We start from the raw sequence: 41,419 nt of genomic DNA on the forward strand, positions 1-41,419 counted from the left end.
CGTGGCTTCAGTCCTGGCGGCTGGTGACTTCCAGCAGGTGATAGCCGAACTGGGTTTTCACCGGGCCCTGTACGGTATTGACCGGCGCGCTGAACACCACCGTATCGAATTCCTTGACCATCTGGCCTGGGCCGAACGAGCCCAGGTCACCGCCGCTGCGGCTGGACGGGCAGGTGGAATTGTCTTTGGCGACCTGGGCGAAGTCGGCACCGGCTTCGATGGCGGCTTTGAGTTCGTTGCACCTGGCTTCGGTGGCAACCAGGATGTGACGGGCAGTGGCGCGGGCCATGGGGGGATTCCTCCTTTGATTGAAGGCGCCGAGCCTACCGGAAATGCAGGCTGATTCAAGTACGGCGCGATTGTCGGCCGTGCAGGGCCGGGGATCGTTTCTGCCAGCGCGCTCGTCGCGGCAGCGTGGCAGATGCATTTTGCCGCGCTGAACGCTGTGCTGCAGATGAGCGGGAATCACCCCGGTGCAGGCTGTAGCGAGTTGCCAGGCCCCATGCACCGGGCATGTCGGTCAGCCCGGTGCTGCTGCGGCAAGCGTTCAGTCCAGCCTGCAGGGGTGGGTGGCTGTCAGAACCCGATGGCGTCCTTTAGCAGGACGAAGGTTGAGTCGTCTGCCGTGCTTGCCGCCGTGTCGCTACCTTCCTCGGCGCCGACAAACAGCAGACCGGCGATCAATAGTGCTGCAGCCAGCAGCAAGGCTTGCCCAAAGTTGCTTTCATAATTGCTCATGGTGACACTCCTAAAACGTAAATGATTGAATCAAGAGGGGTTTCTCTTGATGCAGGCACGCCGGACTTGTGGTCTGACGGAAGCTGCTGGAATCGCCATTCTTTGTTTTTATGAGTACCTCAGCCGCACAGTGCAGTCGCGGCGTGGGGCCAATCTGGGCTTATTAATTAGGCACAACAACCTAAAAAGGCCGCCTCGGAGCGGCCACAGGGCTGCCTGCCATGCGCCTGTGACGCACGGCTGGTGCACTGCTTCAGCGGGGGAGCGGGCGTTCAGGAGTGGGCCTGACGGGCCCGCGCAAAACCGGCGCTCAGAGGGCCGGCAAGAGCACTTCGGGGGTTTGCAGCGGGGATTCGATCTCGATGTCGAGGGTGTTCAACAGGTCGGAAATCATCGTGTAGAAGCCGACACACACCAGCAGCTCCAGCAGTTCGGCCTGCGACAGCCGGGCTGCCAGCGGTTTCAGGGTGAGGTCACTGGCGCGGCTGTTGCGCGCGATATCCTCAGTGAGGCGCATCACCTGCCGCTGCACTTCACTGAAGGCGCTGGCCTGCGGCCCTTCGTGAATGGCGGCGAGCAGCTCCGCGCTCATGCCCAGCTGTTGGCCGATGCGTTCGTGCTGGTGCACTTCATAGCGCGAGTTGCGCAGCAGGCCGGTGCGGATGATGGCGATTTCGCGCAGTATCGGGTCCAGCTTGCCTTCCAGCAGCAGGGCATTGCCGAGCACGGTGATACCTTCGAGCACGCCGCTGTTGTGGCCGAGCATGCGAAAGATATTCAGGGCGGGGAGCTTGGCCAGAATGGCCTGGGCGCGCGCGTCGAGCTGTTGCGGGTCGGGGTAGGGAATGCGGGCCATCGGGAGTCTCCAGGTAAGTGCGGGCAGCGCGGGCTTGCGCAACCGGCTTCGGCTGGCGCAGGTGCTCTGCTGCGTGCGGGCAAGCATACGCCGGCCGGGCGCCTGTTGCAGCTGTGCCGAGCGCTCTGCGCTGCGGGTTGCGGACTGTCGGGGATTAGCTGTCGGCGAGTGCCTGGGCGGCCAGCCACAATCCCCAGAGCACCAGTAGCAGGCCGCCGAGGCGGCCGATCCAGGCTTGTCGGGGCAGCAGTTTCTCCAGCAGGACATACAGGCCGAGCAGCGCGACCCACGTCAGGTTCATCACCCCACCGACGAACAGCAGGCCCATCAGCGCCCAGCAACAACCCAGGCAGAACAGCCCGTGCGCCAGGCCCATGCGCCAGCTGCCGCCGAGCCCGGCTTGCCAGTAGTCGAGGATGAAGCGCAACGGCGGAGCGCAGCGCTCCAGGCAGGCCTGCTTTGCCGGCAGCCACTGGTAGACCCCGGCACCCAGCAACAACCCGGCGCCCAGCCACAGGCTGCGGCTGCGCATCTGCGCGTCGAGCAGGCGCCAGTGTTCCAGCTGCCATTGCAGCAGGGTGGCGAGCAGGCTGAACGCACTCCATACCAGCAGGTAACCGAGGCCGAACAACAGCAGCGCCAGCTGCGCCTGGCCCGAGCTGAAGCGCCGTTGCGCCACCTGGCGGTAGAGCAGCAGCATCGGCAGGGCGCTGGGCAGCATCATGGCGACCATCATCAGCGCCCACATGGCGAACATCAGCAGGGCATCGGCGGTTGTCCAGGGCATGCTCATGTCGCCCATGCTCTGCACCATCAGCGCGGCGGCGCTGTTCATGCGCTCGGCCAGGCGATACAGCACCGCCCAGGCCACGGCGAGCAGGCCGAGCAGGCAGGCGAGCAGCAGGCGGTTGCCCTGCAGCGCCGCGTGCCAGGCCTGGCGCGGGTTTGCAACAACGGGTGGGGCAGCCTTCACCGTACCACGCCGCGTCCGGTGAAATGCAACCGGGCGAAATGCCCGTGGCTATTCTGCGAAGCGATGCGGATCGCCCCCTGGGTCTGGTAGCTGCCGCTGGCCATCTCCGCCTCGGTGAACTCGAAGCCGTCCGGCAGGCGCAACTGGATCGACTGCGGCGCGCCGCTGACCGGGTTGCGGATCGGTTCGCCGATGGCTTCCAACACGCCGGGGATGCTGAAGTGCGCCTGCCGCTGCGGCAGGTCGATGTGCATCTCGATCGGCACGAACTGCGGCTCGTGCATCTGCGTGACGGTACTGGCGAACACCTGGAACACGGTAGCGCCGGGATCGGTGTCCTGGCCGGAGAGAATCTTCAGCAGACCCTCGCGTTGCGCCGGGCTGGCCTGGTCATCGACGAACACCTGGCAGCTGCCGTTGCCTTCGTGGATCGGCCCCGGCCAGGCGAACAGGCTGATCCAGCGCAGGTCGTCGAGACGGGTTTCATTGTAGTGCCCGTGTTCGACCTGCATGCCGACCACTGCCTGGCAGAATCCCTGGCTGGGCAGGGCGCTGAATTGGCAGGGGCAGCCCCAGTCACAGTTGCAGCTTACAAACTCGACGCCCTGCAGGCGCCAATCAGCCATGCTCATGGTTCACCTCCTTCGTCGTTGCGACGAGAAGCCTGGTTATCCCCACTGTTCAGGCTAGCAGAGCGGCCCTTGCCGGCGCCCGCAACCGACCGAAGGTTATGCCCGCTCCAGCGACCACTGGCGCAGGTGCAGCAGGCTGTCGCGGTAGGGCTGCAGGCCTTTGCCGAGCAGGTACACCGAACTGGCTACGGCCAGTGTGTTGACGATCAGCAGCGAGTAGCGCAAGGCCTGATCATCGGCAAACACATAGTCGGTCACCAGCGCTACGGCTGTCGGGCCGATGCCCAGGCCGAGCAGGGTGATCACGAACAGGTAGATCGCCGACGCCTGGCCGCGCATGGCGCTGGGCATGATTTCCTGAATCGCCGCCGGCGCCACGCCAAACGGCATGCTCAGGAAAAACACCGTGGGTGCGGTCAGCACGGCCGCCCACAGGCCGCTGCCCATCAACGGAAAGCTGAGCACGCAGGGCACGGCCGCGATGGCCGCATACAGGCCTACGCGCATGTTGGCATCGGTGCGGCCGTGCCTGGCCATCCAGTCGGCCAGGCGCCCGCCGGTGACGATGCCGAGGCAGCCGAACACGCCGACGATGCTGCCATACACCACCCCGACCTGGCCGGCATCCCAGCCGTAGGTGCGAATGAAGAAGGTCGGAATCCAGGCCGCGCCACCGTAACCGGCGAACGCCAGGCCGGCAAAGCCGAGGTTGTGGCACAGCACGGTGCGCCGGTTGGCGCGGATGTAACGCCCGACCTCCGCCAGCGGTACCGCTACTCCGGCACCCACGCCGCGCCTGGCCGGTTCGTTCACGGCCAGCATCAACAGGCTGAAGAGCACGCCGGCCGCGCCCAGCAGCAGGAAGATCAGCTGCCAGGGGCGCACCTCGCCGAGCAACGGCAAGCGCACGTCGCCCTGCGCCGAGGCAAAGGTGATGACCAGGCCGCCGAGCAGGAAAGCCAGGCCTGAGCCCAGGTACACACCCATCGAATAGACGCTGATGGCGGTGGCCCGGCGATTCAGCGGAAAGCTGTCGGCGATCAGCGAATAGGCGGCCGGCGATAGCGCAGCCTCGCCGACGCCGACGCCGATGCGACACACCAGGAATTGCCAGTACAGGCGGGCCATGCCGCACGCCGCGGTCATCGCGCTCCAGAACAGCACCCCGAGGGCGATCAGGCCGCGCCGGCTGCGAGTATCCGCCAGGCGGCCGAGGGGAATGCCGCAGACGGTGTAGAACAGGGCGAAGGACAAACCCATCAGCAGGCTCATCTGGGTATCGCTGATCAGCAGGTCGCGGCGGATCGGCCCCACCAGCAGGTTGAGAATCTGCCGGTCGATAAACGACAGCACGTAGGCCAGCATCAGGATGCCGACCGAGCTCCAGGCGCGGAAACTCGAAGGGTAGGCGGTGTCATCGTCGAGCATGCGGGGTCACCAGCACGCTGCTCGCGCAGCGCTCGAAGGTTGCAAGTGCGGCAAGCCTAGCCCATGCAGCAAAGCGCGTGCGTTTACCTTACCCTTGAGGGCCGCTGGCGCAGTAAAGTCAGCACTGCTGCGCGCGTGCAGCCCCAGGAGCCGGACAGGTTTATGAAACGACTCGCAGACATCAGGATTTCCACCCTCGACCTGGCGCCGATCAGCAGCGGCGGCAGCGTGCAGCAGGCCCTGCACAACTCCCTGGCGCTGGCCCGGCATGTCGAAGCGCTCGGCTACACGCGCTTCTGGGTGGCCGAGCACCACAACATGGACGGCATCGCCAGCTCCGCCACCGCGGTGCTGGTCGGCTACCTGGCGGCCGGCACCCGCAGCATTCGCGTCGGCGCCGGCGGGGTGATGCTGCCCAACCATGCGCCGCTGGTGATCGCCGAGCAGTTCGGCACCCTGGAAACCCTCTATCCGGGGCGCATCGACCTCGGCCTGGGGCGTGCCCCCGGCGCGGACATGCTCACCGCGCGTGCCTTGCGCCGCGAACGTTCCGGCAGCGCCGACGACTTTCCCGAGGATGTCGCCGAGCTGCAGCGTTATCTCGGCCCGCGCACCCCCGACCAGCGGGTCATCGCCGTGCCGGGCAGCGGCACCCGGGTACCCTTGTGGTTGCTCGGCTCCAGCCTGTTCAGTGCGCAGCTGGCCGGGCAGAAGGGCCTGCCCTACGCCTTCGCCTCGCACTTCGCGCCGCGCCTGATGCACGAGGCGATCCGCGTCTATCGCAACCACTTCAAGCCGTCGGCGGTGCTCGAGCAGCCCTACGTGATGCTCGGCGTGCCGCTGATCGCGGCGGATACCGACGAGCAGGCCGAGTATCTGGCGACCAGCTCCTACCAGCGGATTCTTTCCCTGCTGCGCGGCGAGAGCCTGCTGCAGAAACCGCCGGTGGCGAGCATGGAAGGCCTGTGGCTGCCCCATGAGCGCCAGGCGGTGGGCGAGTTCCTCGGCCTGGCCATGATCGGCGGCCCGCAGAAAGTGCGCAGCCAGCTGGAGTTGCTGCTGGAGCAGACCGGCGCCGACGAGCTGATCTTCACCGGCGACATGTACGATTTCAGCGACCGCCTGCGCTCCTACGAGATTCTCGCCGAGCTGCGCTGAGCCGCTCCGCAGGCCAGACACGGGGCATCCCGCAGTTGGTTGGGCATGTCCGGGTTGGCTTTTTTGCACGGGCGAGCCTGCTCGCGATGCGTTCGCATGGCCTGTTTCGGCTTCGCTCCAGCTCCTGCATCGATGCAGTCGTCGCCCGCAAGCTGGCGCCGGCAGCAAGCGAAAAGTGGCTGGCAACCGTTGGCGACTACCCGGCCTTTGCTTTCACCCGGGCTGTGGCGCGAGCTTTTGCGCGGCTCCCGGCCGGCTCAGATCAGTCGGCGGAACTGATGCCAGCTGTGCAGCCAGGCCACCAGCCAGTAAGGGGCGGCGCTGCCGGTACCGGCCAGCTGGACTCGCGGGTGACGCAGCACGACCCGCGCCAGCGAAGCCTCCTGCCTTGGCCGGACATCGACGAACAGCAGGTGCTGGCCTTTTTTCAGTACCTCGGCAAAGGCCTGGAAATGGCTGTTGGGGCGCTGGATGCCGAACAAGCCGCCTTCCCAGACTCCGAAGCCGAACAGCACCAGCCCGAGGAAAATGAACGGCATCCAGCCGGCGGGCGTGGCGGTCCAGTCGCTGAAGTAGGCGCCGGCCAGCACCAGCAGCGCGAGGCCGAGGCCGACCAGGGCGCCTGCCCGGCCACTGCGCACCACGTCCTGTTTCAGCACCGAGGGGACTTCGTGCAGATGATGCCGCTCGACCACCGCATCCTGCTCGCTGAGCACATGAATCTGCTCGGTGTGGATGCCGCTGGCTTCCAGCTCTTCTTCCACTTGTTCCAGTTCGTCGAGATTGTCGCTGATGTAATAGTGCCTGTTCATGGCATGCCTCCTGCCGCGAGCCGACAGCAGAGCCCCCACCCTCCGGCTGTCGTTGCGATAACGTACCTGGGTCGTGCGTCCGTGCTTGTTGGTTTGTCCAGTCTCAGTATAGCCCCGGCTGCCGGGAGGGTAGCCGCGCGGCTACCCCGTCGCTATTGCAGGGTGGCGGCCAGCAGCTGGCGCGCCTCGGCGAAGGACTGCGCATCGGCCGCCGCGTTGTAGGCCGCGCCCTTGCTGTTGTCGCTGCCGGCGCCCAGTTCGGTGAAGCTGTGCACCGCGCCGGGGTAGCGGATCAGCTGGTAGCGGATGTTGTTGGCCTGCATCTCGGCCTCGAAGGCAGCCACGTCCTCGGCCGGCACAAACGGATCGTCGGCGCCGTGCAGGGCCAGCACCTGCCCGGTGATGTTCTTGCCATCGGCCGGTGCGGGGCTGTCCAGCCCGCCATGGAAGGACACCACCGCCTGCAGTTCGGCGCCACTTCTGGCCAGTTCCAGCGCACCCGTGCCGCCGAAGCAGTAACCGACCACGGCGACTTTTTCGCCGTTGACGCCGGGTTGCTGCAGGGCGGTTTCCAGCGCCAGGTTCAGGCGCTGGCGGAACAGCGCGCGATCGGTCTTGTACAGCGTAGCTTGCGCGCCAGCGGCCTTGGCGTCCTGCGGGCGAATGCCCTGGCCGTAGATGTCCGCGGCAAATACCGCATAACCCAGTTCGGCAAAGCGCGCGGCCTGCTTGCTGGTTTCTGCGCTGATGCCCATCCAGTTGTGGATCAGCAGTACCAGCGGCCGTTTCTGCACGGGGCCGGCCGGGGTTACCAGCAGGCCCTCGAAGACCTGGCCGTTGCTGGCGTATTCGACGGTTGTGCTGGTAACCGCGGCGTGGGCTGTGGCGCTCAGGAGCAGCCCGGCGAGCGCGATGCAGCTGAGAATGGCTTTACTGATCATGGTGGCTCCTGGCTGTGTGGTTCGAGGGAAGTGCGCGGGCACGGCTGTAAGCATAGCTGCTCGAACCGGCAGCGGCCGGCGGCCGGCCCGGCCGGTTTGATAGCTACTGCTGCACCAGCATGACTACCGTCAGCGCGGTCAGCGTGGCCATGGCGCGGTTGAAGTGCAGTTGCCGGGCCGCAGTGGACAGGAACCGCTGCATCAGCGTGCCGAACCCGGCCCAGGCCGAGATGGCCGGCAGGTTGACCACGGCAAATACCAGCACCAGCGCCAGTCCCGAGGTCCAGTACGCCTCGCCCGCCAGGGTGAAACTGCTGACTGCGGTGATGGCCATGATCCAGGCCTTGGGGTTGATGAACTGGAAGATCACCGCCTGCCACCACGCGAAGGGCCGGCCGCGGTCAATATCTGCCTGTTCGCCGCGCGGTGGCGTCTGCAGGATCTTCCAGCTGAGCCAGAGCAGGTAGCCGACCCCGGCAATGCGCAGCAGCACCTGCAGCAGCGGGAAGCGGCTGAACAGCTCACCCAGTCCGCCCAATACGCAGGTCAGCAGCAAGGCCATGCCGACAGAGATGCCGAAGATATGCGGCAGCGTGCGGCGGAAGCCGAAGTTGGCCCCGGAGGCCAGCAGCAACAGATTGTTCGGCCCCGGAGTCACCGACGTGACAAAGGCGAAGCTGGCCATCGCGATCAGGTTCAGCAGGCTCATGACGGCCACCTGCGGGTGACGGCATTGTCACCAGCCAGGCTGGGCGCCGCCGGCTCCGGCTGGCGCCTGGCCAGCGGATCGTCCCAGAATGGCCGTTCGCTCTCCTGCAGGGCGTCCGCCCGGCTCAGGCCCAGATCATGCAGCGCACGCTCATCGAGCAGTGCCAGCTTGCGCCGTTGCTCCGCCAGCTCCCACCAGCGTTGCAGTTGCCGCCAGGCTTTGCCGAGCAGATTTCGCAGGCTCGGCGAAAGCTTGATGCCGGTTGCCAGCGGTCGTTTTGCGGATGGATTGTTCATCGGTTTGCCCTCCCTCGGGACCGTAGCTAAAGCCTAAGTTCCGGGTGACTGGCAATACAGATTTAGATAAACAATAATTGAACGGTACAGTTTTCATTTGATCTGAAACTGTGCTGGTGTTCGCTCACAAATCTGTGCTGCTCCGCTTAACGCGAGCAGAAGCAACTGGGCTGAATGCCGAGCCAATGGCAGGAGCCAGCTTGCTGGTGATTTGGTGCTCGAGGAGCATCGCCAGCAAGCTGGCTCCTGCACAAAATCGATCTGTTTGCCGGGCGTATCCCCATGACCCTCTATCGCGACATCGCCATCCGCATCAACACCCGCATCGAACAGGGGCTGTACAAGCCGGGCGAACGCCTGCCCGGCGTGCGGCCGCTCAGTGAACAGTTTGGCGTGAGCATTTCCACCGTGGTGCAGGCCCAGCGCCAACTGGAAAGCCAGGGCTCGATCGAGGCGCGACCGCGCTCGGGTTACTACATCTGCCAGCGCCCGTGGCTGAAACCGGAATTGCCGACCGCCTCGCGGCCACCGCAAAAACCGATGCCGGTCACCGGGCAGGAGCTGGTGCTGCAACTGGCGCTGGCCGCCAATCAGGCCGATTTCGTGCAGCTTGGCGCGGCGGTGCCGCATTCGGCGTTCCTGCCGCTGCGGGCGTTGCAACGCAGCCTCGGCAAGGCGGCGCGCAGTTATCAGCAGTTCGCCAATTACGCCTTCCCGCCGGGCCTGCCGGAACTGCAGGAACAGATCGCGCGGCGCATGCTGATGAACGCTGACGCGGTGAATCCGGCTGACATCGTGATTACCGATGGCTGCCAGGAGGCGGTGGCGCTGTCGTTGCGCGCGGTGGCCAAGCCTGGCGATGTCATCGCGATCGAATCGCCGACCTTCTACGGCCTGTTGCAGGTGATTGATTCGCTGGGCATGAAGGCGCTGGAGATTCCCACCGATCCGCAGCACGGGATCAGCCTCGCGGCGCTGCAGATGGCGGTGGAGCAGTGGCCGGTGAAGGCCTGCGTGACCATTCCCAATTTCAGCAACCCGCTCGGCACGCTGCTCTCCGACGAGCACAAGCAGGCCCTGGTGCTGCTGGCGCGGCAGCACCGCTTTGCGCTGATCGAGGATGACCTGTACGGCGACCTGGGCTTTGCCGGTGACCGCCCGCGCTCGCTGAAAAGCTTCGCCAGCGACCCGCAGGATCAGGTGTATTACTGCTCCTCGTTTTCCAAGACCGTCTCGCCGGGCCTGCGTTGCGGCTGGGTGCACGCGCCGGTGGCCAGCACCGAACGCATCATGTACCTCAAGCATGTCAGCAACCTGGCGACCAGTTCGCTGTCGCAGATGGCGCTGGCCGACTATCTGGCGCAAGGCACCCACGAACGCTACCTGCGCCAGGTGCAGCCGCTGTACCGCCAGCAGGTTGCGCTGTTCAGCCAGGCGATCAGCAAGTACTTCCCGCCGGGGACGCGCATCACCCAGCCGGCCGGCGGTTTCGTGCTGTGGGTCGAGCTCGATCCGCGCATCGACACCCTGGCGCTGACCCATCGCGCCATCGAGCACAAGATCAGCATCGCGCCGGGACAGATCTTCTCGGCGAGCCAGAAGTACCGCAACTGCATCCGCCTGAACTGTGCCCAGCCCTGGTCGCCGCGCCTGGAGGCGGCCCTGATCGAACTGGGGCGGCAGGTGCAGGGCATGCTGTAAATATGGCTATGTGCCTGTTACGTGTTGCATCAATGGCACGGATTCTGGCGAGACTGGATGTGGTCCCCTCGCCCCTTTGGGGAGAGGGTTAGGGAGCGGGGGCTCTGCGCAACATTCAGGGGTTGCAAGGCCGGCCAGCGCGACGCCTCTGGCATCGATGGTGGGTTGCGCCGCTGCGCGGCTAACCCACCCTGCAACAGCAGGTTCAGCCGATAATGCAGGCATAGCGCTTGAATAGCCCTGCCGGATTGCCCGGCCACGGCAGCATCAGCTGCGCAGCTGCCCGGCAAAGAAGTCGAGCAGGCGTTGCAGCGCGGCCTGGGTCGGGTGGCCGTCGACATCGACCAGGTCCTTGGTCACCACCGAGTGCGCGGTCCGCGCTATCCCGGCCGGGTTGCCCGGCCCGGAATCGATCTCGATGCCCTCGAAGCCCGCGCCCAGTTCTTCGCGCAGGCGCGCGAAGCGTTCCGGCGGGCTCATGGCGTCATGGCTGAAGCGCAGCCCCAGCACCTTGACCGGGCCAGCCGCGACCCGCTGCTTGATGCACTGCAGCTGCGCGTCGCTGACATGCAGGTCGCGCTTGTGCTGCTTGCTTACCGCAAAGGGCAGTGACGGCTGCGCCAGCACCGGGGCCATCACCGACTCGTCGACCATCAGCGCCAGGGCAAAGTTGCCGGTCAGGCACATGCCGATGGCACCCACGCCGACCCCGCCACACTCCGCATGCGCCTGCCGGCACAACGCGCGCAGCGCATCGGTGATCGGGCTCGCCTGGCGCAGGGCCAGCACCTGGAATTCGCGGCTGATGCAGGCCCGGGCGATCGAGCTGCCGACATACGGCAGGCTGAAGCGCTTGCCCGGCTCGCCGAGCAGCGACGGCAGGTACACGCAGTAACCTTCCTGCAGCAGGCGCTCGGCGAAGTCGATCACCGCCGGATAGATCCCCGGGACCTCGTGCATGACGATGATGGCGGGCGGCCTGGTCACGCCCTCGGGGCTTTTCCGGTAGACCGGAAAGGCAAACCCGCTGTCTTCGAAGAGAAACTGCTGCCAGTGGTCGAGGCGCTTGTCGGTCGTTGCCATGCTTCACCGCGGATCGGGGGGAGGGAGTGGCTGCCATGCTAACGCGTCAACCCGTGCTCCGGGGAACCTGTACGGGTTCTGGTCGGGATGTCCGCGCCAGTCGCGCGAGGCACAGATAGGATGGGTTGAGCACAGCGATACCCATGCGGTTGGGCGAGAGGCTTCCCGCAGCGGTGTTGCTGGCTGCGCGCGTTTGCAGGAGCGTCGCCCCCGGCGCGAGCTTTTGCTGGTGCCTGGCGGCCCGAGGCGGGGCTTATTGCGGCGAGGGCGTTGCTCCTACAAATTAATGGCCGTATCAATAATGATCCCGGCGCCGCGCCATTCAAGCACCATGCGGGACCGTGGATTCGTGGAGGTTGCCATGCGTTTTTATTCATTCGTTACCTGTCTTGCCACGTTGCTGGCCAGCAGCGCGTGGGCGAGCGAGGAGGCGCAGCTGGTCGAATCGATCAATGCCTACCGCAGCCAGGTGCAGCTGTGCGCCGGCAAGGGCTCGGCGGAATTGCCGCCGCTGCGTCCCGATCCGCGCCTGCTGCTGCCGGTTGCCGGCGCTGGCGACCTGCAGCAGGCGCTGGCTGCCGCGGCCTATCCGCTGGTCACCGTGCAGGCCATCAGCCTCAGCGGTCCGCGCGATGCCCCGGCGGCCCTGCAGGCCTTGCGCGAGAGCTTCTGCCAGGTGCTGCTGGACCCGCAGTTCGTCGATATCGGTGTCAGCCGTGTGCAGCGCGACTGGCGCATCGTGCTGGCGCGGCCGCTGCTCGGCGGGCGCATGGGCGACTGGCAGGCCGAAGGGCAGCAGCTGCTGGCGCAGGTCAACGCCGCCCGGGCGCAGGCCCGCCGCTGTGGCGGCCAGGCGTTTGCCGCTGCCCCCGCGCTGGCCTGGAACCCTGTGCTCGGCAGCACGGCCGAAGCGCATAGCCGGGCCATGGCCAACGGCAACTTCTTCGCCCACAAGGACCGCGACGGCCGCACCCCGGGCGACCGCACGGAGCTGGCCGGCTATTCCGGCAGCGCCATCGGCGAGAATATCGCCGCCGGCCTGGACGCGTCGCAGCGGGTGGTCGAGGGCTGGCTGGCCAGCCCCGGGCATTGCGCCAACCTGATGAACCCGCAATTCCGCGAACTGGGCGCGGCCTATGCGGTCGACCCGAACAGCGATGCCGGCATCTACTGGACGGCGCTGTTCGGCGCACCCTGAGCGCGCAGGCGGGCAGCCAGTGCAGCCGGCAGCTTCTACCCATGGGCTGAACCCGCCCGTCCACCTTTAACACGGCCTATGCTCGCTGGCGCACAGACGCCAGCCTCCGCTCAGTCAACACTGATAATCCTTTCCGGGCGCAATCAGCGACAGCGTCCTGGATTTTTCTGAGGTTGTTGTACTGGAGTACCTGACATGCGCATTTCCAAACTGATATTCACCGGCACCCTGTTTGCTGTTCTGGGCCTGAGTGGTTGCTCTGGCTGGGATCACCAGGACAAGACCACTGCCGCCGGGGCTGTGGTGGGCGGCGTGGCCGGCCAGATGCTCTGCGGCGGTGTGGCCTGCACGGCTGCCGGTGCCGCCGTGGGTGGCGTGATCGGCCACGAAGTTGGTAAAAACTAGCGTCAAGCCGAACCGCGAGCTCGGGGAGGCGTGCCGCCGGCAGCGCGCCCCCGCAGCTGCGCGGCTTCCTGCGGCAGCTCCCGGGATAGCCTCCGGGAGAGTCAGGCAAGCCGGCTGTGCAGGCAGGCTTGCGCGCACAGCGTTACCCGGTCGCCGCTATCAGCACATGCGGGCTAGCGCGCGGCTCAACCGATCAAGCGGGCAATCGCCCACCTCGGCCGAACTGAAGCTTCAGGCCAGATGTTGCTACCCCGAAGCATAAGCCGGCAGCCCTTGCGACGGTCTTCACGAGGGCGCGCAGGCGGCGCATCATAGGCGCACTGATCACCCGCGCAACGGGATGGTCGTCGGGCCATGCACTGCCAGGGCTGGTGGTGCCGCGAGGGGGGCGTAGCCATATGCGAGGGACAACAATGCGCTGCAGGGATGCACTGCTGATCACACTGCTGACGTTGCTGCTGGGTTCGCCCGCGGCGGCATCCTGCGTGAAAAGCGTGCGCTGGGCGGAAGACCCGCCCTTTGACATGCTTGATGCACAGGGCCGACTCCACGGCATCACCGCCGACCTGATGCGCGAAGCCCTGCAGCGCATGGGCTGTACCGTGCGCTTCGTCGAGCTGCCGTGGGCCCGCGGCCTGCACAATCTGGAAAAAGGCTCGCTGGATATCCTTTCCGGCGCTTTGCCGACCGCCGAGCGCGCCCGCTTCGCCCATTTCTCGGTGCCGATCATCCGCTCGCCGAACGTGCTGTTCCTCGGTACTGCCGTTGCCGGCAAGTATCCGCTCCATTCCTTGCGCGACCTGATCGGCACGGATTTCCGTCTTGGTGCGCAGATCGACGTGGTCTACAGCCAGGAATACCAGGCGCTGCTGCAGGAGCCGGCCTTCCGCGAGCGCTTGGTGATGGTCAGCAGCCGCGAAGGCGCCTGGAACATGATCAAGGCCGGCCGCCTGGACGGCATGATCGCCGACGAGATCACCGGGGTGATCGAGATCGAGAAACTCGGTCTGGGGGCTCACGTGCAGCGCAGCGAGCTGGTGGTCTCCGACGAGCCGGCGGTGGTGGCGCTCAGCCGCAAGTCGGTGTCGCCGGCCTTCGTCGAGCGCTTCGACAGCACCCTGAACGGCATGCTGCGCGACGGCACCTACGTGCGCATCCTCCAGCAATACCTGCCGTGCCAGGTTTCGGCCGAACAGCTCGGCTGCGGCGTGCCGTCCGCGCAGTGATGCGCGGGTAAATGACGGCGAACCCGCTGGCGTATCGGCAGGCACCGGATGGTAGCGCGCAGCCAGCCCTGCAGCGGGTTGCGCTTCAGCCGCTGGCCGGTGGCCCAGCCTCCGGCGTTGACCAGCCGACGAACCGCCCCAGGCGACTCGCCGGTTATCTGGAACCGTGCGCGGCGGAAGTGGCAGCAGATCGCGCCGGATCCCTTTGTCGCGCCTCCTGCGGGCTCCCGACGATCAGGGCGATCAGGCAGCAGTAGGCAGCGTGCAGCAGGTACAGGGTCAGCGCACCCTCGGCCGAACCCATGAACATCCGGTTGTCGGTCAGCGGCGCGGCCACACCGGCCAGCGTGCCGAGCAGCAGCGAATAGAGCACACCTTTGAGAAGTGCCGGTCCGGGCAGGTAGCGATAGGCAAGCAGCATGTAACCCAGCGGAAAAATCACCAGGCCGACCAGCAGGTGAGCAGCCCAGCCGACCAGGCTGGTTTCCGGCAGGCCGAGCATCAGGTTGACCATCAGTGGCGGTTGCAGCGGGGTGCCGAGCAGGTTGGGCACCCGGTGCGTGGTGGCCAGCGTGATGATGATCATGCCGCAGATCGCCCCCACCATGAGCGGTTCTTTCTTGTCGGCGAGGTCTTTGAGAAATTGGCTAAACATAACCGTATCCTCCGGGCGAGAGTCTTAGAGGCGCAATTGCGGGTTGCACAGCAGACGAATTCGACTTCGTCAGAAAACAGCCAGCCCACCATAAAGGCTAGCCGTTTTGCCTGCGGCAAAAAGACCGTGTTGTTCTATAGGCGCAGCGTCCTGATCTATTCAATCGACGCCGCTTGCCGGTGCTGCTGGTGGCTCTCGCACTGGAGCGCGGGAATACGAAAGTCCGCAACAGTTCATCACCCAGACCGCATGGGTATCGCCACGCTGCAGCAATCCTGCGCACTGGGGATGCCAGCGAAGGGGGACGGAATGGTTTGATTGGAGATAGGGCAGGGTGGGTCAAGAATAAATTACTCCTCCCCCTTCAGCCTTCCTTCGCCTGCAGGTGAGGCAGTTCCAGAACCTGCGCGGAACTTGCGCCGTCTTCCAGGCGATTCAGGGTACCGTCAACCACCGCACCGTTTTCCATGCTCAACTGGCGATAACTGATATTGCCGCGGATCCGCGCATTGGAGTGCAACTCCAGCAAGTGTTCGACGGCCAGGTCACCAATGATGGTGCCGTCGATCAACGCATCGTGACTGCTTACGTGTCCCTCGATCCGCCCCTCGGCACTCAGCGCCAGCAGGCTGCCAGTTCCCGCTTTGTGGGTGACATTGCCCTTGATCACACCGCTGACCTTAAGGCCGCCCTCGAACTCCAGGTCACCGGTCAGCGACACGTTGTCGGAAATCAGGCTGGAGAACTTGTCGATGGACAGGCGTGACTCGGTCTTTTTGCTGCGGAACATTCTGACTCCTGGCTACTTGATGGGTTTCTCTTGCTGGCGATAGAAAGCCAGGTCGGTTTTCAACTGTTTGATCTGCGCCGACATGACGCCGATGCGGCGCAGTAACTGCTCCTGCGCAGCCTGCTCTTCACGTGTCTGCAGGCGCTCCTGCTCCAGTTGTTCGCGCAAGCGCTGGTTGTCCGCCAACCAGGCCGCGCGTTGCTCGGCATGGGCCTGCTGTTCGGTACCACGCAACAGCAAGGCACCCAGCAAGGCCAGGCTCAGAGCCAGTAACAGCGCTAACGGCCAGAAACGAATGCGTCCCTGGTTGGCGAGTTGCAATTGGTGTTCGGCACGCAACAGTTCACGGGTCGACGAGGCGTTAGTCTTTCGCCACAACATCGCGATCGCGCTCCAGATTTCCCAGCAGCAGAAACCGTTGCGGGTCGGTGAACTCGCCGTTGTGCAGCACCTCGAAGTGCAAGTGCGGCCCCGTGGAGCGCCCCGTGGAGCCGACCGCAGCCAGGCGCTGGCCAGGGGTAACCACATCCCCTGCCTGCACATAGAACCTGGACAGGTGGGCATAACGGGTGACCAGGCCGTTGCCATGATCAATTTCCAGCAGATTGCCGTAACCGCCGTTGCGGCCGGTAAAGCGGACCCGGCCACCGGCAGCTGCCAAGACATCGGTCCCGGTGCGCTCGGTGAAATCGATCCCGGAATGAAAGGCCAGGTGTTTGTTGAACGGGTCAATCCGGTTGCCGAACAACGAGCCCAGGCGTGCCTGTTCGACAGGTTGCCGTGAGGGGATAGCCATCAAGGCGGCATTGCGGCTGGCCACACGCTCCAGCAGCCGGTCGAACATTTCGCGTATGCAGCGTGCGTTGTGCTCACTCTGCTGCAAGCCTTCCATGGTCGCCAGCTGCGCCGGGTCCAGCGCGGGCTGCGTGCAGTTGCGTGGCGGCAGCAATACCCCGCCTTGCCCGGCCTCGCTTGCAGCAGGTACGAAGTCCGGCACCAGCGAAGGGTCAAGGGCCGATAACTGCTTGGTCAACTCCATGTGTTCGCCCAGCATCTTGCGCAGCAAGACAGCGTCCGATTCCAGTGTCTTCAGGCGCCCGAGCAGTTCACCGACACGGGTGATAACGAAGTTGTCTTCTGCGGGCAACGGCGCTTCGGCCAGCCCCTCGGCTTGCGGCGTATCTTTCAGGTTTTGCCCCAGCCACAGGCCGCCGGCGAAAGTCCCCAGGTTCATCACCAGCAACAGCAGCACTGCGGGCAGCAATATCCTGCGCACATGCACAACCTGGATGGCATCACGCGTCAGCGAGCGACTTGAGGCGGAGATGAACGGCATGACTCTTTCCTGAAAACCAGATGGCCTGACCGACGGAGGCTAACGGTTACGAGAAATGAGGACAAGAAAAAATGCGTCATAAAAAAGGCGTCAGAATTTCGAAGCATCGGAGAAAGGGGCGGTGATAACCGCTTCTGTGCCAGTGTCGTCCAGCCATCGAACTGCGCGGGCAGCCGGATAAACCTGTCAGGAAACCGGCTGGAGGCACTGTGCTGTGAGGCATTGGCCAGCGCTGCCCGGTGCGGGTGGTCAGGCAGTTCCCGCAGCGGCGCCAAAGCGAGGGTGACCGCGTCCAGCGGCAAGGCGGCGACTTCTTCCGTTTGTCGGATGATCGCTGCGCGCAGCTATAGGCCGCCGTTAGCCATCGGTGGCCGGCAAGGTTGCCAGCCATGAGGGTGACCCGGTGAGCACCCTGCGCAAGTCATGGCGGCATGCTGTTCGGCGCGGTGCGAATGGGCTGGAACGGCTTGACTGGAACCATGGCTCGGCTGGTCAAAGATAAATTTCTCCGACCTCTTTAGCGGACCCCTTTAGCGTCAAGGCCACTGGTTGGTCAGGCGCTGGAGGCGAGGATGTTGATTGCGCTGCCGGCAAGTCCGGTCAGGGTCACGATCGAAATGCTTGATTGAAGCATCATCAACAGCTTGGCTCGCTTGGTCAGCGGCATGACATCGGTGGGGCTGAAGGCAAAACTGGTGGTGAAGGCGACAAACAGGTAGTCGGTGTAGTGCGGGGTCCAGGACTGGTAGTACGGAATGGCGCTGCCGCGCTGCGGAAAGAGAAAGTCCCATGGCTTGTCCAGGTCCTGATCATCCTCAACTCCGGGCGGGTCGATGATCCAGTACCAGATTGAAAAAATCAGGATGTTGATGGTGGCGATTAACGCCACATCGACCAGCAGCTCATCAATGCCATTGCGGTGTATGCCCGTCAGAATCAGCGCCAAGGTATAGGTTTGCGCAAGCAGGCTGAGGGTCAGGATGCTGTTACTCAGGGTGATGCAGCGAAAAAGAACACGTTTCAAGCGCAAAAGCCAAAGCCCGGCCATCAGCACCAACAGGCTGATCTGCACCACGCTTATCAGCATTATCGGCTCGAAAGTTCCCTGGGCAATACCGTGAAGCAATCCGTAGTTAACGGTGTATGACACGCTCGCCTGCAAAACCGATGTCAGTCCCAGCACCAAAACCACCGCCGCCAGCCAGGGGCCACGCTCCTTGATGAAGCTGATTAGCATGCTGAAAAGTCCTCAGTTAAACCGGTTTGCGAATGGGGTTGCGAATGGGGTCTGAGCCTGCGTGATCCCGACAAAAGTGTTTTAAATACAACAAGGTAAGTATTGAAGAAGGCTGCATGGGCGGGCGGCCTTGGTTGTCGCCAAACAAACCCAAGCCCCGTTACCCCATGCAAGCCGTTCGATTTTTACATACCGCGCTCGCGCAGGCACTCTCCAGCGTTGATTCGCGCCGCTCCATGCCGGGCAAGGGCTACCCCAGGCACGCCATCAGGCGGGTGGACCGACTCCCCGGTAATGCCCATCTTCAGGCAGAACGCCCGATGGCTCCCATGCTCTGCGTGGATACCTGGTCTGTGATGCTCTGCGTCACAACGGGTTGTGGAATACCAGATGGATCCTGGAGGTCGACGCCGGGCGTCGCGGTGGGCCTTCCCACGCGGAGCGTGGGAACGGTCAATTGCTACCCGGCATGGTCGGGCAGGCGTCAGACAAAGCGCTTTTGCGCATTGATGATGTGCCGGTACTTTCTCACGTTGAGGAAGCCGGCACGGATATCCAGCAGAAAGATCTCCGCAGTGCGCCATACCAGCATCCACGCGGTGATGGTGACCAGGCCCAGCGGGATGGTGCCTTCCACATTGAATTCGGTGGCGAGGCTGACAATGCCAACCGCCAGGGCCAGCAACACCAGGCCCTGCAGGCGCAGCGCCAGAATCTCGCGCTTGAGCTGCGCTATTCGGTGTTCGAAAGTATTGCGGATGGCCTTGCCCAAACGCTCCTGCTCTGCCGCCGGGCAGCTGATTTCCAGGCTCAGGCTGGGGTGGTGTGATGCCTCATCGCACAGGTAGTCCGCCAGCTCGGCACACAACTTGGGGCTGTGCGCCGGCGCAAATGGGTTCAGGTAATCCTGCGCGATCACCAGATCAATCGTCTTGTTCATCCTGCTCCTCGGGGCTGTAGGGGGTATCGATGACCGGGGCAGCATATCGTCCGCTCATTCACCTCGAAAGGGGCAAGGCTGTCGAAGAGGGGCCTTTTTGCCAGTTGATGGAGCGTCACTCCGGGGCGTTGGCGCGATCAACGGGGCCGGAGTGGCTTGATTGGAAATATGGCCTGGCTGGTCAAAAATGAGGCTATGTCCCAGGTACGTGTTGCTGAGCTTTTTTGTAGGAGCGAGCTTGCTCGCGATGCGCTGGCATAGCCTCTCGCCAGCAAGCTGGCTCCTACAGAAAGCGAAAAAGTGGCTAGCAACACATAACTGAGACAGAGCCAAAAATAAATCTCATCGCCCCCTTTGAGCCTCTTTCGCGAGCAACCCAGATGACAAGTACCGACAAGCCCGAGGATGCGCTGTTTGAGCAGGTGTTGATGAAGCTGGGCATTGGCCATCGCCCCACGCCGACAGGGCAGGGCTTGCGCACCGTGTATGCGGCGTGGTGCCGGCAGATTCCGTTCGACAACGTGCGCAAGCTGATTCACGCACGGGCCAATGATGCGCGGCCATTTCCCGGCAGCACGGCGGATGATTTTTTCCGGGCGTGGCTGCAGCACGGCACCGGCGGCACCTGCTGGTCGAATGCCGGTGCCTGCCATGCACTGCTGCAATGGCTCGGTTTCGACGCGCAGCGCGGCGTGGCAACGATGCTGGCCGCGCCGGATATTCCGCCCAACCACGGCACGGTGTGCGTGAACCTGGATGACGGCCAGTACCTCGTCGACACCTCGATACTGCACGCTGAGCCCATCCGCTTCGAACCCGCACGTGCGAGCGCGCATGCGCATCCCGCCTGGGGCGTGCAGGGTGACTGGCGTGACGGGCGCTTTCACCTCGACTGGCGGCCGCTGCACAAGGTCGACGGCTTTGCCTGCCGCTTCGAACGCTTCGGTGCCAGCGCGCAGGAATTCCATGACCTGCATGAACAGACGCGCGGCTGGAGCCCGTTCAATTTCGAGCTGAATGCCCGCATCAACCGCGGCGACGAGGTGGTGGGTCTGGCCTTTGGCCAGGCGGTCACCCTGCACGCCGACGGCAGCGTCAGCCAAAGGCCGGTTGACGACCGCGAGCGCCGCCGCATTCTGGTTGAAGAGGTCGGATTGAGTGAAGCGATCGTCAGCCAGCTGCCGCCCGACATCCCCACGCCACCCCCGCCCGGGTCAAGGTCGGCGGGGCAGTGAGCAAGCGAGGCCATTTCCGCCGACAAATACGTATCTCGCGTAGGGTGGAAAACTCGCGAAGCGATTTTCCACCGTGGACCTCCGAGCTGCTCGCTCCCCACAAAACACGAATCCCACGTAGGGTGGAAAACGGCACAGCCTTTTCCACCGCAGAAGTCAGGGTTACGCACTTACTCTCCGAACCCCCCAGGCTCCGTCAGCGCAGCACCGCACCAATCCTGCGGATACACCCCCATCGCCACGGCGCGGTGAAAGCTCGAATATGGCCAGTCCGCCAGCCGCTGCACATACCCGTGCTTCAGCGGGTTGAAATGGATGTAGTCGAAGTGGCGCTGGTAATCCTGCTCGTCACGGATCAGGTGTTCCCAGTAGCGCCGTTGCCAGATGCCGCGCTCACCCCTTTTGGATTGTGAAGCGGTGAGTGATTCCCCGCGAGGCAGGCGTCTGGCGAAGGCGAATTTGATCACCTTCCAGCGCCGCGCGAAGTCGGCATCTCCTTGCGGCAGCGTCCACAGGCAATGCATGTGCTCGGGCAGCACCACCCAGGCATCGATGTGGAAGGGGTGGCGTTGTTGGGTTGCCCGCACCGTGGCGCGCAGCAGATCGATCTCACGCACCAGCAGATCGCTCCAGCGGTCGCGCAGGTTCACGGTAAAAAAGTAGCTGGCCCCCGGAATGCGGGCGCGGCGGTAGTTCGACATGGCAGCTCATCCTTGAGCGGTGTGTGACCTGCGCAACGATGGTGGACAAGCTCCGCGTTGTCCACCCTACAAAACCCATACCCCGCGTAGGGTGGAAAACTCGCGAAGAGATTTTCCACCGTGGAGGTCCGGGCTACTTGCTTATTGCTAGGGTGGAAAACGGCGAAGCCTTTTCCACAGTGGAGGTCCAGGTTACTCGCTGAGGTTACCAATAATCGTGGCCTGTCCCCGATTTCCTCCGTCGTTGATCCCCCGAACCTTGGTGGCCAAGCCTACGGCGTTGACCACCCTAAGGATGTCCGGGCTACTAGCTACGTACTGCCAGCCCGGGCGCTTAGTGCTTCATGCCAGGCATCGCTTCCATACCCGGCATGGCGGCAGGGGCTTCGCTCATCAATACCGTTGGATCAAGCATCCCAAAGATCATGGCGATGTGAGCCACTACCAGAAACAGGGCCACAAAGGTGGCGTGCAACTTGAGCTTGCCCTCCTGGTTGCGCTCCTTGCAGATCAGGCCCATGTCCAGCAGCGCCATGCCCAGTAGCGGGACGATGCCCGAGAGGTAAAAGCCAACGGCGATGACATCGGCCGCACCGCGCCACCCGCCGCTGGCGGTCAGCGGAATCACGGCAGTCAGCATCAGATAGATAAACACGCCGCAAAAATACAGGCCGCCTGCAATACTGGCGCTTCGGTTGATCCTTCGCAGGGTGCCATCAAACTGGCGTGAAAACAGGATGAATAACTCGGTGATGGCCACTGTTTCGGCCAGTATCACCGGTATAGCCATAAACAGGATCAGGTTCCATGGCTGGTTATTCGCCAGCAACTCCATGTAATGCGTCATGGACATTTTGCATTCTCCACATTTGAACAAGTAAATAACGGCTAAGGGGTCGAAATATGGCCTGTGTGGTCAAAAATAAATCACTCCGACCGCTTTGGTTTATCACCATGGAGGCCCGGGCTACTTGCTTATAACCCTTCGGGCTTTCAGCTCGTTTGCTGCTGCTTGCCACGATTCTTTGGCACCTTTGAAATTGCAGCCGGGTGGTGCTGCGGCGCCCGCTTTCAGGAAAGGAATACCCACGGAGCTCAATCGCGTCTGTGCTTTGCTTCCAAGTGCCACGACAACTGCTTTTGGCAGTAAGTTAATTTGCGGTTTCAAGTAGCAAGTGGAACATGCTCGCCATGCACTGCTTGCAACTGCTCCACTTTCTTTTGGTGCGGAGCACAAAAGAGACTCAGTCATCCAGGTTTTTCGCATTTGCATATCGAAAGATTCGCCGGGAAAACACATGTCGAGTATTTTTCGGACATTGCGATGAAAGAGATCTGCTCCATTCTTCATACACTGATAGGTGTAATCCAAAGAGGACTGCATAGTTTCATGCTTTTCTGTCATGTGAGGATCGCCCGGTTCTGCGAAAACCAGAACAAGCTCTATCTCATCAAGGCTGCCTGTTGCTCCCAGAAAGCCACGGGGGACATAACCACTTTCAGGTGCCCACTTAAGTGAGCTACATGCGCTAGTGAAGTTTGAGCAAGGCGCATACGCAGGTTGAATGATTTCCAGAAGTTCCTTGCATGGCTTCATTCGTCATTAACTCGCTTGCCAGTAATCATCAAAAATAACAAAGGGGCCGTTCGGCCCCTTCGCTCCATCAATCCCAGCTCAACGCCCCGCCGGTCTGATATTCAATCACTCGCGTCTCGAAGAAGTTCTTTTCCTTCTTCAAGTCCATGATCTCGCTCATCCACGGGAACGGGTTGGTAGTACCCGGGTACTCTTCCTTCAGGCCGATCTGCGACAGGCGGCGGTTGGCGATGAACTTGAGGTAGTCTTCCATCATCGCCGCGTTCATGCCGAGCACGCCGCGGGGCATGGTGTCGCGGGCGTATTCGATCTCCAGCTGGGTGCCCTGCAGGATCATCTGGGTTGCTTCGTCCTTCATCGCGGCATCCCACAGGTGCGGGTTTTCGATCTTGATCTGGTTGATCACGTCGATGCCGAAGTTCAGGTGCATGGATTCGTCGCGCAGGATGTACTGGAACTGCTCGGCGGTGCCGGTCATCTTGTTGCGGCGGCCCATGGAGAGGATCTGGGTGAAGCCGCAGTAGAAGAAGATGCCTTCCAGCACGCAGTAGTAAGCGATCAGGTTGCGCAGGAACTGGCGGTCGGTGTCCGGGGTGCCGGTGGTGAAGGTCGGGTCGGAGATCGAGCGGGTGTACTTCAGGCCCCAGGAGGCCTTCTTCGCCACGCTGGGGATCTCGTGGTACATGTTGAAGATCTCGCCTTCATCCATGCCCAGCGACTCGATGCAGTACTGGTAGGCGTGGGTGTGGATGGCTTCCTCGAAGGCCTGGCGGAGGATGTACTGGCGGCACTCGGGGTTGGTGATCAGGCGGTACACGGCCAGCACCAGGTTGTTGGCGACCAGGCTGTCGGCAGTGGAGAAGAAGCCGAGGTTGCGCATGACGATGCGCCGCTCGTCTTCGCTGAGGCCGTCCTTGCTCTTCCACAGGGCAATGTCGGCGTTCATGTTCACTTCCTGCGGCATCCAGTGGTTGGCGCAGCCATCCAGGTACTTCTGCCAGGCCCAGTCGTACTTGAAGGGGACGAGCTGGTTGAGGTCGGCGCGGGCGTTGATCATCTGCTTGTCGCCGACGTGCACGCGGGCGCTGGTGCCTTCCAGTTCGTCGAGGCCTTCCTGGATGTCCAGCTGGTTCAGCGCGTTCTTGGCGCGGACGATGGCGTCGGAGTCATCGGCGGATACGGCACGGGCTTCCTCGACGGAGCCGGCGGCGTCGCTGTCGAGTTTTTCCAGGCTGGCGTCTACCACGGGGGCAGCCACCTTGGCGGTGGCGGCGAAGGCATCGCTGCCGTCTTCTTTGTCGAATTCTTCCCAGCTAAGCATCTCTGTTCTCCTGCTCGTTCGAGCGGGCCGGCATGTTCCGACCTGTGTTTATATACAGTTATTCTGATTATGTGCCCATGGCGGTGAGGCGCAAGGGTGCAGCGTGACCGTTGGTCTGGGGGGCTTTACCCCTCTCCCTAACCCTCTCCCGCAAGGGGAGAGGGGATGAGTCGTGCTGTGCTTTACCTGCGGTGTGAGCGCGCAGCTGAGCGAGTGAGCGCTAGGCGCCTGACTGACCCGGGCCCCTGAGCGTACCGAGGTACGTGATGGGGACGGGGCTGGCAGGCAACAACGCGCGCGCCGCTCAGATGCGTGCGCAGTCCCTTACTGACAGGCCTCGCAGTCGGGGTTGTCGATCGAGCAGGCTTTCGGCACAGGCGCCGGGCCGGCAGCCATCAGGCCCTCGTCGATCGCGCCACTGGACACCGCATTCAGCTTGCCGGTGTTGATGGTCGACTTCTCGGTGCTGGTCGCGGCCAGGGCACGGAGGTAGTAGGTGGTTTTCAGGCCACGGTACCAGGCCATGCGGTAGGTCACGTCGAGCTTCTTGCCCGAGGCGCCGGCGATGTACAGGTTCAGCGATTGCGCCTGGTCGATCCACTTCTGGCGGCGGCTGGCGGCGTCGACGATCCACTTGGTCTCGACTTCGAAGGCGGTGGCGTACAGGTCCTTCAACTCCTGCGGGATGCGCTCGATCTGCTGCACCGAACCGTCGTAGTACTTCAGGTCGTTGATCATCACCGAGTCCCACAGGCCACGGGCCTTGAGGTCGTGGACGAGGTAGGGGTTGATCACGGTGAATTCGCCGGACAGGTTGGATTTCACGTAGAGGTTCTGGTAGGTCGGCTCGATCGACTGCGACACGCCGGTGATGTTGGCGATGGTCGCGGTCGGCGCGATGGCCATGATGTTCGAGTTGCGGATGCCTTTCTGCACACGCTCGCGCACCGGCGCCCAGTCCAGCGACTCGCTCAGGTCGACGTCGATGTACTTCTGCCCGCGCTGCTCGATGAGGATCTGCTGCGAGTCCAGCGGCAGGATGCCCTTGGACCACAGCGAGCCGGCGAAGGTGGAGTAGCTGCCGCGCTCGTCGGCCAGGTCACAGGAGGCCTGGATGGCGTAGTAGCTGACCGCTTCCATGGACTTGTCGGCGAACTCGATGGCCGCGTCCGAGCCGTAGGCGATGTGCTGCAGGTACAGCGCGTCCTGGAAGCCCATGATGCCGAGGCCGACCGGACGGTGCTTGAAGTTGGAGTTCTTCGCCTGCGGCACGCTGTAGTAGTTGATGTCGATGACGTTGTCGAGCATGCGCACGGCGACCTTGACGGTCTTCGCCAGCTTGGCGGTGTCCAGCTTGCCGTCGACGATGTGGTTGACCAGGTTCACCGAACCCAGGTTGCACACGGCGATCTCGTCCTTGCAGGTGTTCAGGGTGATCTCGGTGCACAGGTTCGAGCTGTGTACCACGCCCACGTGCTGCTGCGGGCTGCGCAGGTTGCACGGGTCCTTGAAGGTCAGCCACGGGTGGCCGGTCTCGAACAGCATGGAGAGCATCTTGCGCCACAGGTCCTTGGCGGCGATGGTCTTGTGCAGCTTGATCTTGCCGTAGCCGGCCATGGCCTCGTAGTACTCGTAGCGCTCCTCGAAGGCCTTGCCGGTGAGGTCGTGCAGGTCGGGTACTTCGCTCGGGCTGAACAGGGTCCACTGCCCGTCGTCGAACACGCGCTTCATGAACAGGTCAGGGATCCAGTTGGCGGTGTTCATGTCGTGGGTGCGGCGGCGGTCGTCACCGGTGTTCTTGCGCAGCTCGATGAATTCCTCGATGTCCATGTGCCAGGTTTCCAGGTAGGCACACACGGCGCCCTTGCGCTTGCCACCCTGGTTGACGGCGACGGCGGTGTCGTTGACCACCTTGAGGAACGGCACCACGCCCTGCGACTTGCCGTTGGTGCCCTTGATGTAGGCACCCAGGGCGCGCACCGGGGTCCAGTCGTTGCCCAGGCCGCCGGCGAACTTGGAGAGCATGGCGTTGTCGTGGATGGCGCTGTAGATGCCCGACAGGTCATCCGGCACGGTGGTCAGGTAGCAGCTGGACAGCTGCGGGCGCAGGGTGCCGGCGTTGAACAGGGTCGGCGTCGAGGACATGTAGTCGAACGACGACAGCAGGTTGTAGAACTCGATGGCGCGGTCTTCCTTCTGCTGCTCCTCGATCGCCAGGCCCATGGCCACGCGCATGAAGAACACCTGCGGCAGTTCGAAGCGGATGCCGTCCTTGTGGATGAAGTAGCGGTCGTAGAGGGTCTGCAGGCCGAGGTAGGTGAACTGCTGGTCGCGCTCGTGGTTGATCGCCTTGCCCAGTTTTTCCAGGTCGAACAACTTCAGTTTCGGGTCCAGCAGCTCAAACTCGACACCCTTGGCGATATAGGCCGGCAGGGCCTTGGCGTAGAGGTCGGCCATCTCGTGGTGGGTGGCGCTCTCGGCCACGCCGAGGAAGCCCAGGCCTTCGGCGCGGATGGTGTCCATCAGCAGGCGGGCGGTGACGTAGGAGTAGTTCGGCTCGCGCTCGACCAGGGTCCGCGCGGTCATCACCAGGGCGGTGTTGACGTCGCTGAGGGCCACGCCGTCGTAGAGGTTCTTCAGGGTTTCGCTCTGGATCAGCGCGCCGTCGACTTCGGCCAGGTCGGCACAGGCTTCGGTGATGATGGTGTCCAGGCGGCCCATGTCCAGCGGCGCCAGGCTGCCGTCGGCGAGCTTGACGCGGATGCTCGGGTGCGGCTGGCTCGGGCTGCCGCTTTTCTGGGCGCGGGCCTGGGCGCGCGACTCGCGGTAGATCACGTAGTCACGGGCGACTTTCTGCTCGCCGGAACGCATCAGGGCCAGTTCGACCTGGTCCTGGATTTCCTCGATGTGGATGGTGCCGCCGGACGGCATGCGCCGCTTGAAGGTGGCGCTGACCTGCTCGGTCAGGCGCGCGACGGTCTCATGGATACGCGACGAGGCAGCGGCAGTGCCGCCTTCCACGGCGAGGAACGCCTTGGTGATGGCTACCTTGATCTTGTCATCGGTGTAGGCCACCACGGTGCCGTTGCGCTTGATCACGCGCAGCTGGCCGGGGGCGGTGGCCGCCAGGTCCTGGGCTGCTTCGGTGGCAGGCGGCATGGCTGCCGGTGGGTTCTCGCGAGTGGTGTCAGTCTGCATGGAAGGTCTCCGCGTGCTTTCTAGTTATTGGTCTAGTTATGGGTTCTATTCGTTGCTTTGGGCTGCGCGGTACGGCGTGCGCGGCGGTGTTGCAGCGGGTCGCGAGCGCGTCGGTGGACGTCTGCGCGACCCTGAAACGGGTTTTCCGGCACTTTGCCCGGACCACTACAGCTTGTGGTCGGGGATGGCCGGCAATACTGCTGCCCGCCGGGGCTTGCCAGCCCTGTTCGGCGGACCATCCGGCAACGCCGGACCAGGCCGGGCGAGGGTCCTGCGGCATCCTCGCGGGTGGTCGGCAAGCCAGCCTGGCGGCCATTTTCACTTGTGTCTGCATTTAGGTCAAAACCCAAGATGTAGGGTCATTTCCCGGTCTGGATACAAGATAGTGCGCTATTGCTGGCGAGGCAAGCCGAGATTTTGCTAACAACCTGTGGATAAAGTGTGGGTGGATTGTGCATGGCTTTGCGCAAGCGCAGGCAGACCGCGTGGTTGCAGGGGTTTGCCGTTCGTCGAATGCCGCGTGGCGATTTCCACGGGTTGTTGCAGATGCCGGGCAGGTCGCAGTGCAACACTATATATAGTGGTTGATGGTTTTTTTGGCATGGGCTATGCAAAGGCGGTTTGCCCCGGACCGGCCCGCCAGCCGCACGGCCCGGCAGGAGGGTTTGGGCGGTGCGGCTGGCTTGGCCCTGGTTGCCGGCGCGTCACCCCCGGAGCGAGATTTGCTGGTGGTCTGGCCGCCCGGAGCCGGCCCCATCGCGGCGGGGGCGCCGCTCCTACAAAAGCATCGAGGACCTTGCCGGCGCGGGTGTTGCTGGCTTGGCCCTGCTGTAGGAGCGTCGCCCTCGGCGCGAGCTTTGGCTTTTGCTTGGCCGCTTGGTGTCGGCCCTTTCGCGGCGGGGGCGCCGCTCCTGCAAAAGCATCGAGAGTCTTGCCGTCGCGGGTGTTGCTGGCTTGGCCCTGCTGTAGGAGCGTCGCCCCCGGCGCGAGCTTTGGCTTTTGCCTGGCCGCCTGGTGTTGGCCCTTTCGCGGCGAGGGCGTCGCTCCTACAGGGCTGGTGGAGTTTGCCTTGCAGCTGCGCGCCGGTTTACCCGGGGTTGGCGATGCTCACCAGGCTGAGCAGGTGGCTGCCCAGGGCGGCGTGCTGGCCGTGCAGCAGGCTGCCGGCCGGCCACTGCGGGCCGAGGTCGCGCAGCAGGCGCAGTTGCAGGTCGCCATCGGGCTGGCAGTCGAGCAGCTCGGCGTCCTGGAAGTAGAAGCGCTGGCGCACCAGCGGGTAGAGCGCCTTGAACAGGCTTTCCTTGCTGCAGAAGGTCAGGCTGATCAGCCAGGCCTGCTCGCTGTCGTCGAGGCCGGCCAGCCGTTGCTGCTCGTCGGCAGTGAGGATCTGCCCGACCAGGTGTTGCGCGCGCGCCGGATCCAGCACGGCTTCGGCATCCAGGCCCAGGCCCTGCCAGTCCTGCCGGGTGCCGACCACCGCGGCGGCCAGGCCCTTGCTGTGGGTGATCGAGCCGCACAGGCCGGTCGGCCAGCGGGGCGCGCCGTCTTCCTCGCGGTCCTCGGCCAGCGCCTGCCGGCCGTGGCCGGCCAGTGCGGCGCGGGCGCACAGGCGGCCGGCGAGGAACTCGGTCTGGCGCTTGGCGGCGGCGCGCAGCACGCTGGCGGGGGCGGCGATGGCGGCCTGCTGGTAGGCCTCGGCGCTCAGCGCGGCCGGATCGAAGTGGCAGCTGTGCAGCTGCACGCCGGGCAGGTGGCGGGCGAACGGCCACAGCGCGCGGGGTGCGCTGCAGCAGGCGGGCAGGTGGCTTGCGGCAGGCATCAGTTCTCCTGGGCGCGGTAGGCGCCGGGGGTCAGGCCGGTCCACTTCTTGAACGCGCGGTGGAAGGCCGAGGGTTCGGAAAAGCCCAGCTGCTCGGCGATGTCCTGGATCGGCAGCTCATGCCGGCCCAGGTGGTAGATGGCCAGGTCGCGGCGCAGCTGGTCCTTGAGTTCCTGAAAGCTCGAGCCCTGTTCGCGCAAATGGCGGCGCAGGGTCTGCGGGCTGGTGTTGAGCTGGCGCGCCACGCCCTCGAGATCCGGCCAGTTGCTGCAGTCGCGGCCGAGCAGGCGGCGAATCTGGCTCGGCAGGTTGTCGCCGCCGTCCGGCCGCGCCAGCAGGTCGGCGGGGGAATGCAGGAGGAACTGCTTGAGCGTGCGCTCGTCCTGCAGCAGCGGCAGGTCCAGGTAGCGCGCATGGAACAGCAGGCTGGTCGTGCCGGCGGCAAAGCGGTGCGGGCATTGAAACATCAGCCCGTATTCGTTGGCGTGCTCCGGCGCGGCATAGCTGAAGGTGCTTTCTTCCAGGCGGATGCGCTGGCCGATCAGCCAGCTGGCCAGGCGGTGCCAGATCAGCAGCAGGCTTTCGGCGAGGAAGTGCTCCGGGTCCCACAGCTCGGTGATGTCCACGCTCAGGCGCGCCCAGTCGCCCTCGCGCTGCAGCTGCAGGCCGGGGGCCCGGGGGAACAGCCCGTAGAACAGGATGCCGCGGCGCAGGGCCTTGTCCAGGGTGCGGCAATGGATCGAGGCATGGCACATCATGGCGAAGGTGCCGCGCTTGCTCTGCACCGGGCCGAAACCCATGTATTCGTCGTCGAGCAGTTCCCAGACCAGCTTGATCAGCTGGGCGAACTGCTCCGGGTCGATGCGCGCGCGCGGCTCGTCGAGCAGCGCCGGGTGGATCGCCGCCTGGCGCAGGATCTCCGTGCAGTCGTGGCCCTGGCGCTGGGCGCCGCGCAGGGCGGAGCGGACGAAATGGCTGGGGACGGTGCGCTCGTGCATGCGGGCTTTCCAGGAACGGGTGCGCCGATGGTAGGGCGCGGCGTCCGGGCGGACAAGCCGTGGCCGCCGCTCAGCCGGGCTCGTCGTCCTCGCCGAGGCTCAGGCCATGCTTGCGCAGCTTGTCGTGCAGGGTCTTGCGCGGCAGGCCAAGGGCCTCGGCGACGCTGCGCAGCGAGGAGTGCGGGCGCGCCAGTTCGGCGCTGATCAGCGCCTTCTCGTAGGCATCGACCTGTTCACCCAGGCCGCCGGCGGCGGGCGCTGGCAGGGGCGCGCGGCTGCCATCCAGGTCCAGCGGCATGCCCAGGGCAAAGCGCTGGGCGACGTTCTGCAGTTCGCGCACGTTGCCCGGCCAGGCATGCCGCAGCAGCTCGGCGCGCTGCTCCGCGCTCGGCTCGCGGGCTGGCAGGCCATGCCGTTCGCGAGCCTGTTCGGCGAACTGGTGGAACAGCAGGAGGATGTCCTCGCCGCGCTCGCGCAGTGGCGGAATGCGCAGCGGCGCGACGTTCAGCCGGTAGTAGAGGTCGGCGCGGAAGCGGCCTTGGTCGGCGGCCTGGCGCAGGTCTTCCTTGCTCGCCGCGATCACCCGGATGTCCAGCGGGATCAGCTGGTTGCCGCCGAGGCGCTCGACCAGCCGTTCCTGCAGCAGGCGCAGCAGCTTGACCTGCACGTCGAGGCTCATGCTCTCGATCTCGTCGAGGAACAGGGTGCCGCCATTGGCGAATTCGAACTTGCCGATGCGCCGCTTGCTGGCGCCGGTGAAGGCCCCGGCCTCGTGGCCGAACAGCTCGCTCTCGACCACCGACTCGGCGAGGGCGCCGGCGTTGATCGCGACGAACGGCCCCTTGGCCCGCGCCGACAGTTCGTGCAGGGTGCGCGCCACCACTTCCTTGCCGCTGCCGGTTTCGCCGAGCAACAGCACGTCGGTGTCGATCGCCGCCAGCGCCGCGACCTGCTCGCGCAGGCGGCAGAGCGCCGGCGACTGGCCGAGCAGGCGGCCCTGCACGGCGCGCTGGTCGGCCAGGGCCAGGCGCAGGTTGCGGTTGTCCAGCACCAGGCGGCGCAGCTCGAGGGCGCGCTGCACGCTGCCGAGCAGGTCCTCGCTGGCGAAGGGTTTTTCGAGGAAGTCGAAGGCGCCGCTGCGCATCGCCTGCACCGCCATCGGCACGTCGCCGTGGCCGGTGATCAGCAGCACCGGCAGCTGGGCGTCGCGCGCCTGCAGCTGGGCGAGCAGTTCGAGGCCGTCGACGCCGGGCATGCGGATGTCGCTGACCACCACCCCGGGCCAGTCGGCGGGCAGGCGGGCGGCCACCCCGCGGGCATCCGCCAGGCTGCTGACGCGCAGGCCGGCGAGGTCGAGGGTCTGGCCCAGGGCCTGGCGCAGGTGGGCGTCGTCGTCGATCAGCAGCACCTGGCACTGGGCGTCGATGAGGGGGGCGGTCATGTCGGCAGGTCCTCGGCGCTGGGCGCCCGGGTGGCCCCGGGGGCGTGGCGCAGGTGCAGGGTGATCAGGGCGCCGCCCTGGGGATGGTTGGCCAGCGTCAGGCTACCGCCAAACGCATCCACCAGGCTGTCGCAGATGGCCAAGCCGAGGCCGAGGCCTTCGGCGTTGGTCTTGCTGGTGAAGAAGGGTTCGCGGGCGCGGTGCAGCGCCTCGGCGCTGAAGCCCGGGCCGTTGTCGCGCAGGCTGAGGTTGACACCCTCGGCATCGACCGTGCTGGTCAGCCACAGGCGGCGTGGCGGTGCGCGTCCGGCGAGGGCGTCGAGGGCGTTGCCGAGCAGGTTGGCGAGTACCTGGCGCAGGCGCGTCTCGCCGGCCTGCACCCACAGCGGCGCCTCCGGCAGGTCGATCAGCAGTTCCACCTCCAGTGCGCGGCGGCGCTTGGCCTGCAACGCCAGGGCATCGTCCAGCGCTGGTTGCAGGGCCACGCTTTCCGGGGCGTGATGGTCGCGCCGGGCGAAGGCGCGCAGGTGGGCGATGATCGAGGCCATGCGTGTGGTCAGTTCACCGATCAGGCGCAGGTTGTCCCGCGTCTCGTCGAGGCGGCCGTGGTCGAGCAGCACACTGGCGTTGTCGGCGTAGCTGCGGATCGCCCCCAGCGGCTGGTTCAGCTCGTGGCTGATGCTCGCGGCCATGGTCCCCAGCGCCGACAGCTTGCCGGCCTGCAGCAGGTCGTCCTGGGTGCGCACCAGTTCCTGCTGGGCCTGCTCGCGCTCCAGCACCTCCTGCTTGAGGCGGTCGTTGAGCGTCTGCAGGTCCTGGGTACGTTCCTGCACGCGCGCTTCCAGTTCGATGCGGGTGCGCGCATCCACGGCGATGCGCTCGAGGTAGTGGCGGCGCCGCTGCAGCAGCAGGCCGAGCAGCAGCAGCAGTACCAGCAGGCTGGCGGCGCCGATGTACAGGGTGGTCTGCACCGGTCGGTCAAGCAGGCTGCGCGGGGCGAGGATGCTCACCGTCCAGCCGCTGTCGGCCAGCTGCCGGCTGTGCTCCAGCCACTGCTCCGGCGGCAGGCGCAGGGGTTGCGGATCGAGGCTGGGGTAGGGGCGGTCGCGGGCGATCTCGCGGCGGTCGGCCTGGCTCAGCGGGCGCAGGGCGCGGAAGCGCCAGGCCGGCTCCGAGGTGAGGATCACCACCCCGCGCGCATCGCTGACCAGGAACTGTTCGGCGCTGTGGCCCCAGAGCGTTTCGCTGTCGTCCAGGTCGATCTTCACCACCAGCACGCCGCGCGCCCGGCCGGCTTCGCGGATGGCGTCGGCGAAGTAGTAGCCGCGCTGCTGCGAGGTGGTGCCGAGGCCGAAGAAGCGCCCGCGCTGGCCGGCCATGGCATCGCGGAAATACGGGCGGAAGGCGAAGTTGCGGCCGCTGAAGTCGTCCGCCTGGCCGGCATTCGAGCTGGCCAGGGTAAGGCCGTCGGCGTCCATCAGGTAGATCACTTCCGCCCCGGTCTGCGCGCGAACCTGCGCCAGCAGCTGGTTGGCCCGTTCGCGCAGCTGTGGATTGCCCGGCTCGGCCAGCGCCAGGCGCAGCGCCGGCAGGCCGCCGAGCAGGCCGGGCAGGCTTTCGTAGCGCTGCAGGGTGCCGTTGAGGGTGGCGACGTAGAGGTCGAGGGTCTGCTGGTTGCGCTCGCCGAGGCGCGCTCGGAAGTAGTTTTCCGCCAGCTGCTGCAGCGGCCACAGCAATGGCAGCAGGAGCAGCGCGAGCAGCACCAGGCTGGCCCAGCGCGGGCGGCGCGGCAGGCTGGCGGGGTGGGCGGCGGTGGCGGCTGGAGGCATCCGGGGATCCTGTGCTGGGCTGCAGGCGTTGCTCTGCGGGTGATTGGCCGAGGCTAGCATGCCGCAACTTTTACCGCGCGGGGGGCTGGACGCGGGCGGCGAAACTGCCCAGAGTTCGGGCATGAGCCAATCCGCAGATTCCCGTCTTCCTCCGGCCGTCGAGATCCTCGACATCGATGACACCAACCTGGCCCAGGCTGGTATCGAAGTCATCGACATGGACCTGGCCCAGCTGCAATCCACACCGTTGCAGGCGCGGCGGGTGGTGGTGCGCCTGGATGGCTGTGTGGTGGTGTTCTATGCCACCAACCTGCGCATGCGCACCCGCACGCGACCGAGCCTGCAACAGAGCCTGCTCAGCGTTGTCACGTTCGGGCCGCAGACCAGCGGCTCGGTGGACGGCCTGAGTATTCGCCCGGACCGCCTGCTGGTGGTGGCTCCGGAGACCAGCGTGGGCTTCGTCGCCGATCCGGGCTACCAGAGCATCACCTTCCTGGTGTCTCCACAGGAACTGCAGCGGCACCTGCAGATCCGTCATCGGCAGGATGATTTCGCCGTGCCGCAGGGCCTGGAGGCGCGGCATGTCGGCGCGGCCATGGCCGGCCAGTTGTTCGCCTTCGGCAAGCGCCTGGTGGAACTGGCCAGCCAGCAGCCCGAGCTGTTCAACGAGTGCGCCGAGACGCGCGCGGCGGCGCAGCGCGAGCTGCTGGAAACCTTGCTGGAAACCCTCGACAGCTGCGCCGAGGTCGAGCCGGAACGCGGCGAGCGCCTGCGCCAGACGCAGAGCGAAATGGTCCGCAGTGTCGAGCAGTATGCCCTGGCGCATGTCGACGAGCCGCTGTATGTCACTGACCTGTGCAAGATGATTGGCACCAGCGAACGCAGCCTGGAATATGCCTTCAAGGCGGTGATGAACCTGACCCCCAAGGCCTACCTGGCCCGCCTGCGCCTGCACCGGGTGCGCACGGCGCTGCTGCAGGCGCAGCCCGGTTCGACCACGGTGGCGATCGAGGCGCTGAACTGGGGCTTCTGGCATTTCGGGGAATTTTCCCGTGCCTACAAGAACTGCTTTGGCGAGTTGCCGTCGCAGACCCTGCGACACAAGCCCTGGGTTGCCGCCAAGCCTTAGCCGGCAGTCGCGGCCAATCGGTGCGGCTGGATTGCTCCGCACCTGCTGCAGCAGGCCGGGCAACGGCCAGCCTGGCACGCGTCGCCCAGTGCAATGCGCAATCTTTGCGGGTTGCGGGAATCCGATAGATGCCCTGTCCGATTGCGTCGAACATCCTCTGCATCAACGGCAGAGGAGCAGCACATGGCTATCATCGATTTCTACGACCGCGGCTGGGGGATCAACCCCGACGGCATCGCCTATATCCAGGACGAGCGCAGCTTCACCTTCACCGAAGTGGGCGAGCGCTCCTGCCGCATTGCCCACCAGTTGCTGAGCCTGAATTTTCCCAGGGAAACCAAGGGTGCCGTGTGGTCGCACAATGACGTGACCGGCTGGACCTGCGTGCTCGGCCTGTGGCGCGCCAACATGGCGTGGATTCCGGTGAATGAGCGCAACTCGCTGGAAGAAAACCATTACCTGCTGGATTCCTTCGATTGCGAAGTGCTGTTCTACCAGGCCGCCTTTGCCGATGTAATCGCCGAGCTGCGGCCGCGCCTGCCCAAGGTCAGACACTGGATCTGCATCGACTCCGCTGCAACCGCCGATCCCATGCTGGACAGCTGGTGCGCCAGCCAGCCGTCGAGCAAGCCCAACGTCAGGGTCGACATGGACGATGTGGTGATTGTCTCCGGCACCGGCGGCACCACCGGCAAGCCCAAGGGCGTGATGAACACCCACCGCACCACCCAGACCTTCTTCGCTCACTTCATGCTGACCTGCACCTACCGCGACGGCGTGGTGCCGGTGAACCTGGCGGCGGCGCCGATCACCCATACTGCCGGCGTGCTCTCGGTGCCGTGCACGGCCCAGGGTGGCACCGTGGTGGTGATCACCAGGCCCGATCCGGTGGTGCTGCTGCAGTCCATCGTCAGGCACCGGGTCACGGAATTCTTCCTGCCGCCGACGGTGATCTACCGCCTGCTGGATGCGCCGGGCATCGAAAGTGTCGATTTCTCTTCCGTGCAGTACCTGCTCTACGGTGCCGCGCCGATGTCGGTGGAAAAACTCAAGAGGGCCATCGAGCTGTGGGGGCCGATCATGACCGGCGGCTACGGCCAGAGCGAAGCCATGACCGGCATCAGCAACCTGCGCCCGGACGAGCACATGAAGAACGGCCGGATCGCCGACGACAACCGCCTGTCCTCGGTCGGCCGGCCCAACCCGCTGGTCTGCGTGGAGATCATGGACGACAGCAACCAAATTTTGCCGCGCGGGGCAACCGGCGAGATCTGCGTGCGCGGCGACCTGGTGATGAAGGGCTACTACAAGAACCCGGAGAAGACCGCCGAAGCCATCATTGATGGCTGGCTGCATACCGGCGACATCGGCCACCTCGACGCCGAAGGCTATCTGCACATCACCGACCGCAAGAAGGACATGATCATTTCCGGTGGCTTCAACGTGTATCCCAGCGAAGTCGAGCAGGTGATCTGGGGCCACCCGGCGGTGCAGGACTGCGCGGTAATCGGCGTGCCGGACCCGGACTGGGGCGAGGCGGTCAAGGCCGTGGTCGAACTGAACCCGGGACAGAGCGTCAGCGCCGCAGAGCTGATCGCCCTGTGCAAGGACAAGCTCGGCAGCGTGATGGCGCCCAAGAGCGTCGACTTCGTCGCCCAGCTGCCGCGCAGCCCGGTCGGCAAGGTGCTGAAGAAGGACCTGCGCCAGCCCTACTGGGATGCCGCGCAACGCAAGATCTGAAGCGACCGCCCCGGCGCGGCGAACGTCGTCCGGGGCTGAACCGGCCACACAGGCCACTGATACCAATTATTCGCAGGTAAAAACCATGAGCAACATTTATATCGCCGGCATCGCCATGACCGTTTTCGGTCGCCACCTCGAACGCAGCCTGGAGGACATGGCCGGGGAAGCGCTGCAAGGCGCCCTCAAGGATGCCGGTTGCCGGATTGCCGACATTGGCACCGCCTACTACGCCGGCATCACCAACGGCCCGCTGCAGGGTCAGCTGGCGATTCCCGGCCAGGTGGTGATGAGCAAGATCGGCATCGAGCAAATCCCGATTTTCAATATCGACAATGGCTGTGCCGCCGGCAGTTCGGCGGTGCATCTGGCGATCCAGTCACTCAAGGCCGGCAGCACCGACGTGTCGCTGGCGCTGGGTTGCGAAAAGATGAACGTGGCTGACCGCAGCAAGGGCATCGCCATCATGGAAGGCGGCTGGGACGTCGCGCGCGCCGAAGAAAATTACCAGATGCTGATGAAGATGGGCGAAGGCGTCGAAGTGCCGCCGGGCTCCGAGTCCGAGCGGCCCTTCAGCAAGTTCATGTCGATCTATGCCGCCATGTGCCGCTTCCACATGAAAACCTTCGGCACCACGCAGCGGCAGATCGCTGCGGTGTCGGCGAAGAACCACGAGCACTCGACGCGCAATCCCTACTCGCAGTTCCGCAAGTCGTTCAGCATCGAGGAAATCCTCGCCGCGCCGCCGATCACCTACCCGCTGACCCTGCCCATGTGTGCCCCCATTACCGATGGCGCGGCCGCGGTGATTCTGTGCACCGAAGAGGGCCTCAAGCGTATCGGTGCGGACAAGTCGCGCTGCATCAAGGTCGCCGCCAGCGTGATCCGCAGCTTCAGCCACCGCCGCTACGACCAGCCGGAACTGCACCTGTCCCGTCTGGCCGCCAACCAGGCTTACGAAATTGCCGGCCTCGGGCCGCAGGACATGCAGGTGGCCGAGGTGCACGATGCCGCGGCCATGGGCGAGATCATCCAGGCCGAAAACCTCGGCTTCGTGCCGCTCGGCGAAGGCGGCCCTGCGGCCGAGCGCGGTGACTTCACCCTCGGCGGGCGTATCCCGATCAACGTTTCCGGCGGCCTGGAATCCAAGGGTCACCCCATCGGCGCCACCGGCATCGGCCAGCTGTACGAGCTGGTCACCCAGTTGCGCGGCGAAGCCGGCGACCGTCAGGTGCAGGGTGCGCGGCATGCCATTCAGGAAAACGGCGGCGGCATGGTCGGCGTCGAGGAAGGCGCCGTGGCCGTGCATATCCTCAGCAAGTAACTCTCGCCGCCGGCTCGCCTTTACCAACCGCACCTGACCCTGAGCCAACGGCTCGCGGACAGCACTGACTACCCCGTAACAGAGGAATACCCATGACTACCCATACGCAGATTCTGATCGATAACCAACAGGGCCTTAAATTCACCGAAAGCCCGCGCTGGCATGACGGCCAGTGGTGGTTCCTCGATATCCACGGCCAGGCCATCCGCTGCGTGGACGCCCAGGGCCAGCTGCGCACCGTGCTCGAGCTGGCGTTCAAGCCCAACGGCTTCGGCTTCCGCCGCGACGGCAGCATCATGGTCGGCGACGCCCTCGGCCGGCAGATCCATCGCTGGGACGGCAAGACCCTGGAACACGTCGCCGACCTCAGCGACAAGACGGTGTTCTGCCTGAGCGACGGGATCGTCGACAGCCATGACCGCCTGTACATCGGCGACATCGGCTACAACTTCTTCGACCCGGCCAACGCGTCGGTGGATACCTGCGTGATCACCTGCATCGACGCCGATGGCAGCGTGCGCGTGGTGGCCGAAGGCCTGAGCTTCCCCAACGGCATGGTGATCAGCCCCGACGGCAAGACCCTGATCGTCGCCGAGACCACCGGCCATCGCCTGACGGCTTTCGACATCCTTGCCGATGGCGCGCTGGTCAACCGCCGCGTGTATGCCGAGCTGGGCGAGAACGTGCACCCGGACGGCATCGCCCTGGATGCCGAGGGCGGCGTCTGGCTGGCCAACCCGGAAGGCCAGTCGGTGCTGCGGGTACTCGAAGGCGGCACGGTCGCGCAGACCATCACGCTGGATACCGAGGCCTATGCGGTGATGCTCGGCGGGCCGCAGCGCCGCCAGCTGCTGATCTGCGCATCGGACACGCATAATCCGGTGGAGATCATGCAGTCGCCCAGCGCCACCCTGCGCCTGGTCGACGTGGCGGTAGCCGGCGCCGGGATCCCCTGAGCCGCGCCGCCGGCGCCCGGGCTCGGGCGCTGGCGGAAAGTCGCCACGGGGTTGGCGGGATCTCGCCGAAAATCCCCCGTAAACGGCGGGTTGTATTTCTCAAGTGATTGTTATCAAAGGAGTTAATTTTTCAGCGCGAACTGGTACGGCGAATGCAATAGGGTGCTCAGCCCGTGTCGGACATGGGCAAAACACAGATCTCTCCGCATCCGGAGAGTCGATCCCCATGTCGCTGTGGGTGCCGTCCGCGGCTCCCGACGCTCCACCAGAGGAACGCTGCCATGAACCGCAAGCCGCTCTATCAAAGCCTGTACGCCCAGGTCCTGCTGGCCATCGCCATCGGCGTGGCGATCGGGCACTTCTATCCCGAGACCGGGGTGGCGCTGAAGCCGCTCGGCGACGGCTTCGTCAAACTGATCAAGATGGCCATTGCGCCGATCATCTTCTGCACCGTGGTCAGCGGCATCGCCGGCATGCAGAACATGAAGTCGGTGGGTAAGACCGGCGGTTATGCGCTGCTGTATTTCGAGGTGGTTTCGACCCTGGCGCTGCTGATCGGTCTGCTGGTGGTCAATCTGGTGCAGCCGGGCGCCGGCATGCACATCGATCCGGCCAGTCTGGATACCAAGGGCATCGAGGCTTACGCCGCCGCCGGCGCGCAGCAGAGCACCGTGGCCTTCCTGCTCAACGTGATTCCCTCGACCATCGTCGGTGCCTTTGCCAGCGGCGACATCCTGCAGGTGCTGTTCTTCTCCGTGCTGTTCGGCTACGCCCTGCAGCGCCTCGGTGAACCGGGCCGTGCGGTGCTGCATTTCGTCGAGCAGGTGGCGCAGGTGATGTTCAACATCATTGGCGTGATCATGAAGATCGCGCCGATCGGCGCCTTCGGTGCGATGGCCTTCACCATCGGCCAGTACGGCGTCGGCTCGCTGGTGCAGCTCGGCCAGCTGATGCTGTGCTTCTACGCCACCTGCCTGTTCTTCATCTTCGTGGTGCTGGGTGCCATCGCCCGGGCCCACGGCTTCAGCATCGTTCGTTTCGTCCGCTACATCCGCGAGGAACTGCTGATCGTGCTCGGCACCTCGTCCTCGGAGTCGGCCCTGCCGCGCATGCTGAGCAAGCTGGAGAAGCTCGGGGCGGACAAGTCGGTGGTCGGCCTGGTGATTCCCACCGGCTATTCCTTCAACCTGGACGGCACCTCGATCTACCTGACCATGGCCGCGGTGTTCATCGCCCAGGCCACCGACACGCCGATGGACATCACCCACCAGCTGACCCTGCTGGCGGTACTGCTGATCGCCTCCAAGGGCGCGGCGGGCGTCACCGGCTCGGGCTTTATCGTGCTGGCTGCCACCCTGTCCGCGGTGGGGCACCTGCCGGTGGCGGGCCTGGCGCTGATCCTCGGCATCGACCGCTTCATGTCCGAGGCGCGGGCGCTGACCAACCTGATCGGCAATGGCGTGGCGACCCTGGTGGTGGCCAAGTGGTGCAAGCAGCTGGATAGCGAGCAGCTGCACAGCGAACTGGGCAGCAGCGTCGAGCGCCCGGCGCTGGCGGTACAGAAGGCGCTCTGAGTGCCGCGGCAGCCGGCGGGGCGAGCAGGTGGGTTGCGCCCTCCTGGGCGCCTCGCTTTTCTTGACTCGCGGTGCTCGCCCTGCGGGCCAGCTGTCGACCGCAACGCTTTTCTCTGTACGAACACAGCTTTTCGCCTTGATGGCGAGTTACTTTCTCTTTGCTTGTGTGTTCGGACCGGAGACATCGTGGACACGTGTGCGCCGACATAGTTGACGGATTATGTACCGGTTTCCTGATCCCGTAGATCAATCTGCATCAGCTTGTGATGAACGAAGAACACATCGAATAAACCATCTGTTTTAGGTGTTGGCCGGATGGCTACCGGCTGACCGCGTAATGGGTTGGAGAGCTTGAAGCGTCGCCCCCTGAAATTCAGTTCTCCGAACCACTTCACGGTCACGACGGTGTCATCGGGGCCGTATTCGATTTCAGGCAGGCGCTCGTCATAGGAGCGCGGGCTGACGAGGTAGCGTGTCACTGGTGTAGCCATATGCAGAGCCTCATGAGGGCGCTGGTGGTTGTAAATTTGCCGCCACTTATCGAAGGCCTGCTGGGCATGATCCAGCGTTTCGAAACTACGTCCGTTGAGGACCTCGGCCTTGAGAGAGCGGTGGAAGCGCTCCTCTTTGCCATTGGTCTGTGGGTGGTACGGGCGACTGAAGCTCAAGCGAATGCCCAGTCGAATTAGCCAAATGGCCAGCTCCGTCACCTGTCCAGGCTGGCGTGCGCACCCCCAAGGGGCACCGTTGTCCGTATTCATCCGCACTGGCAGGCCGTAGCGCTGAAAAATGCCTGTCAGTTGCTCTTGCACCGTGCGGTAGCGTTGTTCTGAGCAGGCTCGCAGCCCTAGGTTAAAGCGTGAGTGGTCGTCCAGCACCGTCAGGGGATGGCAGGGGCCTTGGGATGTATGAAAGTGGCCCTTGAAATCCATCTGCCAAAGATCGTTGGGATGGTCATGCTCGAAACGTTGCCAGGGCGCAGCCGCTTCCGAGGCTCGCGGATCAATAAGGTCATACCTGTGCAGGATATTGGTGATAGTGCTCGGGGCTAGGGAAGCATGCCCTAGGTCCGTCAAGCGCCGGCTCAATTTACGACCGCCCCACGCCGGGTGCTGCTTGCGCAGCTCGATCACCGTTCGCTCGATCTGTGCATCGGTCAAGTGAGGGCTGTTCTTGGGTCGCCTGGACTGCTCGACCAAGCCGGATGTTCCTTGCTGCGCGTAACGGGTCAGCCATTTGTAGGCCGTTTGTGGACTGATTCCGAACCGCCGGCACAATTCGCGGCGGTTGGCACCTTCCTGCCGGGCAAGCAGGACAAATTCTTCTTTCAGGCTCATAGCGTCTCTCGCATTCCAGGGCATAGTGGTTTCCCGGCAAGGTTGGCTCGCCGGAAGTGTCAACCATGTCCCCGCACACCTGTCAGCTATGTGTCCGGTCTATACA

General features: G+C 64.6%; 37 protein-coding genes and 1 pseudogene. 11 read left to right on the forward strand and 27 right to left on the reverse strand.

Annotation, left to right across the window (positions count from 1 at the left end; translation table 11 throughout):
- Positions 1-7: 7 nt before the first annotated feature.
- The 6 genes from ISX93_RS14275 to ISX93_RS14300 all read right to left on the reverse strand — a co-directional run bounded on the left by ISX93_RS14275 (position 8) and on the right by ISX93_RS14300 (position 4,627).
- The gene (locus ISX93_RS14275; RefSeq protein ID WP_195779411.1) at positions 8-289 is read right to left on the reverse strand and encodes a peptidylprolyl isomerase; all 282 of its coding nucleotides are present in this window, start codon (positions 287-289) and stop codon (positions 8-10) included.
- 287 nt (positions 290-576) lie between these two features.
- Positions 577-738: a hypothetical protein gene (locus ISX93_RS14280; protein WP_195779412.1), complete on the reverse strand. Its 162-nt coding sequence runs from the start codon at positions 736-738 to the stop codon at positions 577-579.
- A gap of 310 nt (positions 739-1,048) precedes the next feature.
- A complete protein-coding gene (locus tag ISX93_RS14285; RefSeq protein WP_195779413.1) occupies positions 1,049-1,594 on the reverse strand; it encodes a carboxymuconolactone decarboxylase family protein in 546 nt (181 codons plus the stop codon).
- A 154-nt stretch (positions 1,595-1,748) separates the two neighbouring features.
- Positions 1,749-2,567, reverse strand: a complete 819-nt coding sequence (locus ISX93_RS14290) for a DUF2182 domain-containing protein (RefSeq protein WP_308705342.1) — start codon at positions 2,565-2,567, stop codon at positions 1,749-1,751.
- On the reverse strand, positions 2,564-3,199 hold the full coding sequence (locus ISX93_RS14295) for a DUF1326 domain-containing protein (RefSeq protein WP_195779414.1): 636 nt from the start codon (positions 3,197-3,199) through the stop codon (positions 2,564-2,566). The genes ISX93_RS14290 and ISX93_RS14295 overlap by 4 nt, the downstream gene beginning before the upstream one ends.
- Positions 3,200-3,295: 96 nt before the next feature.
- Positions 3,296-4,627, reverse strand: coding sequence for a spinster family MFS transporter (locus ISX93_RS14300; RefSeq protein ID WP_195779415.1), 1,332 nt, complete (start codon positions 4,625-4,627; stop codon positions 3,296-3,298).
- A 162-nt stretch (positions 4,628-4,789) separates the two neighbouring features.
- On the opposite strand from ISX93_RS14300, the gene ISX93_RS14305 reads away from it, so the two are divergent.
- Positions 4,790-5,785, forward strand: a complete 996-nt coding sequence (locus ISX93_RS14305) for an LLM class flavin-dependent oxidoreductase (protein WP_195779416.1) — start codon at positions 4,790-4,792, stop codon at positions 5,783-5,785.
- Positions 5,786-6,042: 257 nt separating this feature from the next.
- Here the strand turns inward: ISX93_RS14305 and ISX93_RS14310 are convergent, their stop codons facing one another.
- From ISX93_RS14310 to ISX93_RS14325, 4 genes and pseudogenes are all read right to left on the reverse strand, one after another.
- Entirely contained in the window at positions 6,043-6,597 is a 555-nt protein-coding gene (locus ISX93_RS14310; protein ID WP_195779417.1) for a magnesium transporter, read from the reverse strand.
- 152 nt (positions 6,598-6,749) lie between these two features.
- Positions 6,750-7,538: a dienelactone hydrolase family protein gene (locus tag ISX93_RS14315; RefSeq protein WP_195779418.1), complete on the reverse strand. Its 789-nt coding sequence runs from the start codon at positions 7,536-7,538 to the stop codon at positions 6,750-6,752.
- A 103-nt stretch (positions 7,539-7,641) separates the two neighbouring features.
- Positions 7,642-8,247, reverse strand: coding sequence for a LysE family translocator (locus ISX93_RS14320; protein ID WP_195779419.1), 606 nt, complete (start codon positions 8,245-8,247; stop codon positions 7,642-7,644).
- Positions 8,248-8,312: 65 nt separating this feature from the next.
- Positions 8,313-8,543, reverse strand: a pseudogene (locus ISX93_RS14325) (DUF1127 domain-containing protein); the annotation flags it as partial.
- Positions 8,544-8,825: 282 nt separating this feature from the next.
- On the opposite strand from ISX93_RS14325, the gene ISX93_RS14330 reads away from it, so the two are divergent.
- Positions 8,826-10,244: an aminotransferase-like domain-containing protein gene (locus ISX93_RS14330; RefSeq protein ID WP_195779421.1), complete on the forward strand. Its 1,419-nt coding sequence runs from the start codon at positions 8,826-8,828 to the stop codon at positions 10,242-10,244.
- Between the two features lie 267 nt (positions 10,245-10,511).
- Here the strand turns inward: ISX93_RS14330 and ISX93_RS14335 are convergent, their stop codons facing one another.
- On the reverse strand, positions 10,512-11,327 hold the full coding sequence (locus tag ISX93_RS14335) for a dienelactone hydrolase family protein (RefSeq protein ID WP_195779422.1): 816 nt from the start codon (positions 11,325-11,327) through the stop codon (positions 10,512-10,514).
- 361 nt (positions 11,328-11,688) lie between these two features.
- On the opposite strand from ISX93_RS14335, the gene ISX93_RS14340 reads away from it, so the two are divergent.
- The 3 genes from ISX93_RS14340 (at position 11,689) to ISX93_RS14350 (ending at position 14,156) form a co-directional block, all read left to right on the forward strand.
- Complete coding sequence (locus tag ISX93_RS14340) at positions 11,689-12,525, forward strand: CAP domain-containing protein (RefSeq protein ID WP_195779423.1); 837 nt, start codon at positions 11,689-11,691, stop codon at positions 12,523-12,525.
- A 195-nt stretch (positions 12,526-12,720) separates the two neighbouring features.
- Positions 12,721-12,930 (forward strand): glycine zipper 2TM domain-containing protein, encoded by a 210-nt coding sequence (locus ISX93_RS14345; protein WP_195779424.1) that lies wholly within the window; start codon positions 12,721-12,723, stop codon positions 12,928-12,930.
- A 413-nt stretch (positions 12,931-13,343) separates the two neighbouring features.
- A complete protein-coding gene (locus ISX93_RS14350; RefSeq protein WP_195779425.1) occupies positions 13,344-14,156 on the forward strand; it encodes a substrate-binding periplasmic protein in 813 nt (270 codons plus the stop codon).
- Between the two features lie 154 nt (positions 14,157-14,310).
- On the opposite strand, the gene ISX93_RS14355 is transcribed toward ISX93_RS14350, so the two are convergent.
- The 6 genes from ISX93_RS14355 to ISX93_RS14380 form a co-directional block, all read right to left on the reverse strand.
- On the reverse strand, positions 14,311-14,811 hold the full coding sequence (locus ISX93_RS14355) for a DUF6789 family protein (protein ID WP_195779426.1): 501 nt from the start codon (positions 14,809-14,811) through the stop codon (positions 14,311-14,313).
- Between the two features lie 364 nt (positions 14,812-15,175).
- Complete coding sequence (locus ISX93_RS14360) at positions 15,176-15,601, reverse strand: bactofilin family protein (protein WP_195779427.1); 426 nt, start codon at positions 15,599-15,601, stop codon at positions 15,176-15,178.
- Positions 15,602-15,613: 12 nt separating this feature from the next.
- Positions 15,614-15,982 carry a hypothetical protein gene (locus tag ISX93_RS14365; RefSeq protein WP_195779428.1) on the reverse strand — a complete coding sequence of 123 codons (369 nt, stop codon included), beginning with the start codon at positions 15,980-15,982 and terminating at the stop codon, positions 15,614-15,616.
- Positions 15,963-16,937 (reverse strand): M23 family metallopeptidase, encoded by a 975-nt coding sequence (locus ISX93_RS14370; RefSeq protein ID WP_195779429.1) that lies wholly within the window; start codon positions 16,935-16,937, stop codon positions 15,963-15,965. The genes ISX93_RS14365 and ISX93_RS14370 overlap by 20 nt, the downstream gene beginning before the upstream one ends.
- A 553-nt stretch (positions 16,938-17,490) precedes the next feature.
- Entirely contained in the window at positions 17,491-18,174 is a 684-nt protein-coding gene (locus ISX93_RS14375; RefSeq protein WP_195779430.1) for a hypothetical protein, read from the reverse strand.
- A 484-nt stretch (positions 18,175-18,658) separates the two neighbouring features.
- On the reverse strand, positions 18,659-19,114 hold the full coding sequence (locus ISX93_RS14380; protein WP_195779431.1) for a hypothetical protein: 456 nt from the start codon (positions 19,112-19,114) through the stop codon (positions 18,659-18,661).
- Between the two features lie 380 nt (positions 19,115-19,494).
- Here ISX93_RS14380 and ISX93_RS14385 point away from each other — a divergent pair, with 380 nt between their 5' ends.
- Complete coding sequence (locus ISX93_RS14385) at positions 19,495-20,349, forward strand: arylamine N-acetyltransferase (RefSeq protein ID WP_195779432.1); 855 nt, start codon at positions 19,495-19,497, stop codon at positions 20,347-20,349.
- 170 nt (positions 20,350-20,519) lie between these two features.
- On the opposite strand, the gene ISX93_RS14390 is transcribed toward ISX93_RS14385, so the two are convergent.
- The 9 genes from ISX93_RS14390 to ISX93_RS14430 form a co-directional block, all read right to left on the reverse strand.
- Positions 20,520-21,050, reverse strand: a complete 531-nt coding sequence (locus tag ISX93_RS14390; RefSeq protein ID WP_195779433.1) for an REP-associated tyrosine transposase — start codon at positions 21,048-21,050, stop codon at positions 20,520-20,522.
- 334 nt (positions 21,051-21,384) lie between these two features.
- Positions 21,385-21,903 carry a DUF6803 family protein gene (locus tag ISX93_RS14395; protein ID WP_195779451.1) on the reverse strand — a complete coding sequence of 173 codons (519 nt, stop codon included), beginning with the start codon at positions 21,901-21,903 and terminating at the stop codon, positions 21,385-21,387.
- A gap of 114 nt (positions 21,904-22,017) precedes the next feature.
- A complete protein-coding gene (locus ISX93_RS17170) occupies positions 22,018-22,647 on the reverse strand; it encodes a hypothetical protein (RefSeq protein WP_219841030.1) in 630 nt (209 codons plus the stop codon).
- Positions 22,648-22,714: 67 nt separating this feature from the next.
- Positions 22,715-23,968, reverse strand: coding sequence for a ribonucleotide-diphosphate reductase subunit beta (locus tag ISX93_RS14405; protein ID WP_195779434.1), 1,254 nt, complete (start codon positions 23,966-23,968; stop codon positions 22,715-22,717).
- 324 nt (positions 23,969-24,292) lie between these two features.
- Positions 24,293-27,166 (reverse strand): ribonucleoside-diphosphate reductase subunit alpha, encoded by a 2,874-nt coding sequence (locus ISX93_RS14410; protein WP_195779435.1) that lies wholly within the window; start codon positions 27,164-27,166, stop codon positions 24,293-24,295.
- A gap of 1,087 nt (positions 27,167-28,253) precedes the next feature.
- Positions 28,254-28,985 (reverse strand): 4'-phosphopantetheinyl transferase family protein, encoded by a 732-nt coding sequence (locus ISX93_RS14415; RefSeq protein ID WP_195779436.1) that lies wholly within the window; start codon positions 28,983-28,985, stop codon positions 28,254-28,256.
- Positions 28,985-29,983, reverse strand: coding sequence for an AraC family transcriptional regulator (locus ISX93_RS14420; protein WP_195779437.1), 999 nt, complete (start codon positions 29,981-29,983; stop codon positions 28,985-28,987). Before ISX93_RS14420 ends, ISX93_RS14415 begins: the two co-directional genes overlap by 1 nt.
- A 70-nt stretch (positions 29,984-30,053) precedes the next feature.
- A complete protein-coding gene (locus ISX93_RS14425; RefSeq protein ID WP_195779438.1) occupies positions 30,054-31,424 on the reverse strand; it encodes a sigma-54-dependent transcriptional regulator in 1,371 nt (456 codons plus the stop codon).
- Positions 31,421-33,253: a sensor histidine kinase gene (locus tag ISX93_RS14430; protein ID WP_195779439.1), complete on the reverse strand. Its 1,833-nt coding sequence runs from the start codon at positions 33,251-33,253 to the stop codon at positions 31,421-31,423. Before ISX93_RS14430 ends, ISX93_RS14425 begins: the two co-directional genes overlap by 4 nt.
- Before the next feature lie 121 nt (positions 33,254-33,374).
- On the opposite strand from ISX93_RS14430, the gene ISX93_RS14435 reads away from it, so the two are divergent.
- The 5 genes from ISX93_RS14435 to ISX93_RS14455 all read left to right on the forward strand — a co-directional run bounded on the left by ISX93_RS14435 (position 33,375) and on the right by ISX93_RS14455 (position 39,976).
- Positions 33,375-34,382, forward strand: coding sequence for a helix-turn-helix domain-containing protein (locus tag ISX93_RS14435; RefSeq protein ID WP_195779440.1), 1,008 nt, complete (start codon positions 33,375-33,377; stop codon positions 34,380-34,382).
- Between the two features lie 183 nt (positions 34,383-34,565).
- Complete coding sequence (locus ISX93_RS14440) at positions 34,566-36,122, forward strand: AMP-binding protein (RefSeq protein ID WP_195779441.1); 1,557 nt, start codon at positions 34,566-34,568, stop codon at positions 36,120-36,122.
- Between the two features lie 85 nt (positions 36,123-36,207).
- Entirely contained in the window at positions 36,208-37,446 is a 1,239-nt protein-coding gene (locus tag ISX93_RS14445; protein WP_195779442.1) for a thiolase family protein, read from the forward strand.
- A gap of 92 nt (positions 37,447-37,538) precedes the next feature.
- Positions 37,539-38,402 carry an SMP-30/gluconolactonase/LRE family protein gene (locus ISX93_RS14450; RefSeq protein WP_195779443.1) on the forward strand — a complete coding sequence of 288 codons (864 nt, stop codon included), beginning with the start codon at positions 37,539-37,541 and terminating at the stop codon, positions 38,400-38,402.
- 281 nt (positions 38,403-38,683) lie between these two features.
- On the forward strand, positions 38,684-39,976 hold the full coding sequence (locus ISX93_RS14455) for a dicarboxylate/amino acid:cation symporter (RefSeq protein ID WP_195779444.1): 1,293 nt from the start codon (positions 38,684-38,686) through the stop codon (positions 39,974-39,976).
- Between the two features lie 218 nt (positions 39,977-40,194).
- Here the strand turns inward: ISX93_RS14455 and ISX93_RS14460 are convergent, their stop codons facing one another.
- Positions 40,195-41,337, reverse strand: a complete 1,143-nt coding sequence (locus ISX93_RS14460; RefSeq protein WP_195778316.1) for an IS481 family transposase — start codon at positions 41,335-41,337, stop codon at positions 40,195-40,197.
- Between the last annotated feature and the right edge of the window lie 82 nt (positions 41,338-41,419).

Source organism: Pseudomonas sp. N040 (assembly GCF_015637705.1).
Classification (GTDB): domain Bacteria; phylum Pseudomonadota; class Gammaproteobacteria; order Pseudomonadales; family Pseudomonadaceae; genus Aquipseudomonas.

Coding starts and splice junctions, on each gene's coding strand:
- ISX93_RS14275 (WP_195779411.1), bottom strand. CDS start 289: ATGGCCCGCGCCACTGCCCGTCACATCCTGGTTGCCACCGAAGCCAGG.
- ISX93_RS14280 (WP_195779412.1), bottom strand. CDS start 738: ATGAGCAATTATGAAAGCAACTTTGGGCAAGCCTTGCTGCTGGCTGCA.
- ISX93_RS14285 (WP_195779413.1), bottom strand. CDS start 1,594: ATGGCCCGCATTCCCTACCCCGACCCGCAACAGCTCGACGCGCGCGCC.
- ISX93_RS14295 (WP_195779414.1), bottom strand. CDS start 3,199: ATGAGCATGGCTGATTGGCGCCTGCAGGGCGTCGAGTTTGTAAGCTGC.
- ISX93_RS14300 (WP_195779415.1), bottom strand. CDS start 4,627: ATGCTCGACGATGACACCGCCTACCCTTCGAGTTTCCGCGCCTGGAGC.
- ISX93_RS14305 (WP_195779416.1), top strand. CDS start 4,790: ATGAAACGACTCGCAGACATCAGGATTTCCACCCTCGACCTGGCGCCG.
- ISX93_RS14310 (WP_195779417.1), bottom strand. CDS start 6,597: ATGAACAGGCACTATTACATCAGCGACAATCTCGACGAACTGGAACAA.
- ISX93_RS14315 (WP_195779418.1), bottom strand. CDS start 7,538: ATGATCAGTAAAGCCATTCTCAGCTGCATCGCGCTCGCCGGGCTGCTC.
- ISX93_RS14320 (WP_195779419.1), bottom strand. CDS start 8,247: ATGAGCCTGCTGAACCTGATCGCGATGGCCAGCTTCGCCTTTGTCACG.
- ISX93_RS14330 (WP_195779421.1), top strand. CDS start 8,826: ATGACCCTCTATCGCGACATCGCCATCCGCATCAACACCCGCATCGAA.
- ISX93_RS14335 (WP_195779422.1), bottom strand. CDS start 11,327: ATGGCAACGACCGACAAGCGCCTCGACCACTGGCAGCAGTTTCTCTTC.
- ISX93_RS14340 (WP_195779423.1), top strand. CDS start 11,689: ATGCGTTTTTATTCATTCGTTACCTGTCTTGCCACGTTGCTGGCCAGC.
- ISX93_RS14345 (WP_195779424.1), top strand. CDS start 12,721: ATGCGCATTTCCAAACTGATATTCACCGGCACCCTGTTTGCTGTTCTG.
- ISX93_RS14350 (WP_195779425.1), top strand. CDS start 13,344: ATGCGCTGCAGGGATGCACTGCTGATCACACTGCTGACGTTGCTGCTG.
- ISX93_RS14355 (WP_195779426.1), bottom strand. CDS start 14,811: ATGTTTAGCCAATTTCTCAAAGACCTCGCCGACAAGAAAGAACCGCTC.
- ISX93_RS14360 (WP_195779427.1), bottom strand. CDS start 15,601: ATGTTCCGCAGCAAAAAGACCGAGTCACGCCTGTCCATCGACAAGTTC.
- ISX93_RS14365 (WP_195779428.1), bottom strand. CDS start 15,982: ATGTTGTGGCGAAAGACTAACGCCTCGTCGACCCGTGAACTGTTGCGT.
- ISX93_RS14370 (WP_195779429.1), bottom strand. CDS start 16,937: ATGCCGTTCATCTCCGCCTCAAGTCGCTCGCTGACGCGTGATGCCATC.
- ISX93_RS14375 (WP_195779430.1), bottom strand. CDS start 18,174: ATGCTAATCAGCTTCATCAAGGAGCGTGGCCCCTGGCTGGCGGCGGTG.
- ISX93_RS14380 (WP_195779431.1), bottom strand. CDS start 19,114: ATGAACAAGACGATTGATCTGGTGATCGCGCAGGATTACCTGAACCCA.
- ISX93_RS14385 (WP_195779432.1), top strand. CDS start 19,495: ATGACAAGTACCGACAAGCCCGAGGATGCGCTGTTTGAGCAGGTGTTG.
- ISX93_RS14390 (WP_195779433.1), bottom strand. CDS start 21,050: ATGTCGAACTACCGCCGCGCCCGCATTCCGGGGGCCAGCTACTTTTTT.
- ISX93_RS14395 (WP_195779451.1), bottom strand. CDS start 21,903: ATGTCCATGACGCATTACATGGAGTTGCTGGCGAATAACCAGCCATGG.
- ISX93_RS17170 (WP_219841030.1), bottom strand. CDS start 22,647: ATGAAGCCATGCAAGGAACTTCTGGAAATCATTCAACCTGCGTATGCG.
- ISX93_RS14405 (WP_195779434.1), bottom strand. CDS start 23,968: ATGCTTAGCTGGGAAGAATTCGACAAAGAAGACGGCAGCGATGCCTTC.
- ISX93_RS14410 (WP_195779435.1), bottom strand. CDS start 27,166: ATGCAGACTGACACCACTCGCGAGAACCCACCGGCAGCCATGCCGCCT.
- ISX93_RS14415 (WP_195779436.1), bottom strand. CDS start 28,985: ATGCCTGCCGCAAGCCACCTGCCCGCCTGCTGCAGCGCACCCCGCGCG.
- ISX93_RS14420 (WP_195779437.1), bottom strand. CDS start 29,983: ATGCACGAGCGCACCGTCCCCAGCCATTTCGTCCGCTCCGCCCTGCGC.
- ISX93_RS14425 (WP_195779438.1), bottom strand. CDS start 31,424: ATGACCGCCCCCCTCATCGACGCCCAGTGCCAGGTGCTGCTGATCGAC.
- ISX93_RS14430 (WP_195779439.1), bottom strand. CDS start 33,253: ATGCCTCCAGCCGCCACCGCCGCCCACCCCGCCAGCCTGCCGCGCCGC.
- ISX93_RS14435 (WP_195779440.1), top strand. CDS start 33,375: ATGAGCCAATCCGCAGATTCCCGTCTTCCTCCGGCCGTCGAGATCCTC.
- ISX93_RS14440 (WP_195779441.1), top strand. CDS start 34,566: ATGGCTATCATCGATTTCTACGACCGCGGCTGGGGGATCAACCCCGAC.
- ISX93_RS14445 (WP_195779442.1), top strand. CDS start 36,208: ATGAGCAACATTTATATCGCCGGCATCGCCATGACCGTTTTCGGTCGC.
- ISX93_RS14450 (WP_195779443.1), top strand. CDS start 37,539: ATGACTACCCATACGCAGATTCTGATCGATAACCAACAGGGCCTTAAA.
- ISX93_RS14455 (WP_195779444.1), top strand. CDS start 38,684: ATGAACCGCAAGCCGCTCTATCAAAGCCTGTACGCCCAGGTCCTGCTG.
- ISX93_RS14460 (WP_195778316.1), bottom strand. CDS start 41,337: ATGCCCTGGAATGCGAGAGACGCTATGAGCCTGAAAGAAGAATTTGTC.